General features: G+C 62.9%; 56 protein-coding genes and 1 tRNA gene (1 of these 57 running past the window's edge). 30 read left to right on the top strand and 27 right to left on the bottom strand.

Features of this window, described 5'->3' with window-relative positions:
- Positions 1–1,062, bottom strand: partial view of an NAD(P)/FAD-dependent oxidoreductase gene (locus tag FEZ60_RS05215; RefSeq protein WP_033234199.1) — the 5' portion only. It extends 348 nt beyond the left edge of the window; the window shows 1,062 of its 1,410 coding nt (coding positions 1–1,062); the start codon lies at positions 1,060–1,062; the stop codon falls past the left edge of the window.
- Between the two features lie 98 nt (positions 1,063–1,160).
- Here FEZ60_RS05215 and FEZ60_RS05210 point away from each other — a divergent pair, with 98 nt between their 5' ends.
- Both FEZ60_RS05210 and FEZ60_RS05205 read left to right on the top strand, forming a co-directional pair.
- Positions 1,161–1,913 carry an SDR family oxidoreductase gene (locus FEZ60_RS05210; RefSeq protein ID WP_045069189.1) on the top strand — a complete coding sequence of 251 codons (753 nt, stop codon included), beginning with the start codon at positions 1,161–1,163 and terminating at the stop codon, positions 1,911–1,913.
- Positions 1,913–3,235, top strand: a complete 1,323-nt coding sequence (locus FEZ60_RS05205; RefSeq protein ID WP_172935701.1) for an NAD(P)/FAD-dependent oxidoreductase — start codon at positions 1,913–1,915, stop codon at positions 3,233–3,235. Before FEZ60_RS05210 ends, FEZ60_RS05205 begins: the two co-directional genes overlap by 1 nt.
- 21 nt (positions 3,236–3,256) lie before the next feature.
- Here the strand turns inward: FEZ60_RS05205 and FEZ60_RS05200 are convergent, their stop codons facing one another.
- From FEZ60_RS05200 to FEZ60_RS05190, 3 genes are all read right to left on the bottom strand, one after another.
- A complete protein-coding gene (locus FEZ60_RS05200) occupies positions 3,257–3,760 on the bottom strand; it encodes a hypothetical protein (protein ID WP_095888430.1) in 504 nt (167 codons plus the stop codon).
- 190 nt (positions 3,761–3,950) lie between these two features.
- Positions 3,951–4,394: a helix-turn-helix transcriptional regulator gene (locus FEZ60_RS05195; protein WP_033234389.1), complete on the bottom strand. Its 444-nt coding sequence runs from the start codon at positions 4,392–4,394 to the stop codon at positions 3,951–3,953.
- 381 nt (positions 4,395–4,775) lie between these two features.
- Complete coding sequence (locus FEZ60_RS05190) at positions 4,776–6,044, bottom strand: hypothetical protein (RefSeq protein ID WP_346343334.1); 1,269 nt, start codon at positions 6,042–6,044, stop codon at positions 4,776–4,778.
- Positions 6,045–6,151: 107 nt separating this feature from the next.
- On the opposite strand from FEZ60_RS05190, the gene FEZ60_RS05185 reads away from it, so the two are divergent.
- Positions 6,152–6,964 carry an FAD:protein FMN transferase gene (locus FEZ60_RS05185; protein WP_045069192.1) on the top strand — a complete coding sequence of 271 codons (813 nt, stop codon included), beginning with the start codon at positions 6,152–6,154 and terminating at the stop codon, positions 6,962–6,964.
- 17 nt (positions 6,965–6,981) lie between these two features.
- Here FEZ60_RS05185 and pgi read toward each other — a convergent pair whose 3' ends face one another.
- Complete coding sequence (gene pgi / locus FEZ60_RS05180; protein WP_172935700.1) at positions 6,982–8,637, bottom strand: glucose-6-phosphate isomerase; 1,656 nt, start codon at positions 8,635–8,637, stop codon at positions 6,982–6,984.
- A gap of 109 nt (positions 8,638–8,746) precedes the next feature.
- Complete coding sequence (locus FEZ60_RS05175) at positions 8,747–9,055, bottom strand: chorismate mutase (RefSeq protein ID WP_033234204.1); 309 nt, start codon at positions 9,053–9,055, stop codon at positions 8,747–8,749.
- Positions 9,056–9,370: 315 nt separating this feature from the next.
- Here FEZ60_RS05175 and pcrA point away from each other — a divergent pair, with 315 nt between their 5' ends.
- Positions 9,371–11,974, top strand: a complete 2,604-nt coding sequence (gene pcrA / locus FEZ60_RS05170; protein ID WP_242484454.1) for a DNA helicase PcrA — start codon at positions 9,371–9,373, stop codon at positions 11,972–11,974.
- 76 nt (positions 11,975–12,050) lie between these two features.
- On the opposite strand, the gene FEZ60_RS05165 is transcribed toward pcrA, so the two are convergent.
- Positions 12,051–13,088, bottom strand: a complete 1,038-nt coding sequence (locus tag FEZ60_RS05165) for a M23 family metallopeptidase (RefSeq protein WP_172935699.1) — start codon at positions 13,086–13,088, stop codon at positions 12,051–12,053.
- 233 nt (positions 13,089–13,321) lie between these two features.
- On the opposite strand from FEZ60_RS05165, the gene FEZ60_RS05160 reads away from it, so the two are divergent.
- From FEZ60_RS05160 to sucD, 3 genes are all read left to right on the top strand, one after another.
- Positions 13,322–15,208 carry a hypothetical protein gene (locus FEZ60_RS05160; protein ID WP_346343333.1) on the top strand — a complete coding sequence of 629 codons (1,887 nt, stop codon included), beginning with the start codon at positions 13,322–13,324 and terminating at the stop codon, positions 15,206–15,208.
- Positions 15,209–15,399: 191 nt separating this feature from the next.
- The gene (gene sucC, locus FEZ60_RS05155) at positions 15,400–16,569 is read left to right on the top strand and encodes an ADP-forming succinate--CoA ligase subunit beta (RefSeq protein ID WP_045069199.1); all 1,170 of its coding nucleotides are present in this window, start codon (positions 15,400–15,402) and stop codon (positions 16,567–16,569) included.
- A 15-nt stretch (positions 16,570–16,584) separates the two neighbouring features.
- Positions 16,585–17,487, top strand: a complete 903-nt coding sequence (gene sucD / locus FEZ60_RS05150) for a succinate--CoA ligase subunit alpha (RefSeq protein ID WP_033234208.1) — start codon at positions 16,585–16,587, stop codon at positions 17,485–17,487.
- A 139-nt stretch (positions 17,488–17,626) separates the two neighbouring features.
- On the opposite strand, the gene FEZ60_RS05145 is transcribed toward sucD, so the two are convergent.
- Entirely contained in the window at positions 17,627–18,250 is a 624-nt protein-coding gene (locus FEZ60_RS05145; RefSeq protein ID WP_045069201.1) for a YigZ family protein, read from the bottom strand.
- Positions 18,251–18,336: 86 nt separating this feature from the next.
- Between FEZ60_RS05145 and FEZ60_RS05140 the strand changes: the two genes are divergently transcribed.
- The 4 genes from FEZ60_RS05140 (at position 18,337) to purH (ending at position 23,157) form a co-directional block, all read left to right on the top strand.
- Positions 18,337–19,311, top strand: a complete 975-nt coding sequence (locus FEZ60_RS05140; RefSeq protein ID WP_116102144.1) for a DUF5336 domain-containing protein — start codon at positions 18,337–18,339, stop codon at positions 19,309–19,311.
- Between the two features lie 71 nt (positions 19,312–19,382).
- Positions 19,383–20,906 (top strand): DUF6350 family protein, encoded by a 1,524-nt coding sequence (locus FEZ60_RS05135; RefSeq protein WP_242484453.1) that lies wholly within the window; start codon positions 19,383–19,385, stop codon positions 20,904–20,906.
- A gap of 57 nt (positions 20,907–20,963) precedes the next feature.
- On the top strand, positions 20,964–21,605 hold the full coding sequence (gene purN / locus FEZ60_RS05130; protein ID WP_051730473.1) for a phosphoribosylglycinamide formyltransferase: 642 nt from the start codon (positions 20,964–20,966) through the stop codon (positions 21,603–21,605).
- Positions 21,598–23,157: a bifunctional phosphoribosylaminoimidazolecarboxamide formyltransferase/IMP cyclohydrolase gene (gene purH, locus FEZ60_RS05125; protein ID WP_033234212.1), complete on the top strand. Its 1,560-nt coding sequence runs from the start codon at positions 21,598–21,600 to the stop codon at positions 23,155–23,157. The genes purN and purH overlap by 8 nt, the downstream gene beginning before the upstream one ends.
- An 85-nt stretch (positions 23,158–23,242) precedes the next feature.
- Here purH and FEZ60_RS05120 read toward each other — a convergent pair whose 3' ends face one another.
- The 3 genes from FEZ60_RS05120 to FEZ60_RS05110 form a co-directional block, all read right to left on the bottom strand.
- Positions 23,243–23,464 carry a hypothetical protein gene (locus tag FEZ60_RS05120; protein ID WP_033234213.1) on the bottom strand — a complete coding sequence of 74 codons (222 nt, stop codon included), beginning with the start codon at positions 23,462–23,464 and terminating at the stop codon, positions 23,243–23,245.
- 496 nt (positions 23,465–23,960) lie between these two features.
- Positions 23,961–24,929, bottom strand: coding sequence for an alpha/beta fold hydrolase (locus FEZ60_RS05115; protein ID WP_172935697.1), 969 nt, complete (start codon positions 24,927–24,929; stop codon positions 23,961–23,963).
- Positions 24,930–24,956: 27 nt separating this feature from the next.
- Positions 24,957–25,529: a DUF4126 domain-containing protein gene (locus tag FEZ60_RS05110; protein WP_033234215.1), complete on the bottom strand. Its 573-nt coding sequence runs from the start codon at positions 25,527–25,529 to the stop codon at positions 24,957–24,959.
- Between the two features lie 74 nt (positions 25,530–25,603).
- On the opposite strand from FEZ60_RS05110, the gene FEZ60_RS05105 reads away from it, so the two are divergent.
- From FEZ60_RS05105 to FEZ60_RS05095, 3 genes are read left to right on the top strand one after another with little or no spacing between them, the layout of a single operon-like run.
- Positions 25,604–26,008 carry a VOC family protein gene (locus FEZ60_RS05105; protein ID WP_033234216.1) on the top strand — a complete coding sequence of 135 codons (405 nt, stop codon included), beginning with the start codon at positions 25,604–25,606 and terminating at the stop codon, positions 26,006–26,008.
- Between the two features lie 53 nt (positions 26,009–26,061).
- Positions 26,062–27,438, top strand: a complete 1,377-nt coding sequence (locus tag FEZ60_RS05100; protein ID WP_116102142.1) for an ATP-binding protein — start codon at positions 26,062–26,064, stop codon at positions 27,436–27,438.
- Positions 27,439–27,448: 10 nt separating this feature from the next.
- Complete coding sequence (locus FEZ60_RS05095; RefSeq protein WP_172935696.1) at positions 27,449–29,386, top strand: VWA domain-containing protein; 1,938 nt, start codon at positions 27,449–27,451, stop codon at positions 29,384–29,386.
- Here FEZ60_RS05095 and FEZ60_RS05090 read toward each other — a convergent pair.
- Both FEZ60_RS05090 and FEZ60_RS05085 read right to left on the bottom strand, forming a co-directional pair.
- Positions 29,383–30,408, bottom strand: coding sequence for an agmatine deiminase family protein (locus tag FEZ60_RS05090; protein WP_172935695.1), 1,026 nt, complete (start codon positions 30,406–30,408; stop codon positions 29,383–29,385). The genes FEZ60_RS05095 and FEZ60_RS05090 overlap by 4 nt on opposite strands.
- Entirely contained in the window at positions 30,408–31,352 is a 945-nt protein-coding gene (locus FEZ60_RS05085; protein ID WP_045069216.1) for a nitrilase-related carbon-nitrogen hydrolase, read from the bottom strand. Before FEZ60_RS05085 ends, FEZ60_RS05090 begins: the two co-directional genes overlap by 1 nt.
- 149 nt (positions 31,353–31,501) lie before the next feature.
- On the opposite strand from FEZ60_RS05085, the gene FEZ60_RS05080 reads away from it, so the two are divergent.
- Positions 31,502–32,113 carry a TetR/AcrR family transcriptional regulator C-terminal domain-containing protein gene (locus FEZ60_RS05080; protein ID WP_033234220.1) on the top strand — a complete coding sequence of 204 codons (612 nt, stop codon included), beginning with the start codon at positions 31,502–31,504 and terminating at the stop codon, positions 32,111–32,113.
- Here FEZ60_RS05080 and FEZ60_RS05075 read toward each other — a convergent pair.
- The 3 genes from FEZ60_RS05075 to FEZ60_RS05065 all read right to left on the bottom strand — a co-directional run bounded on the left by FEZ60_RS05075 (position 32,100) and on the right by FEZ60_RS05065 (position 36,071).
- Entirely contained in the window at positions 32,100–33,653 is a 1,554-nt protein-coding gene (locus tag FEZ60_RS05075; protein ID WP_033234221.1) for an APC family permease, read from the bottom strand. The genes FEZ60_RS05080 and FEZ60_RS05075 overlap by 14 nt on opposite strands.
- Positions 33,650–34,549, bottom strand: a complete 900-nt coding sequence (locus tag FEZ60_RS05070) for a universal stress protein (RefSeq protein ID WP_033234222.1) — start codon at positions 34,547–34,549, stop codon at positions 33,650–33,652. The genes FEZ60_RS05075 and FEZ60_RS05070 overlap by 4 nt, the downstream gene beginning before the upstream one ends.
- A gap of 91 nt (positions 34,550–34,640) precedes the next feature.
- Positions 34,641–36,071, bottom strand: a complete 1,431-nt coding sequence (locus FEZ60_RS05065) for a gamma-aminobutyraldehyde dehydrogenase (RefSeq protein WP_172935694.1) — start codon at positions 36,069–36,071, stop codon at positions 34,641–34,643.
- A 171-nt stretch (positions 36,072–36,242) separates the two neighbouring features.
- On the opposite strand from FEZ60_RS05065, the gene FEZ60_RS05060 reads away from it, so the two are divergent.
- Positions 36,243–37,760, top strand: coding sequence for a PucR family transcriptional regulator (locus FEZ60_RS05060; protein ID WP_116102137.1), 1,518 nt, complete (start codon positions 36,243–36,245; stop codon positions 37,758–37,760).
- Positions 37,761–37,793: 33 nt separating this feature from the next.
- Here the strand turns inward: FEZ60_RS05060 and FEZ60_RS05055 are convergent, their stop codons facing one another.
- The 7 genes from FEZ60_RS05055 to rpmB form a co-directional block, all read right to left on the bottom strand.
- A complete protein-coding gene (locus tag FEZ60_RS05055; protein WP_172935693.1) occupies positions 37,794–39,155 on the bottom strand; it encodes an FAD-dependent oxidoreductase in 1,362 nt (453 codons plus the stop codon).
- A gap of 159 nt (positions 39,156–39,314) precedes the next feature.
- Positions 39,315–39,779 (bottom strand): hypothetical protein, encoded by a 465-nt coding sequence (locus FEZ60_RS05050; protein ID WP_033234225.1) that lies wholly within the window; start codon positions 39,777–39,779, stop codon positions 39,315–39,317.
- A 19-nt stretch (positions 39,780–39,798) separates the two neighbouring features.
- Positions 39,799–40,734, bottom strand: coding sequence for an AEC family transporter (locus FEZ60_RS05045; RefSeq protein ID WP_045069227.1), 936 nt, complete (start codon positions 40,732–40,734; stop codon positions 39,799–39,801).
- Positions 40,735–40,844: 110 nt separating this feature from the next.
- Positions 40,845–41,102, bottom strand: coding sequence for a 30S ribosomal protein S18 (rpsR, locus tag FEZ60_RS05040; protein WP_003946414.1), 258 nt, complete (start codon positions 41,100–41,102; stop codon positions 40,845–40,847).
- Between the two features lie 9 nt (positions 41,103–41,111).
- A complete protein-coding gene (gene rpsN, locus FEZ60_RS05035) occupies positions 41,112–41,417 on the bottom strand; it encodes a 30S ribosomal protein S14 (RefSeq protein WP_033234227.1) in 306 nt (101 codons plus the stop codon).
- Between the two features lie 2 nt (positions 41,418–41,419).
- Positions 41,420–41,584: a 50S ribosomal protein L33 gene (rpmG, locus tag FEZ60_RS05030; protein ID WP_003946358.1), complete on the bottom strand. Its 165-nt coding sequence runs from the start codon at positions 41,582–41,584 to the stop codon at positions 41,420–41,422.
- Positions 41,585–41,588: 4 nt separating this feature from the next.
- Positions 41,589–41,825 (bottom strand): 50S ribosomal protein L28, encoded by a 237-nt coding sequence (gene rpmB / locus FEZ60_RS05025; RefSeq protein WP_033234228.1) that lies wholly within the window; start codon positions 41,823–41,825, stop codon positions 41,589–41,591.
- 105 nt (positions 41,826–41,930) lie between these two features.
- Here rpmB and FEZ60_RS05020 point away from each other — a divergent pair, with 105 nt between their 5' ends.
- The 8 genes from FEZ60_RS05020 (at position 41,931) to FEZ60_RS04985 (ending at position 48,698) form a co-directional block, all read left to right on the top strand.
- Complete coding sequence (locus FEZ60_RS05020; protein WP_346343332.1) at positions 41,931–43,199, top strand: GTP-binding protein; 1,269 nt, start codon at positions 41,931–41,933, stop codon at positions 43,197–43,199.
- Positions 43,196–43,450 carry a type B 50S ribosomal protein L31 gene (locus tag FEZ60_RS05015; RefSeq protein WP_033234229.1) on the top strand — a complete coding sequence of 85 codons (255 nt, stop codon included), beginning with the start codon at positions 43,196–43,198 and terminating at the stop codon, positions 43,448–43,450. The genes FEZ60_RS05020 and FEZ60_RS05015 overlap by 4 nt, the downstream gene beginning before the upstream one ends.
- A complete protein-coding gene (gene rpmF, locus FEZ60_RS05010) occupies positions 43,450–43,623 on the top strand; it encodes a 50S ribosomal protein L32 (RefSeq protein WP_033234230.1) in 174 nt (57 codons plus the stop codon). Before FEZ60_RS05015 ends, rpmF begins: the two co-directional genes overlap by 1 nt.
- Positions 43,624–43,641: 18 nt before the next feature.
- Positions 43,642–44,253 (top strand): trimeric intracellular cation channel family protein, encoded by a 612-nt coding sequence (locus tag FEZ60_RS05005; RefSeq protein WP_033234231.1) that lies wholly within the window; start codon positions 43,642–43,644, stop codon positions 44,251–44,253.
- Between the two features lie 71 nt (positions 44,254–44,324).
- Positions 44,325–45,011 carry a response regulator transcription factor gene (locus FEZ60_RS05000; protein WP_033234232.1) on the top strand — a complete coding sequence of 229 codons (687 nt, stop codon included), beginning with the start codon at positions 44,325–44,327 and terminating at the stop codon, positions 45,009–45,011.
- Between the two features lie 68 nt (positions 45,012–45,079).
- The gene (locus FEZ60_RS04995; RefSeq protein WP_202025801.1) at positions 45,080–46,459 is read left to right on the top strand and encodes a HAMP domain-containing sensor histidine kinase; all 1,380 of its coding nucleotides are present in this window, start codon (positions 45,080–45,082) and stop codon (positions 46,457–46,459) included.
- 191 nt (positions 46,460–46,650) lie between these two features.
- Positions 46,651–48,120 (top strand): trypsin-like peptidase domain-containing protein, encoded by a 1,470-nt coding sequence (locus tag FEZ60_RS04990; RefSeq protein ID WP_172935692.1) that lies wholly within the window; start codon positions 46,651–46,653, stop codon positions 48,118–48,120.
- Positions 48,121–48,200: 80 nt separating this feature from the next.
- Positions 48,201–48,698: a MogA/MoaB family molybdenum cofactor biosynthesis protein gene (locus FEZ60_RS04985; RefSeq protein WP_179300869.1), complete on the top strand. Its 498-nt coding sequence runs from the start codon at positions 48,201–48,203 to the stop codon at positions 48,696–48,698.
- A gap of 244 nt (positions 48,699–48,942) precedes the next feature.
- On the opposite strand, the gene mscL is transcribed toward FEZ60_RS04985, so the two are convergent.
- The 4 genes from mscL to FEZ60_RS04965 all read right to left on the bottom strand — a co-directional run bounded on the left by mscL (position 48,943) and on the right by FEZ60_RS04965 (position 51,340).
- A complete protein-coding gene (mscL, locus tag FEZ60_RS04980) occupies positions 48,943–49,365 on the bottom strand; it encodes a large conductance mechanosensitive channel protein MscL (protein ID WP_033234234.1) in 423 nt (140 codons plus the stop codon).
- Between the two features lie 97 nt (positions 49,366–49,462).
- On the bottom strand, positions 49,463–50,206 hold the full coding sequence (locus tag FEZ60_RS04975; protein ID WP_033234235.1) for an SAF domain-containing protein: 744 nt from the start codon (positions 50,204–50,206) through the stop codon (positions 49,463–49,465).
- A 91-nt stretch (positions 50,207–50,297) separates the two neighbouring features.
- Positions 50,298–50,606: an FmdB family zinc ribbon protein gene (locus FEZ60_RS04970; RefSeq protein WP_033234236.1), complete on the bottom strand. Its 309-nt coding sequence runs from the start codon at positions 50,604–50,606 to the stop codon at positions 50,298–50,300.
- 158 nt (positions 50,607–50,764) lie between these two features.
- A complete protein-coding gene (locus FEZ60_RS04965; RefSeq protein ID WP_033234237.1) occupies positions 50,765–51,340 on the bottom strand; it encodes a 5-formyltetrahydrofolate cyclo-ligase in 576 nt (191 codons plus the stop codon).
- Between the two features lie 59 nt (positions 51,341–51,399).
- Between FEZ60_RS04965 and FEZ60_RS04960 the strand changes: the two genes are divergently transcribed.
- The 6 genes from FEZ60_RS04960 to FEZ60_RS32285 form a co-directional block, all read left to right on the top strand.
- Positions 51,400–52,311, top strand: coding sequence for a UTP--glucose-1-phosphate uridylyltransferase (locus FEZ60_RS04960; RefSeq protein ID WP_033234238.1), 912 nt, complete (start codon positions 51,400–51,402; stop codon positions 52,309–52,311).
- Positions 52,312–52,436: 125 nt separating this feature from the next.
- Entirely contained in the window at positions 52,437–53,696 is a 1,260-nt protein-coding gene (gene glp / locus FEZ60_RS04955; protein ID WP_033234239.1) for a gephyrin-like molybdotransferase Glp, read from the top strand.
- 57 nt (positions 53,697–53,753) lie between these two features.
- Positions 53,754–54,389 (top strand): GNAT family protein, encoded by a 636-nt coding sequence (locus tag FEZ60_RS04950; RefSeq protein WP_172935691.1) that lies wholly within the window; start codon positions 53,754–53,756, stop codon positions 54,387–54,389.
- Between the two features lie 243 nt (positions 54,390–54,632).
- Positions 54,633–55,370 carry a gephyrin-like molybdotransferase receptor GlpR gene (gene glpR, locus FEZ60_RS04945; protein ID WP_033234241.1) on the top strand — a complete coding sequence of 246 codons (738 nt, stop codon included), beginning with the start codon at positions 54,633–54,635 and terminating at the stop codon, positions 55,368–55,370.
- 88 nt (positions 55,371–55,458) lie between these two features.
- Positions 55,459–55,534 (top strand) — tRNA-Ala (locus tag FEZ60_RS04940).
- 317 nt (positions 55,535–55,851) lie between these two features.
- Positions 55,852–56,537 (top strand): hypothetical protein (locus FEZ60_RS32285; protein WP_207185750.1); only part of this gene is annotated, 686 nt, incomplete at its 3' end.

Below are 56,537 nucleotides of genomic sequence, written 5' to 3'. Positions count from 1 at the left end.
GCCGCTGTCAGCGGAGGCGATGAACCGTGGGTCGACCAGCGCGCGTCCCGCTGCTCGTGCGGCGATCACATCGCCGCACACTCGGGCCTGGTACTTACCCATATGGGTCAGCGGTGACCGGCCGTTGATATCGCCGACGGCATAGAGCCATTCGCCCTGTGCACACAGGTGATCGTCCGTCGGAACGTACGCACCATCGGTCAAACCGACGGACGACAACCCCAACTGCGCCGACGTCGGCGCACGGCCCGCGGCAACAATCAGTTCGTCTACCTCGATCACGCCGGAAGAGGTGTCGATCGTGACTGGCCCACCGTGAATGTTCCCCTCGCCCGTATCCCGGGCATCGGGGCGCGATACGGAATGGACGGTAGTCCCGAAACGCACGTCGGCTCCCCGTGCGGTGAGATGACGCGCAACCATGTCTCCGGCAAACGGTTCGGCAGATTTCAGCACTGCGTTGCCGCGTACCAGCAACGTCACCTCGGCGCCGAATGACAACAACCACGTTGCGCACTCCGATGCGACGACGCCGCCGCCGATGACGGCAACACGCCGCGGAACTTCGTGGAGATTGGTGGCGTCGCGTGACGTCCAAGGGAGCGCAGCCCGCAGTCCGGGTGTGTCCGGGACCGACGCGGTGGTTCCGGTGGCAAGTACGACGGCCTGGCGGGCGAAGAGCGTGCGGGTGCCGTCGACAACAACGGTCCGCTCGCCGTCCAGAACGCCGTGGCCTTTGATCACGTCGATACCGGCGGACTCGGCCCACTCGACCTGCGAGGAATCGTCGTGGTTGTGGGTGAAGGAGTCACGTCTGGCCAAGATCGCGTCGATGTCCGGCGGCGCGGCGGATACACCTGGCAACGCGCCCGCGTCGTCGAGCACCTGCCCTGGCCTCAGCAGCGCCTTACTCGGCATACACGCCCAGTACGAGCATTCACCACCGACAAGTTGGTGCTCCACGATGGCAGCGGTGCGGGTGCTTCCGGCTATTGCGTAGGCCGCGGCGTTTTCGCCCGCCGGTCCGCCGCCGATGACTATGACATCGAATTCTTCGGTCATCGCTCTACGGTATGCCGATCGGGTGGTGATGTGCAGGGTAACCGGTTTGTCGACTGACAGTCCGGTGTATCGACGCAGTGGTGGTTACAGTGACAGCCATGACGCGGCAGAAGATTCTGATCACCGGCGCAAGTTCGGGTCTCGGCGAAGAAATGGCACGAAGGTTCGCAGCGCAGGGACGCGATCTGGCTCTATGCGCCAGGAGAACCGAGCGGCTCGACGCTCTCCGGAAGCAATTGCTCGCCGAGCATCCAAGGATCACAGTTGCGGTGGCAGGGCTCGATGTCACAGAACATGATTCCGTTGTCCGAGTGTTCGGCGAACTTCGCGACCAACTCGGTGGGCTCGATCGGGTGATCGTCAATGCCGGTCTGGGTAAGGGCGCCAAGATCGGTACCGGCAAGGCATACGCGAATCTTGCGACAGCGCAGACGAACTTCGTAGGCGCACTGTCACAGTGCGAGGCCGCGCTCGAGATCTTCCGCACGCAGAACGCCGGACACCTTGTACTGGTGTCCTCGATCAGTGCAGATCGTGGACTTCCCGGCACCAAAGCCGCATATTCAGCGAGCAAAGCCGGGGTGGCCGCGCTCGGTGAGGCTCTCAGTATCGAATTGGCGCGCACGCCAATTCGAGTAACCACCCTGCTGCCAGGTTTCATCAAGACGGACATGTCGGCGAGTGCCGGCGACGATTCTTCCTTGATGGCTGAGCTCGACGAGGGCGTCGATGCGATGGTTGCGGCCATCGAAAAGGAAGTGACACGAGCGGCGCTTCCCGGACTGAAATGGCAGGGAATCGATGCTGCACTGCGGTTTCTGCCCAACTCGGTGACGGCGAGGTTCGTCTGATGAGTATCCACAAGTCGAACGGCAAGCCGCGCGTTGTCATTGTCGGCGGCGGATTCGGCGGCCTCTACGCAGCCAAGAAGTTGAAGAAAGCCGACGTCGAAGTAGTTCTGATCGATCGCGGAACCAGTCACGTGTTTCAGCCGTTGCTCTACCAGTGTGCAACCGGGCTCCTCTCCGAAGGCCAGATCGCCAGCCCACTTCGGCACCTTCTGGAAGACCAGAAGAATACGAATGTAGTGCTGGGCGAAGCAAAATCCCTCGATGCCGAAGCTCGGCTGCTGACCGCAAGCAGATTCGACGGTTCGACATTCGACCTACCGTACGACTATCTGATCGTGGCGGCCGGCATGCGGCAGTCGTACCACGGCCAGGACGACTTCATCAAATGGGCGCCCGGAATGAAAACGCTGGACGACGCGCTGGCCATCCGCCGCAGTCTCATTGCCGCGTTCGAAATGGCCGAATCTCTCCCCACTGCCGAGGAACGGCGTCCGTGGTTGACGTTCGCCGTTGCCGGCGGCGGACCGACCGGGGTCGAGATCGCGGGGCAGATACGCGAATTGGCGATGCACGCGCTCACCAACGAATTCAGGTCCATCGACCCGGACGAGGCGCGAGTGCTCCTCTTCCACGGTGACGATCGAGTGTTGCCGTCGTTCAACAGATCGCTGTCCGCAGCTGCCGCACGCACTCTCGCGAAGATCGGCGTCGAAACGCATCTCGGCGTGCATGTCACCGACGTCGGTGAAACCGAGATCGAGACCACCGACAAGAAGACAAAAGCGAAGCAGCGCTACGAGACCCGCACCATTCTGTGGACCGCCGGTGTCGAAGCCGTGCCGTTTGTCGAAGCGCTCGCCACGGCGCTCGGCGTCAAGCAGGTCGGCGGCGGCCGCATCGAGGTCGAGGCCGACCTGACCGTGCCAGGCCACCCGAACATCTGGGTCGTCGGCGACATCATGTCCCGGGACAAGTTGCCCGGTGTCGCCGAAGTGGCTATGCAGGGTGGACGCTACGCGGGGGCGCAGATCGCTGCCCGCGTCGAAAACGGCCGACCGAACGGAAAGCCCTTCAAGTACCGCGATCTCGGTACTGCCGCCTACATTTCGCGTCGCCACGCACTCCTGCAGGCCGGACCGATCCGGATGTCGGGCTTCATCGGCTGGGTGTCGTGGGGAGTCATTCACATCGCGTTCCTCGCGGGTTTCCGCAACCGCGTCAGCACGGCACTGAACTGGGGTGTCACCCTTGCGTCGAAAACTCGCCGGGAACGCGCAATCACATTCGGCGACCCGGAAACCGCACGGCAACCGTACAACTGAGCGATCTGTCGCGGGATCCGACTACTCCGTGGTGAAGACGGGATTCCCGAATTCGTCGATCATGAACCACAGACTACCGACGGCCTGCCCCAACATGTCGCCGGGCACTTCATCGTCCAAGTATCGGTAGACCGGCTTGCCGTTGACCGTCACCTGGAACGAACCGTCAGGTCCCGGTACGGTACCGAGCGCCGCGTTGATCCCCTCGGTCACCGGAGAATCGGTGACAGACGTGACGGCAGGCCAATGCCGGAGGCAGCTCTCGTCGCACGAATCCCCGGTCGGGTGCTCCTCGTCCGGGTCGTAGATGTAGACGGTCATACCTTCGCCGTCGACGGCAATTGTTCCCAGTGGAGACTCGGCAGTCTTCAGTAGCACCGCGTCGGCTGCGGCCGGCGGCGACAACGATGTCGGCATCACGGTGACGTTGTCCGCATCGGTGCCGGAGTCGGTGGCGTCGTACGAACAGCCGGACGCGGCAAGTGCGGCACTGGCCACAATCGCGAACAACCACTGTCTGCGCATGATCGCTCCATTCGAAGGTGGGCGCTACTGGCAGTGGGGGATACCCGCGAAGGGGCCACGGGAAACGTAAATCTTCCCGCATACTGTCACCGGATGTTCGACGTTGGTCGCGGCATTCACGGGGATGCCAGTTGCAGTTGTACTGCAACAACTTTCGGTATAGATGCAGCGCTGCCGCGTCGAATGGTGATCAGGCGCGTGGCTGTGGCGCAGTGTAGGTAATGCAGTCCGGCGGGACGGATGGCAGGCCTTCGGAGGACCTGAGCTTCTCGGCAATCGAGGAAAGCAGGCTCTGTGACTCGGGGGACAGATCTACGGCTTTACGTGTGAGGGAACGTAATTCGTTGTCATAGAATTCTTCCGCAACTGAACGGTCCTCATCGGGGATCAGTTCCGGATCATGGCGAGGGGTAGGTGCAAAGAAGTACTCGGCGTCGACTCCGAAGAAGTCGGCGAGTGCCAGCACTACCTGCTCAGACGGGTTGGTTCGAACGCCACTGCGCAGCTGCGAGAGATACGGTGTGGAAATTCGGCAGCCACGTTGGGAAAGTGCGTCTACAACTTGCGCATTGGTCAATCGGGGAGGTGTTACGGGGTACAGGGCGTTCAATCGTTCTCGGAACGAATCTGCCACGGTTCCTCCCATTTCCACGGTTCCTCCCTTCGCTTGTGACGTGTGCGCCACAATGTGCTGCATATTTCTGCGATTGCATAGTTATGCGAAGCAGATGTCACATAGTAGACGACTCAAAATTGGATGTTTAGAAATGAGAGTGCTTTTACCTGGGGATATTTGGGTTTTCCGGCTCTGAAAGCGTTTGCGGACAGTGTGATTTGCGACGCGAACTGACCGTTCGTTATCAGAATATTAAATCAGTACCTTCCGGGCGGTTTGTACTGATTTACGCTCTTATGCAGCTGATTTGGCTAAGTTACCGGCCAGTCTCTTGTGCGAGCATACCTTTCGGCTCTGCCAAGGCCTCGACTGGCGAGTTCGCTTGGAGGGAAATGAGCGCTACCAGGGGTGAGCGAAGATGCCGAATTTTTCGAGCGTGTTGCAGGCCAGCGTGCGCAGCGCCTGATTATCGGCCGATACGAAGCTCACCAGCGACAAGGTGTACGTGGCGTGGTTGCGACTGAGGTATCCGGAGACTCGAGTTGATGTGTTGTCCAGTTGAGCGGCGCTCGCTCCAGGATGCACCGCGCGGAGGGCAAGCCCCGTAGTCCGGTGCCCCTCGAACTGGTCGATGTCGACCGTACCGATATTGGAGCACAAGGCATCTCGCTGACCAGGTCCGTCGGCAAGTCGATGAGCGACTCGGTCGGGGACGACCTGCAGGAGTTCGGCCGGGAAGCCTGCCGGACTCGACATCGGAGGAGCCTCGAACGCGTCACGGCACAATGTGCGAATCTGCGCGAGAGTGGTGGAGGGGGTCAACGGGATCGCGACCATCGCGACCGAATTGTCGACGGAATTGTCTCCCTGGTCAGTGGTACGCACGTTCATCGGAACGCTGAGCGTGACTGCGGCGGTTTTGTTCTCGGCTCGCGCTAGCTCGCCGACACAGGCCAGGAACAAGCTGTTGGCGGTACCTCCGGAAGACGTTGCGACGTCATCCCATTGGTCCCGGTCGATTTCCAGAACCGCGGACGTTACCGAGTGTCGCTGGAAGCGCCGAGTGGCGGCGGCCGGTGCGGTGAAGCCGCGGAGTTCGGCTCTGCGCGCCGGACTGACGATCAATCCGCCCACCGCACGGGTGGTTCCGCGCAGAACGCGGCCAACGGTCGAGCGCGCGTCGGTGATATCCGAGTGGCCGGTGTGATCGATCGGCGGTGACGGTTTCCGCTGCATCGCGTCGCTGAGGGCGCCGATCAATCCGCGGGCGTCGGCAAGGACATGGGAACACGTCACGGAGACGACGGTTCCGCCGTCTGAATCGTAGGTCGCGGCGATGCGCCACCCCGGACCTCGTTCCGGGTCAACCGAGAGGAGGGCCGCAGCGTCGGCCCACTCGATCACCGAGTCGGCGGCGATGGGCTCCGAACGAAAACTGAGAGGGTAATGACGCGGGTCGGCGATGAATTCGGGCCGGGCGCCCGGAATTCGCGGCCTGCGCACGCGTCGGCCGAGCGGCCCGGACGCCACCCGTACACACAACTGCTCGAGCTCACTCGGATCGACGATGCTGTCGGTGCGCCATACGCCCTGCATCAGGATCGGCAAGCCGAGACCTCGGTGGGTCCACAGAAACATCTCGTCGACGACACTCAAGCGAACTCCCACCCCAGCAGTGTAGGCGTGGCACGTAGAGGACCTGCGGTTTCTGGCGGCGTACCCGCGATTCGGCGCATACTGGTTGTTACGCCGCGTGGTACGAAGGGCAGGCTGACATGGTCAGTGTCGAGAAGTGGGCTATGTGGGATTCCGCTATCGAAGTGGATGTCACGGAGGGTGCTGCACTGCCCACAGCACACGCGCTGATCGCTGCCGCCATCGAGGACACCGAAGCGCTGTGCGATCTCGGGCGCGGCGACGCCGAAATTCATGCCGTCAATCTGGCTCAGGGGACGCCGGTGAAAGTGACCCGGCGAATGTCGTCACTGTTGCGTTCGGCGCTGTGGGCGGCCCGTATGACGGCCGGTGAGGTGAACCCGCTTGCCGACAACTTCTCGGAGGACGACTCGATTCCGCCGGTCCACCCGACCCCTACATTCGAGGACGTGCAACTCGACGGCGACGTCGTGTACGCGCCGTGGGGAGCTTCGTTCGACATCACGGGAGTGGCAAAGGCGGACACCGTCGATCGAGCCGCGCAAACTGTTGCGGCAGAGCTGCAATGTGGTGTTGCGGTGCGGATCGGCGACGTACTTGCCACTGCGGGGCACGCTCCGGCCGGTGGTTGGCAGATTCCCGTTCCGGGCGGCGAGGACGTCGAACTGGCCAACGGGACGGCGATTGCCACTGCGCACGCCGCCGAACCACCTTCATGGCAACCGCACCAGGATCGTCCGTCAACAGAATGGGCGCAGGTGTCGGTGATTGCCGACGACGCAGTGTGGGCGTACGCCGCCAGCCGTGCGGCGCTTGTGCGGGGGATAAGCGCCATCAAATGGGTTGAGCAGCAAGAACTTCGAGCTCGATTGGTGGATCAGTCCGGGCGTGTGTACACCACCGAGAATTGGTTCGGTCCGGACGCCGCCTGAGCGTTCGAGCCAGTTGCTCAGGCCCGGCCGCGCTGCTTGCGGTACCAATTCACCAGGGCGTCGGTCGAGGAATCGCCGAGATCGCTCGGAGCCTCGGCCGACGAGAGTGCAGGCCCCAGTTCCAAAGCTTGGGTCTTGCCGAGTTCGACCCCCCACTGATCGAACGGATTGAGGCCCCACACAGCACCTTCGACAAAAACCTGATGCTCGTAGAGCGCGATCAACTGCCCGACGACCGACGGTGTGAGCTCCTTGGCCAGGATGGTGCTGGTGGGTCGGTTACCCGGCATCACCTTGTGCGGCACCAACTCCGGGGGTGTTCCCTCTGCCGCAATCTCCTCAGCGCTCTTGCCGAACGCCAACACCTTGGTCTGCGCAAAGAAGTTACTCATCAGGAGGTCGTGCATCGAACCTGTGCCGTCAGCCGTGGGCAGATCGTCGGTGGACTCGGCAAAACCGATGAAATCGGCAGGCACCAACCAGGTGCCCTGATGGAGTAGTTGGTAGAAGGCGTGCTGGCCGTTGGTTCCTGGTTCGCCCCAGAAGATCTCGCCTGTCGAGGTTGTCACCGGGGTGCCGTCGGAGCGGACGGATTTGCCGTTCGACTCCATAGTCAGCTGCTGCAGGTAGGCCGGAAAGCGCAACAGGTCATTGGAATACGGCAACACGGCGCGGGACTGGGCACCGAAGAAGTTGGAGTACCAGAGGCCGATCAAGCCGAGAATCGCCGGCGCATTCTCCTCCAGCGGTCGGGTGCGGAAATGCGTGTCGATCTGGTGGAAGCCGTCGAGGAACTCGGCAAAGCGAACGGGGCCGACCGCACACATGACGGAGAGACCGATGGCGGAGTCGACCGAGTAGCGGCCACCCACCCAATCCCAGAATCCGAACATGTTTACGGTGTCGATCCCGAACGCGGAGACTCGCTCGGCGTCGGTGGACACCGCGACAAAATGCTTGGCGACGGCGGCGACGTCTTCGCTGCCCAGACCGGCGAACAGCCAGCGCTTTGCCGCCGTTGCGTTGGTCAGGGTCTCGAGTGTGGAGAACGTCTTTGATGCCACGATGAACAAGGTGGTCTCGGCATCCAGATCGGCCAGCTGCCCCACCAGATCCACGGGATCGATGTTGGAGACAAATCGAAGGCTGATGCCGGCGTCGGCGTAATGCCGCAGTGCTCGGTACACCATGACCGGCCCGAGATCCGATCCGCCGATACCGATGTTGACGATGGTGCGGATGCGCTTTCCCGTGAATCCGGTCCACTCGCCGCTGCGAACACGATCGGCAAAGGCGCCCATCGACGTCAGAACCTCGTGAACATCGGCGACGACGTCCTGGCCGTCGACAGTGAGGGATGCATCAGCAGGGAGGCGCAGTGCGGTGTGTAGCACCGCCCGATCCTCGGAGGTGTTGATGTGATCACCCGCGAACATTGCGTCGCGACGCTCCTCGACGCCGGCCTCTCGGGCCAGCGCGATCAGTAGGTCGAGAGTCTCACGACTGACACGGTGCTTGCTGTAGTCGATGTGGAGATCACCGGCATCCACCGTCAACTCGGTTCCGCGCGCCGGATCCTCGTCGAAGAGTTCCCGAAGGTGAACGGCGTGGAAATCGGCGTGATGAGCGCGCAGTTTCTGCCAGGCTGATGTTCCGGTGATGTCAATGCTCACAGTCATCGACTTTAACGGCCCGGTCTGGAAACTTCTGGGTGAGTCTCGGCGGCACCCTGGCCTGCTTCGATCAGCCGGTCTGCGAGCAGGGCGGTGCGAGCTGCGGGGCTTAGTGTCCCAGGCGTCCGCGGCCGAGACGCAGGAGCAGCATCGCGAGGGTGTGACCTTCCTGGCCCAGCTCGTTGAAACGCTCGAGCACCTTCATCTCACGACTGTGAACCAGGCGCGGCCCCCCTGATGCCATCCGGGTACGACCGATGATCTGTGAGACCTCGGAGCGGCGCTTGATTGCTGCCAGGATCTCGGCGTCGAGACGATCGATCTCCTTACGGAGTTCGTTGATCTCAGCTTCGCTGCGCGGAACGTCGACGTCGGTCGGAGTGGAGTTTCCCTCGGGTGCCGTTGCCTGCGTGCTCATATGTATTCGTCTCCTCTTTCTACTGCGTGGATCGTGTTCTCAGCTCGGGTCGTTACCGATCCAGCGCCCTGACGAAAAATGCCCCGGATCCGAGTCGGACCAGAGGCAGGTGAGCTGTTCGAAGACTTCACGAGCACCGCGGTCCGGCGCTCGTAAAGTAGTGCCACCGCGCACCGACACTGCGGCAATCGCAGGTGGTTGCGGTGTTGCACAGGCTCAACATAGCGTCCAGTTTGCCATGTTCGGCATCCCAGTTCCAAGTGCCGCCACCGCACTCACACTCTTGTCGGTGGACGCCGGTAGCGTGGACAGACGATGAACATGTATCCAGCAGTCGGTGAGCAGGGCAGTCTTGACGGGCGAGACGGTCTTGACGGGCAGGGCAGTCTTTACGCGCAGGGCGGTCTCTTCGAGCACGATCACGATGGGCCCCAGCACGGTCATTCTGCCCAGCACGGTCATTCTGCCCAGCCGGGTGGCCGAGGTTCCGACGAGCTTCTCGAGGGTCTCAACCCGCAGCAGCGCGAAGCCGTGGTCCATGCCGGTTCACCGCTGCTGATCGTTGCCGGCGCAGGCTCGGGCAAAACCGCAGTGCTGACGCGTCGCATCGCATATCTGTTGGCCGAGCGTGGTGCCACTCCGGGGCAGATCCTTGCCATCACGTTTACTAACAAGGCTGCAGCCGAGATGCGTGAGCGCGTCGCGGCATTGGTCGGGCCGCGGGCCAACAGTATGTGGGTGTCGACGTTCCACTCGAGTTGTGTTCGCATTCTGCGCGCTCAGGCGGCGTTGCTTCCTGGGCTCAACTCCAACTTCTCCATCTACGACTCGGATGATTCGCGCCGGCTCCTGACGATGATCTCCAAGGATCTCGAGCTCGACACCAAGCGTTTCACGGCCAGATTGCTTGCGACGCACATCTCGAACCTCAAGAACGAGTTGATCGACCCAGAGGAAGCAGTCGCGGCCGCGGACAAGGATCCCGCGGAACTGCCCCGCCTGGTTGCGAAGGTGTACGGGATTTATCAGCAGCGCCTGCGCTCGGCCAACGCGCTCGATTTCGACGATCTCATCGGCGAGACTGTGGCTCTGCTTCAGAACTTCCCGCAGATCACGGAGTACTACCGTCGGCGCTTCCGTCACGTCCTCGTCGACGAATACCAGGACACCAACCATGCGCAGTACATGCTGGTGCGTGAATTGGTCGGCGGCGCAGGCGAATCCGACCATGCGGTGGCGCCGGCTGAACTGTGTGTTGTGGGCGACGCCGATCAGTCCATCTACGCGTTCCGCGGTGCCACCATCCGCAACATCGTGGAGTTCGAACGCGATTACCCGGACGCTCGCACGATTCTGCTCGAGCAGAACTACCGTTCGACGCAGAACATCCTCTCGGCTGCCAACGCCGTCATCTCCAAGAACACGGGGCGACGCGAGAAGCGGTTGTGGACCGATTCCGGTGAAGGCGAATTGATCGTCGGATACGTTGCGGACAACGAGCACGACGAAGCATCCTTTGTCGCCTCCGAGATCGACCGGCTGGTCGAGAACGGTGACGCAAAATTCTCGGACGTCGCAGTGTTCTACCGCACCAACAACTCGTCGCGTGCGCTCGAGGAAATCTTCATCCGCCTCGGTGTGCCGTACAAGATCGTGGGCGGCGTCAGGTTCTACGAGCGCAAAGAAGTTCGCGACATCGTCGCTTACCTGCGGGTACTCGCCAACGAGGACGACACGGTGAGCTTGCGTCGAATCCTCAACACGCCGCGCCGCGGAATCGGCGACCGCGCAGAGGCCTGTGTCGCAGTGCATTCGGAGCATCGCAACATCAGCTTTGCTGCCGCGTTGCGCGATGCGGCGGAAGGCAAGGTTGCACTGCTCAATACGCGTTCGCAGAAGGCGATCATTGCCTTCCTCGACATGATGGACGGGCTGCGCACCTTATTGCCGGCCGAATCCGCCGACGGCAGTGAGTCTTCCGAGCTCGGCGACATCGGTGAAGTGGCCGAGGCCGTGCTCGAACGTAGCGGCTACCGCGGCGAACTTGCTGCCAGCAGTGATCCTCAGGACGGCGCCAGGCTTGACAACCTCAACGAACTTGTCAGTGTGGCAAGAGAATTCAGTTCTGATGCGCGAAATGCTGCCGGACTGATCGACCCGGACGACGAAGAAACCGCAGCGATGCGCGAAGGTGAACCCGATCCAGGTTCGCTGGCAGCGTTCCTCGAACGAGTGTCGTTGGTGGCCGACGCAGATCAGCTGCCCGACTCCGACGAAGGTGTTGTCACCATGATGACACTGCACACCGCCAAGGGCCTCGAATTCCCCGTCGTCTTCGTAACCGGTTGGGAAGACGGTCAATTCCCGCACATGCGGGCCCTCGGCGATCCGGCAGAGCTCTCCGAGGAACGACGCCTCGCCTACGTCGGGATCACCCGCGCGCGGCAACGGTTGTATTTGACACGTGCGATCATGCGCTCCGCGTGGGGTCAGCCGATTCAGAACCCCGCATCACGGTTCATCAGCGAAATTCCCGAGGATTTGATCAACTGGCGCCGCGAAGACCCGGGCACCGGCGGCGGGTTCGGAAGTGGTCGACCCGGTTACGGGGGCGGTCAGGGCTATGCCGGCGGTCAGGGTTATGGCGGCGGCTACGGCAATCAGGGTGGCCAAGGTGGCCGCGGGTACGGCAACACCTCTCGAAACGACTCTCCCGCACCAAGTTTCGGTGCTGCGCGAGGACGGAACAACAACCTGGTTCTTGCCGTCGGCGATCGGGTCAGTCACGACAAGTACGGACTGGGCACAGTCCTCGAGACCAAGGGCACTGGCCCGACCGCAACAGTCACCATCGACTTCGGCAGCGCAGGCAAGGTGCGTCTGATGCTCATCGGCGGTGTTCCGATGGTGAAGCTGTAGGGGCAAGAAGCTCTGGAAAGACTTTCGGCCCGCACCACAGAAAAGGTGCGGGCCGAAAGTTTCGGTTGTGGTGAGCTCAGTCCTGCTCGATACCCAGGCTGATACCGCGCGAGGCGAGCCAGGGGAGGGGGTCGATCTTGTTCTCGCCGGCGAGATGAACCTCGAAGTGCAGGTGCGGGCCGGTGGAGAAGCCGCGGTTGCCGACGGTGGCGATCTGATCGCCGGCCATGACCTGCTGGCCGACGGTGACTACCGAGGTGTCGATGTGTCCGTACACGGTGATGGTGCCGTCGGCGTGCTGCAGGCGAACCCACATACCGAACCCGGAAGCCGGGCCGGAGTCGATGACGGTGCCGTCGGCGACTGCGACGATGGGCGTTCCGATGGGTGCTGCGATATCGACACCGGCATGCAGGGTGCCCCAGCGGCTACCGAAGTTCGAGGTGAAAGTTCCGACAGCGGGGAGGACGAACAGGGGGCGTCGGGCAGCGGCTTCGCGGGCTGCGCGCTCTTCGCTGAAACGCTGGCCCTTGGCGAGGAGGTTACTGAACTGCGACAGGTCGGTCGGGGCGGCGACGTTGAGCACCTGGGGTGCGTCGGTTGCGGTGGTGGAGGACGCTGCGGCGGTGGGCGCGAACTGGGCTGCCTGCGGCTGTGCGGTGGTTCCGATGGTGGAGGACTGGTCGGCAAGTGCGACATCCGAGTGCCCGACTGCATTGCCCGAGCCGTTGTCGACTACTGCCTGTCCCGCTGCGACTACCGCGCCGGCTGCGACTGCAAGAACTGCGGCGCGGCCTTTGAGTGCGGAGGGCGGGGTGGGGATGCGGTGAGCGCCGGTGCGACGAGCCGGGGAGGAGACATCTGCAGATGCCGGTGGCGTGAAGGTCGAGATGCTGTTCACGTCGGACTCGACGGTCTCGAAGTCTGCCGGGTAGGCGTCTACCGAGTCGGAATCTGACGACGTGGAGGATGCGGAGCGAGTGAACATAAGGGAAGAAATCTCAGAACTTTTGGTCTCGGTGTAACGCCGGGCCGAGTGCGTTGGATAAGAGGGCGTGACCTCGTCCGGTTCTGATTCTGTGAACCTGCTGGGCGTGAACTGGCTGTGTCGCATATGCCTGTTCGCTCCTTGAGGTTCGTGATCAGCCTGTGACTTAGCTGGAGTAACGGTAACGAAATGGTTGCGACACGTGCAACCTATACAGCAAACGAGTCGCAGTTTGTGACGTGGCTCACATCCTGACCAGGCAATATGTCGCTTCGGACAAATCGGACCAAGTATCTCGATTGATATCGGGGTGTGTCACAACCAGATCACCGACCTGCGCAGGCGCTACCGTCGAGCAGGTGTCGTCAACACTTCGAAGCTCGTCGGTCCACGCGCCCGGCGATGTTCGCACCGCTCGTCCATTCCCGCCGCCGCTCGCCCTGGCCCTAGTTCTGGGGCTGCTCGGCGCGGTCGCGGTGTTGGCTGCGCCGATTGTCGACGTGGGGAGTGGACCCGGCGCGTCCGGTTCGATCGTGACCGCCTCGATATTTGCCGCGCTGTGCGCGCTCGTGATCCCGGCCGCTGCGATTGTGGTGGCGCGTCGTCACCCCGCCCTCTCGGGCGCGCTCTTGGCCGGTGCAGGCGCGCTGTCCTTCGGGGTCGCGATCCTCGATCTGCAGTTGTTCGTCGACGCGATCGACGCAAACCGCTTGGAACTTTTCCGTCCGATTTCCGCCGGAGTGATCACCGCCGGTGTCGGGTCGTACGTTGCACTCCTCGGGCACGCACTGTTGGTTGTTGCCGGAATTCTGGGGCTCGTGGTGATTCATCGTGAGTCCGAGCGTGACGGATACGGCAGCGCACGTGCTGCCGAGTACGACGGCAGATCCGTAGGTGGACGCATCGGTGCCTGGCCGACGTCCGTATTGATTCTTGCTGCAGGCGCTTATGTGCTGTCGCTGTTCGCGCCCGCCTTCGATTCGCAGGATCCGATCTTTCTCGCCCGCTCCCTCGTGGACAGTCCCGCTGCCAGTGCTGTCGGAACCGCGTTGGTTGCCGTGGCCGTGTTGATTGTCACGGCATCGGCTCTGACGTCGATTTCGCCGTTGGTGGGCGCGGGCGGCGTTGTCGGCGCCGGCGTCGGCGCGCTGGGTGTCAGTGGCACTCGGGTTGTTGCCGGTCTGGCGTCCGGTGACCGGATCGGTGTCGGCGCTGGATCGATCGTGGGTGCCATCGCGGCGGTCGTCATCGTGGGAGTGGGCGCGGTGATACCGATTCTGTCGGCGCGGCGCGAGGCTGCGGCGGCAGAAGAAGCGCGGCCGGTGAAATCCGAAAATCAGGCGCCGTCCGGCGGCTCCAAGAAAGCGCGCCGAGCCGCGATGATCGAGCAGGCCCGCGAAGCGCAGGCTCACGTCACGAAGATGCACCGCATCGCCGGGGCGCTCGGAATTGGCGCCGCTGTGTCGGCCGCACTTGGCGCGTCGTTGCCCATTCTGTCCTTGCCCGGTGGACTCGCCGAACCGTCGATACTCGCGACCCGCATCGTCTTCGTCGCGGCGATCGTTCTCTTCATTGCGTCGCTCGGGCTGTGGATTCCTGGCCGCGCCGTTGCCATTCGGCCGGCCGTGGGAACGCTGTGGACCACCGTCGTCATGGGCATTGCGGCTGTCGTGCAACCAGCTGTCATCGCAACAGATGTTTCGGGTGTCGACCTTGGGGCCGGGGTGTACGTGATGGGCGTCGCCTCCGCGCTCGCGGCCGCTGCCGGCCTGGCGTTGTGGTTCGCCGGAACAGCGGAACGCGAGGAAATCGACACATCCGTGGAGATCGAGGCGAACTCCGTGGTCCGTATCCTCGCCGGACTCGGCGGCGTACTTGCACTCGTCGGCACCGCTCTGCCGCTCTATCGCGGCGCAAATCACACCGCGGCGTCGATCACGCAATGGCCATGGGGCAGTGACGCGTGGGGGATCGACACCTGGGGTCAACTCCTCGTCGGAGTGTCGGTCCTGCTCGCGTCCGTCGTCGCCACCCGTTCCCGGCCACCGCGTGCTGTTGCGCTCCTCGTCGGATCGGCGGTCTCGGTGTCGATATATCTCGCCGCGGGACCACTGACGTCTTCACGCATACCGGACGCAACAGTGGGGGCGGGTGCGATCGCAGCGGCGACGGGCCTACTCTTGCTAGTCGTTGCTGCTTTCTTCAGTGCGCGAACAACGCTGTCGATGCATGCCGAGCGGCGGTGAGACCCGCGCTTGACAAATGGTGCGAAGCTGCGTTGCCGATCGGTGACGCCTGCCGCACCTGGCGATGTCGCGTGACATGGGCCACATAGCATGTATGCGGGCGCAAACCGAACGCAGCAACTGGTTAAAGTCCAGAACAGACCCGCTCCTACCCCTCGAGCGGGTGTCAACGCAGACGAGACGGTGAGCAGATGGATCTCTTCGAATACCAGGCGAAGGAACTCTTCGCCAAGCACGGAGTGCCGACTTCGGCTGGGCGTGTTACGGACACGGTCGCAGGAGCACGCGAGATTGCCGAAGAAATCGGCAAGCCCGTAATGATCAAGGCGCAGGTCAAGGTCGGTGGCCGCGGCAAGGCCGGTGGCGTGAAGTACTCGCCCGACGTGGATGCCGCAGTGGCAAACGCAGAAGCAATCCTCGGCCTGGACATCAAGGGCCATGTTGTCAAGAAGCTGCTGGTCGCAGAGGCAAGTGACATTGCCGAGGAGTACTACATCTCCTTCCTGCTCGACCGCACCAACCGCACCTACCTGGCCATGTGCTCGGTAGAGGGTGGCGTCGAGATCGAGGTCACCGCCGAGGAGAACCCCGACGCTCTCGCGAAGATCCCCGTCGACGCAGTCAAGGGCGTCGACCTCGCGTTCGCGCGCAGCATCGCCGAGGCAGGAAAGCTGCCCGCTGAGGTGCTCGACGCAGCGGCCGTCACGATCCAGAAGCTGTGGGAGGTCTTCATCAACGAGGACGCACTCCTCGTCGAGGTCAACCCCCTCGTTCGCACGCCTGACGATCAGATCCTCGCCCTCGACGGCAAGGTCACCCTCGACGAGAACGCAGCGTTCCGTCAGCCCGGCCACGAGGCATTCGAGGATCGCGACGCAACCGATCCCCTCGAGCTCAAGGCCAAGGAAAACGACCTCAACTACGTCAAGCTCGACGGGGAGGTCGGAATCATCGGCAACGGCGCAGGCCTTGTCATGTCCACCCTGGACGTCGTCGCATACGCAGGCGAGAACCACGGTGGCGTCAAGCCCGCCAACTTCCTCGACATCGGCGGCGGAGCTTCCGCTGCAGTCATGGCTGCCGGCCTGGATGTCATCCTGAACGACGCACAGGTCAAGAGCGTGTTCGTCAACGTCTTCGGCGGCATCACCGCTTGTGACGCAGTTGCCAACGGCATCGTCGGCGCACTGAAGACCCTGGGCGACGAGGCCAACAAGCCGCTCGTCGTTCGCCTGGACGGAAACAACGTCGAAGAGGGTCGTCGTATCCTCGCCGAGGCCAACCACCCGCTGGTCACGGTCGTCGCAACCATGGACGAGGCCGCCGACAAGGCCGCCGAACTCGCTCACGCAGCGAAGTAAGGGACTCACAGAACAATGGCAATCTTCCTCACCAAGGATTCAAAGGTCATCGTCCAGGGCATCACCGGCGGCGAGGGCACCAAGCACACCGCTCTGATGCTCAAGGCCGGCACCCAGGTCGTCGGCGGCGTCAACGCTCGCAAGGCCGGCACCACGGTCTCGCACGTTGCTGCTGACGGTTCCGCTGTCGAGCTCCCCGTCTTCGCGACGGTCGAAGAAGCAATCAAGGAGACCGGCGCAGACGTTTCCATCGCGTTTGTTCCCCCGGCCTTCTCGAAGGACGCCATCGTCGAGGCCATCGACGCGGAGATCCCGCTCCTCGTGGTCATCACCGAGGGCATCCCGGTCCAGGACTCCGCTTACGCTTGGGCGTACAACGAGTCCAAGGGCAAGAAGACGCGCATCATCGGACCGAACTGCCCCGGCATCATCACCCCGGGTGAGGCTCTCGTCGGCATCACGCCCGCCAACATTGCGGGCACCGGCCCCATCGGCCTGGTCTCTAAGTCGGGCACCCTGACCTACCAGATGATGTACGAACTCCGTGACTTCGGCTTCTCCACCGCCATCGGCATCGGCGGCGACCCGGTCATCGGTACGACGCACATCGATGCCATCGAGGCATTCGAGAACGATCCCGACACCAAGGTCATCGTGATGATCGGTGAAATCGGTGGCGATGCAGAAGAGCGCGCAGCCGATTACATCAAGGCTCACGTCACCAAGCCGGTTGTCGGCTACGTGGCAGGCTTCACCGCTCCCGAAGGCAAGACAATGGGCCACGCAGGCGCCATCGTCTCCGGTTCCTCGGGAACGGCTCAGGCCAAGCAGGAAGCTCTCGAAGCTGCAGGCGTGAAGGTCGGCAAGACGCCGTCCGCCACCGCTGCTCTCGCACGCGAGATCCTTCAGAGCCTCTAAGTTCGTTTCGCGGAGCGTAGTGCTTCGTGTTGAACTGCAGCTTGTCTGAACACAGCTTGTCTGAACTACAGCGCCCGCAATCAGGTTTTCCTGGTTGCGGGCGTTGTTCGTCACTGTGACATGTCTGTCGCCGGGCGGCTCAGACGTCGACCCACGTATCGCCTGCGGTTTCGAGTTGGCCGGCGCCTGAGGTGATCGATGCCACCGTCGACGCAAGGTGTTCGGGGTCGTGAGTGGCAAGTGTCAGAACAGCTTTCGATCCGTAGTCGGTCCCAAGGACCACAACTCCGCGGGCGCGCAGTTCGGCCTCGACGCGTCCGGCCTCCCCATGCCGAATTGCCAAGGTGTGCAACGTTCGTCGCTCGCGGCCGACCAGCGTGGCAGAATCCACCGCAACCGACACTGCGCCGGAATATGCGCGTACCAAACCGCCTGCGCCCAGTTTGATGCCTCCGAAATATCGTGTCACGACCACGATTACGTCCACGAGGTCACGCGCCTTGAGTACCTGCAACATCGGAATCCCGGCTGTGCCGCCGGGCTCACCGTCGTCGTCGGCGCGTTCGGACCGCGACGATGCGTCGTAGCCCACCACGAATGCCGAACAATGATGGCGCGCATCCGGATACAGTGATTTCTGTTCGGCCAGGAACTGTTTTGCGCCCTCGGTGTCGTCGATTCTGCGGAGGGAGGCGATGAACCGCGAGTGCTTCACTTCCGTCTCGACAGTGTGATCCGCGCCGGGAGCAAGAGTGAAGGGCATCTGCCCATTGTCTCCTGTCGGTGTTGGCGTGAGAAGACAAGGCACATAGGCTGGAATCGACAACCGTCCGTCCACGAGGGGAAGCCATGACGTTCACACCGCAAGGGTCAAATTTCGGAGGATCCTCGTACGGATCGCCGACGCCCCCGAACGCAGGCGGTGGGGCCAAGATCGGTTTCTTCTTGACCATCGCGGTAGCCGCGTTGGGAATCGTCAACTTTCTGCTCGGGTTCGCTCCCTTCACCTCGATCACGAGTTCCGGTGTCGGTTCCGACGTGAGCACCACGTCCAGCTTCTTCGAAACCAGTGTCTACGGACTCGGATTCCTTTTTGCCGGCGGTGTTCTGGCTGCGGTGTCACTGCTGCCGCAGCAACGCTACGCAGGGATATTTGCCGCGTTGTCCCTGGTCGGATATGTCTCGTTGGTGTTCACCGCGTTCAGCCTCGGTTCGACGGATTACCTCGACATCGGCTTCGGGTGGGGATTGATCGTCGTCCTCGTCCTCGGTTTTGTGCAGACCGTCGTCGCAGTGGCCGCGTTCCTCTTCGACATCGGAATCCTCAAGGCCCCCGCGCCCAGGCCGGTAGCTCCCCAGGCCTTCGGTCAGGGCTACCAGCAGTACGGCCAGCCGCAGCAGATGTACCAGCAAGGCCAGCCGGGGCAGCCGCAGCAGGGCCAGGCGCAGCAGTACGGGGCCCAGAACCAGCCCTACGGACAGCAGTACGGTCAAACGCCGCAGCCCGGTTCGCAGCAGCAGGGATACGCGAGCGGCTACGGCGCGACACCCGCAGAAACTACCGACACGTCGGGCCAACAATCCCAGCAGTACGGCGGGTACGCGCAGCCGACGCCCCAGTACCCCTCCGGGCAGCAGCCTCCGGCCGGGTACCCGTCTACCCAGCCCGCCCCTGCCCAGCACCAAGCGGGGCCGTACCAGCCCACCCCAGCCCAGCCCACCGGCTTCGAAGCTCCCGCAGCCCCCGAAACCGGCGAGAACACAGACCCCGCGGCCGAGACTCGAGCTTTCGATTCTCGGAACCCCGACGAGCGTCAGCAGTAAGGGGTTTTCGGATTCGTCCCGGGCGGCGCGCCTGAGTGCGCGCCGCGATGTCGGGTGAAATCCTCGAGGGGATGAATTCTTTGACTGATCGAACACGACCACGCCCTTCCTCCGGTCAGCAAACACGAGGCCGCACGTCGCTGCGCACACCCACGCCGGAAGCAGACCAGACCAGAACACTGCTCACCGTGGCCTTCCGGTCATCGGGAATGGCGATCCTGCTGATCTCGGCCGTCGTAGTCGTGACGCTGGTATCGGCGAGTAGTGATCTGACCGGAACATTCGGCGCCATCGCAACGACGTGGCTGGCTATTCATCAAGTTCCCGTTGTCATCGACGACGTTCAACTCGGTGTGCTGCCGTTGCTCCCGACCGCACTCATGATGTGGGTGGTGGCGCGGCGATGTGCGTCGGCGGCAACACTCGCCGAGACGCGGATAGCAGTAGCGCGACTGGTGGGCGCAGCCGTGGCGGGGCCTCTCACCGTGACCGCGATCTGCCTGGTCGTTGTTGCCGACGCGTCCGCTGCAATCCCGCTGTCGAGTCCCAATGCGTTGAGCGCGTTCGGTTGGGTCGCCGGAATTCACCTGGTAGCCGCGACGGTCGGCGTTGTTGTCGCGCACTGGCAGATCATCGAACCTGAGCTTCCGCGGTGGGCATCCGCCGCCGTTCGCCCCGGTGCCTGGACGACTACAGCGCTGCTGGCAGCGGGATCTATTGCCGTTCTGTGTGCGCTGCTCATCTCCTGGTCCACCGTCGGGGATCTTCTTGCCCGCGGCGGCGGTTTTGTCGGCGTGCTGGGTCTGACCGTGCTGTCGCTGCTGTACCTGCCCAACCTTGTTGTCGGTGCGGTCGCCGTCATGACGGGCGCAAGCGCCGATATCGGTGAGGTGTCCACCAGTGTGTTCGGCAACATAGGCGGCGACCTTCCACCGCTTCCGGTTCTCGGAGCCGTCCCGGCCGGCACGGGCGGAGGGTTCTGGCCCGTACTCCTCGTTGTTCCGGTCGTGATCGGGATTTATCTGGGACGAGACTGCGCACGCCGCGTCGGCGGGCAGGACGGAATCCTCACCGCCGTTGCCGCCGCGTTCATGAGCGGAACAGTGATCGCGCTCCTCGCCCTCGCCAGCGGAGGGGAGCTGGGGTATTTCGGTGCCGTCGAGGTGACCTGGTGGGCCGTCGGGTTCCTGACCTTCGGCTGGTTGGCGCTGTTCGGCTCGATCAGTGCACTGATCACGACGTGGTTGCAGCATCGGGCGGTTCCTGCACCGCAGCCCACGGTGACGGCACCGCCGGCCCAGCAGGCTGAAACAGCTGAGTCCGAAGGCGACGACACGGACTCGGACACGGACTCGGACTCGACGGATGAGTCGGTGGACGAAACTGGTTCGGCGCAAGAGTCGGAGACCGAGGAGACCGAGGACACCGACGAGACCGATGAGCCTGCGGAGTCTGCGGAGACCGAGGCGCCGGAACTCACGGCTGAAGAAAGCAAGGCTGCAGAGGTCGAGGTCGACGCTGTAACCGTCGTCGAGGATTCTGCCGAAGAGTCTGCGACCGACCTGCCCTCACCGGTGAAAGACCCCAGCGACTAAGCTGTCGTCTGGCCGATTATCCGGCCACACCATCTTCTAGATCTCAGGAGTAGAGCGCTGACTGCCTCGGCCCACGACCTGCAGCAGACGACGCCTACTCGCGTCGTGGTTCTCGCGTCCGGAGCGGGAACCCTCCTGAAGTCGCTCATCGAAGCGTCGTACACCGAAAACTACCCCGCGCAGATCGTTGCCGTCGGTGTCGATCGTGACTGCGCTGCCACCGAACATGCCGGAGCCGCGGAGATTCCCGCGTTCAAGGTATCGATCAAGGATTTTGCCGACCGCGCCGCCTGGGACATGGCACTGACCTCCGCTGTTGCGCAGCACCAGCCGGATCTGGTGGTGAGCGCCGGCTTCATGAAGATCCTCGGACCCAGTTTCCTGGCGAAATTCGGTGGACGGATCATCAACACCCACCCCGCGTTGCTGCCCGCCTTCCCCGGCGCGCACGCGGTTCCCGACGCGATGGCGTACGGCGTCAAGGTCACCGGATCGACGGTGCATCTGGTCGACGACGGCGTTGACACCGGGCCGATTCTGGCCCAAGAACCTGTGGCAGTGCTTCCGGGCGACACCGAGTCGTCTTTGCACGAGCGCATCAAAGTTGTAGAGCGGCGGTTGTTGGCGGACGTTATCGCCGCTGTCGCTACACACGGAGTAGTTTCCGATGGACGAAAGGCCGTGATCCCCAGTGAGTGAACGCAAGGCTGTGCGCCGCGCTCTTGTCAGTGTTTACGACAAGAGCGGTCTGATCGAGCTGGCAACGGGTCTGCACGAGGCCGGTGTCGAGTTGGTGTCGACCGGCTCGACCGCGTCGAAGATCGCCGACGCCGGCATCCCCGTGACCCCGGTGGAGGCTCTGACCGGATTCCCCGAATGCCTCGAAGGTCGAGTGAAGACGCTGCATCCGCGCGTCCACGCCGGCGTTCTGGCCGACACCCGCAAGCCGGATCACCTCGCTCAGCTCGAGGAACTCGGCATCGCGACTTTCGAACTCGTTGTGGTCAACCTGTACCCGTTCACGGCGACAGTTGCTTCCGGCGCGACGCCGGACGAGTGCGTCGAGCAGATCGACATCGGCGGTCCGTCGATGGTGCGCGCGGCTGCGAAGAACCACCCGTCGGTTGCTGTTGTGGTCGATCCGGCCCGTTACGCCGACGTTCTGACGGCCGTTGCCGGCGGCGGATTCACGCTGCGTGAGCGCACTGTCCTTGCCGCGCAGGCGTTTCAGCACACCGCGTCGTACGACGTGGCAGTCGCGAGCTGGATGACCAGCACCATTGCTGCAGACGAAGACGGCTCGCAGTTCCCGGCCTGGGTCGGTGCCACCTGGAACCGCAGCGCCGTTCTGCGTTATGGCGAGAACCCGCATCAGGATGCCGCTCTGTACGAAAACCCAGCCGCTCCGGCAGGTTTGGCTCAGGCCGAGCAGGTGCACGGCAAGGAAATGTCGTACAACAACTACACGGACTCCGACGCAGCCTGGCGTGCAGCCTACGACTTCGCCGATCCGGCAGTCGCAATCATCAAGCACGCCAACCCTTGTGGCATTGCGGTCGGCGCCGATATCGCCGAGGCCCACCGCAAGGCGCATGCGTGCGACCCGGTCAGTGCTTTTGGTGGCGTCATCGCAGCCAACCGTGAGGTCACCGTCGAACTGGCCGAGCAGATCGCCGACATCTTCACCGAGGTTGTCATCGCGCCGTCCTATGCAGACGGAGCAGTCGAGGTTCTGCAGCGTAAGAAGAACATTCGTGTTCTCAAAGCTGCCGCACCGACCGCTACCGGCATCGAGCTTCGCCCCATCTCCGGTGGCACCTTGCTGCAGCAGCGTGACGTCCTCGACGCCGATGGTGACAACCCGGCCAACTGGACTCTTGCCAACGGCGAAGCGGCAGATGCGGAAACGCTCAAGGATCTGGAATTCGCTTGGCGTGCAAGCCGCTCCGTGAAGTCCAACGCAATCCTGCTGGCTAAGGGCGGCGCCTCGGTTGGCGTCGGCATGGGCCAGGTCAACCGTGTGGATGCTGCGCATCTTGCGGTCCAGCGCGCCGGCGATCGTGTTGTCGGTTCGGTGGCCGCGTCCGACGCGTTCTTCCCGTTCCCCGACGGACTCCAGGTTCTCTTGACCGCAGGCGTCAAGGCTGTTGTTCAGCCCGGCGGTTCCGTTCGTGACAACGAGGTGATCGAGGCTGCCAAGGAAGCCGGCGTCACTCTCTACCTGACAGGTGCGCGCCACTTCGCGCACTGATCAACTTCGTGTGAAGCGGGCCTCGACGTGAATGTCGGGGCCCGTTTTCTTTTGTCTCTCGTGCGTTCAAGGTTTGCGTATCGGGTCAGGCAGCGTGGGTGTGTGTTCCCTGGAGTTCACGCGGAGTTCCGGTGATCACGACGCGGGAAGCGCCGCGGGCGCGGATTTCGCTGATCAAACCGCCAAGAGTCGCTTCGTGGGCCGCGTCGGAGTGCGACAGGTCCAGTGTGACGGCGTAACCGCTCAGGTCGGAGGGCAGATCGGCATACGGGGGCGCGGTGGACAGTTGGTTGACTCGAAGTTTCATGTTGTTCTCCTGCATGTGAAAGGTAAAAGAAAAGGCACCCGAGGCTTTTGCCCTGGGTGCCCGAAAACGGATCCGATCAATCGGTGGATCATTCTCGGGGGACACCGCGCTTATGGCTGATGTGCTTGTGATTCATCGCCTTACCGGCCATACGATCTGCCGATGTGCCGGCGGAAAAAATCTGTACGGGGGCGGTGCAACTGCGCCACGAAAGCGCGGATGCAAAGTTCGGGTGAAGCGTCATCTGATCCGTGCCTTTCTCGTTCGGCGTAGCTGGTTAATGGATGACCGTACAGGACGCTGCCAGGGATTGCACCAATAAAAACCAACACAAACGTAAACTCCGTGTGACTTTTGTCCCGGCGTTCTGCGTCGCGCAGCTGCTCTTTGTGCAGGTCCAGTACCAAAAATGGAAGTCCCCTCGCGATGATTCGCAAGGGGACTTCCATATCGAAAAACAAGGCCGTCCGGTCTGTATGCAGCCCGGGGCGGCGGCTCAGCGGAGTGAGCGAACCCAGGCAGCAAACGGCTCGGCAAACTCGCTCGAGTACGGCAGGGGCGCGACGTAATCGGGGCCCGTCGAGTGCTCGTCACCGAGATCCTTGAGTACGAAACTCGCGTTCTTCATCCGTACCGAGGTGAGCGCGGTATGAGCGAGAGCCTCGTCGAGTGCCGCGACCTCGGCCGGAACGATCTGGATGTCCTTGGCCGAGCAACTGGTGAGGACCGGCATGCCGGCTGGAAGCGACGCCACCAGTGCAACCGGGTCCAGTGCATCTTCCTCGGCGAGAGCCTTGGCATTTGCGTACACCAGTCCGGCATTGCGGAGAGGTTCGGGAAGATCGTCGGGAACCGTGCCGTCACTGCGCAACGATTCGACTGCGCCGGCGAGCGCCACTCGAAGCTCGTCAGCCAATTCGACCGGCAACTGCCCGGCCCCGACAACCGCGTCGAGTTGCCCGTGAATCTGGTTGGTCAGAAGGTCGAGGAGCCTGATGCTCAGCGGTTCGACCAGAGCGAGTGCATGGACGCGGGAACCGCCGTGACCGGTGGCCACGGCAAGAGCCACCACCGCGCCGTCGCTGTGACCGATGATGATCAGTCGCTCGGCGTCGACGCCGGGTTGCGCTGTCAGGAAGTCGAGACCGGAAGAGGCCGCGTCGACGTACGTGTTGAAACCGAGATCCGCTATGTCGTCGACCTCGTACGTTCCCAATCCGGTTTCACCGCTGCCGATCTTGTCGTACCGCAGACTCGAAATACCCTGTTCTTCAAGGAGATCCGCGATGAACCGAAGCGTACCGATGTCGCCTTCGAGGAGTGCGCTGTCGCCGTTGCGATCGGTGGGACCGCTACCCGCCAGGATGAGCGCGGCAGGTGCTTGTACGTCTGAAGTCGTGGCGAGGCGCAGGCTCCCGAAGAGGGTGACGTCGCCGGATTGAAACGTGATCTCGGTGTCGGACATGACGACCTGTCTACCAGGTTCGGATGTTCAGGCGGTACGCGCACCGCGGAGGCGGCGCAGGCCCCGCCAACTGAACCACAAGAGGGCGGCAAGCAGCGGAATGATCAGGAGCGGAAGGATCATCGCAATCAACGACGTGAAGAACGTCAGCACGTCCTCGACGACCGAGAGCACAGGGTTGGCGAGCCCACCGGTGGTTGCCGTACTGACCGCTCGCGCGCCGGTCTGCGCGGAGCTGAAGGTCAGTGCCGTTGGTGCCCCGACGATGATGGCGGCTATCCCCGCCACCGCAGGATCAAGATGACTGAACGCGGCCCAGGCCGCGATCACCCCGGCGATGGGACCGGTGACATTGCCGACCACGGATAGCGCGTTGTCGACAAAGGGAATGAGGTCGGCACCCAATTCGACGACCGCGGCGATCGCCAGCGCCACCAGAGCGCCGGTCGATCCGATCCACTGCATCGACTCACCGACGGTGATCCCGAACAGCTCGAAATGGACGGCAGCGCTCAGCATCAGCAGCGGCAGGAACGTTCGCATCCCCGAAGCTGCGGCAAGGCCGAGGCCGAGCATGGCGGGTAAGACCCAGGTATCCATGGGTGGAGTTTAGGTCTGGATTTCATCGCGTACGGGTATAAAGGCACACACCAAACCATCGGAAAGGAACTTTCATGCCGACCATGTTCTTCCTCAACCTGCCCGTCAAGGACCTGGGCAAGGCCACAGCCTTCTACGAGGGGCTCGGGTACGCCAAGAACCCACAGTTTTCCGACGACAACGCGTCGTCGATCGTCATCAGCGACGAAATTGTCGTGATGTTGCTGGCAGAGCCATTTTTCAAGACCTTCACGTCGAAGGAAATTGCCGACACGTCTACGTCGACGGAAGCGCTGTTGGGTCTGTCGGCGGAGACTCGCGAGGCAGTGGACACCATCGTCGACAAGGCTTTGGCAACAGGTGGCAGCGCTGGAAATGCCACTCAGGACCACGGATTCATGTACTCCCGCAGCTTCCAGGATCCCGACGGCCACATCTGGGAAATCATCTGGATGGACCAGTCTCAGGTGCAGGGCTGACCTCGAATCTTTTTCGGCGCGCGGCGCAATCGCGCAAATGCTCGTAACTTGGTGTGGTGACTGTCGCCAAGACCCTCGGTGAGCTACGCGCCACCGGACACGTGCAACGAAGTGTCAAAGAAGAAATTCGGGAGAACCTTCTCGCCGCGTTGCGGGACGGCCGCGATCCTTGGCCCGGCATAGTCGGGTTCGAGGACACTGTCGCTCCGCAACTCGAGCGGGCCCTGATCGCCGGCCACGACGTCGTCCTACTCGGCGAACGTGGGCAGGGCAAGACAAGAGTGCTTCGAACGCTCAGCTTGCTGCTCGACGAATGGACGCCCGTCATCGAAGGGTCGGAGCTGGGGGAGCATCCCTACGAGCCGATCACGCCGGCTTCGATTCGTCGAGCCGAGGAACTGGGCGACGACCTGCCGGTGGTGTGGCGTCACCGCAGCGAGCGGTACTCCGAGAAACTTGCGACCCCTGATACCTCGGTCGCGGACCTGATCGGTGACGTCGATCCGGTCAAGGTCGCGGAGGGGCGCAGCCTCGGTGACCCAGAGACCATTCACTTCGGCCTCGTTCCCCGAGCGCACCGCGGAATTGTGGCGATCAACGAACTTCCGGACCTCGCCGAGCGTATCCAGGTGTCGCTTCTCAACGTGATGGAAGAGCGCGACATCCAGGTTCGTGGATACACGTTGCGGCTCCCGCTCGACGTACTGTTGGTGGCGAGCGCCAACCCCGAGGACTACACCAACCGCGGGCGCATCATCACCCCGCTCAAAGACCGTTTCGGTGCTGAGATTCGTACCCACTATCCGGTCGAGTTGATGGACGAAATCGCTGTGATCGAGCAGGAAGCGCATCTCGCAGCGGAGGTTCCCGACTACCTGCTCGAGATCCTTGCCCGCTTCACTCGACTGCTCCGTGAATCCACGTCCGTCGACCAGCGTTCGGGTGTGTCGGCACGGTTTGCCGTGGCCGGCGCCGAGACCGTCAGTGCCGCAGCGGTACGACGTGCCGCGGTCCTCGGTGAGGCGGATGCTGTTGCGAGACCGGTAGATCTGGAATCGGTCGTGGAAGTTCTGCGCGGCAAGGTGGAGTTCGAATCCGGCGAAGAGGGCCGCGAACTGGAAGTGCTCGAGCACCTGTTGCGTCGAGCGACGGCAGACACCGTTCGGGTGCGCCTCGGTGGAATCGACCTGGGAATGTTGGTTGCCGCCGTGGAGATGGGCAATACCGTCGTCACGGGTGAATCCGTCACGGCCAAGGCGCTTCTCGAAGAACTGCCCGAGATCGAGGTTCTGGACGAGATCGCCGAACGTCTTGGTGCCCAATCCGACGGTGAGCGTGCCGCTGGTGCCGAGTTGGCGCTCGAAGGGCTCTACCTCGCGCGCCGGATCTCCAAAGATCAAGGCCCGGGCGGCCGCTCGGTGTACTCGTAAGGAGCGGGCGATGATTCACAATCCGCGCTATGGGCCATACGACGGCGGCCCCGATCCGCTGGCACCGCCGGTGGACCTGCGCGATGCGTTGGCGGCGATCGGTGATGACGTGCTGTCCGGGACGTCGCCTCGCCACGCGCTGCGCGAGCTTCTGCGGCGCGGCAACCGGGACATGCGTGGGCTCGACGACCTTGCCGCCCAGGCCAATCGGCGTCGACGTGAACTGCTGCGCCGCAACAACCTCGGCGGAACTCTCGACGAGGCCCGGAAATTGCTGGACAAGGCGGTGCTCGAGGAGCGCAAGGAGTTGGCGCGCGCTCTCGACGACGATGCCAGGTTCAACGAAATGCGCATCGAGGAGTTGCCGCCGTCGACGGCTCAGGCAGTTCAGGAACTGGCCGATTACAACTGGCGCAGCGAGCAGGCGAGAGCCGACTACGAGAAGATTCGTGATCTTCTCGGACGCGAGGTTCTCGATCAGCGTTTTTCGGGAATGAAGCAGGCACTCGAGGGCGCTACCAACGAGGATCGTGAGCAGATTCGCCAGATGCTGGCCGATCTGAATCAACTGCTCGACGCTCATGCACGTGGGGTTGACACTCCGGAGCAGTTCACGGAGTTCATGGACAAATACGGAGAGTATTTTCCCGACAACCCCCGCAATGTCGAGGAACTTCTCGACTCCCTCGCGCAACGCGCCGCTGCGGCGCAGCGCCTACGAAACTCGCTGTCTCAAGAGCAACGTGACGAGTTGGATGCTTTGGCGCAGCAGGCTTTCGGTGATCCGAGCCTGATCGACGAACTCGGCAAGTTGGATCAGCATCTGCAGGCCGCCCGGCCGGGGGAGGACTGGGAAGGTTCGCAGCAGTTCCGCGGGGACAACGGAATGGGCTTGGGTGAGGGGACTGGCGCACTGTCCGATATCGCCGAGCTGGAATCGTTGGCCGATCAACTCTCGCAACAGTATGCGGGCGCAGGGCTCGACGACATCGACCCCGAACTGCTCGCGAGGCAACTCGGTGGCGAAGCCGCAGCTGACGCTCGCACCCTGGCCGATCTCGAAAAGGCCTTGCAGGAACAGGGTTTCTTCGATCGGGCACCAGACGGCCAATGGCGCTTGTCGCCCAAGGCGATGCGCCAACTCGGACAGACGGCACTGCGCGACGTTGCCGGTCAGTTGTCATCCAGAAACGGACAACGAGATACGCGTCGGGCCGGGTCGATGGGCGAACCGACCGGAGCTTCCCGAGAATGGGAATTCGGGGACACAGAACCCTGGGACGTCACGAGAACGATCACCAACGCTGTGCTTCGTGACCCGGGCCGAATGCCGGTGCGGCTGAGCGTCGTCGACGTCGAAGTTGCCGAAACGGAGCAGCGTAGTCAGGCTGCCGTCGCATTGTTGGTGGACACGTCGTTCTCCATGGTGATGGAAGATCGGTGGGTACCGATGAAGCGCACCGCGCTGGCGCTCAATCATCTGGTGAGCACCCGTTTCCGCAGTGACGAACTACAACTCATCGCCTTCGGACGCCACGCGCATGTGTTGAACCCGTCGGAGTTGGCGGGACTGGACGGCGCGTGGGATCAGGGAACCAACCTCCACCATGCACTCTTGTTGGCGGCCAGGCACCTTCGACGCCATTCCAACGCGCAGCCGGTGGTGCTGATCGTCACCGACGGTGAGCCGACGGCTCATCTCGAAGCGGACGGAGAAGCACGGTTCGACTACCCGCCGAGTGCGCGAACCCTGGGACTTACGGTTCGCGCACTCGACGCGGTGGCCAGGCTGGGCGCCAAGGTCACGTTCTTCCGGCTCGGTGAGGATCCTGGTCTGGCCAGGGTGGTCGACCGAATGGCGCACCGGGTGGGCGGACGCGTCATAGCTCCTGATGTCGACGGCCTCGGCGCAGCCGTGGTCAGCGACTACATGCGGGGCCGTCACTAGTTTTGCTCGGCCGGCTGATGTTGGGTGATGCAATGGATGCCGCCGCCGCGTTCGAACAGAGGCCTCGCGTCGACGGTGACGACGGTGCGTCCTGGATAGGCGGCTGCAAGAATCTCGACCGCTTCCGCGTCGGCGGGATCGTCGAAGCTGCAGGCGATCACTCCGCGGTTGACCACGAGGTGGTTGATGTAGCTGTAGTCGACGAATCCCTCGTCGTCGCGCAGGATCTCGGGAGCGGGAACACGGATGACCTTCCACGGCCGTCCGCCGACATCGGTCGAGCGTTCGAACAACTCGATGATGGTCTTGCTGACGGCGTAGTCGGGGTGCATGGGGTTGCGCTGGTCGTGGATCAGTACCACTCCGGGGGACGAGATGGCCGCGACGATGTCGACGTGTCCGCGGGTTCCGTAGGTCTCCTGATCGCGAGTCAAGCCGCGCGGCAGCCAGATCACGTGCTTGGCGCCGATGGTGCGGGCGAGTTCGGCCTCGATGTCTGCCTTTGTCAGATCGGGATTGCGCCCCGGATCGAGTTGGACGGTTTCGGTGACCAACACGGTGCCGAGGCCGTCGACCGCAATGCCGCCGCCCTCGTTGACGAGTGGTGAGTCGATCAACTGGGCGCCGGATTGTTCGACGACAAACGCTCCGATTTTCGAGTCCTTGTCCCACTGCGCCCAATCCTGTGCGCCCCAGCCGTTGAACACCCAGTCGACGCCGCCGAGACGGCCGTCGTCCGACAACACGAATGTGGGTCCGATGTCGCGCATCCAGGCGTCGTTGAGCGGCGCTTCGACGATATCGATCTTCTCGGACAGGTACTTTCGTGCTTCTTCGACCTCCGCCGGGTCGACGACGACGGTGACCGGCTCGAATTCTGCGATGGCGTGAGCAACTGCAGCCCACGTCGACCGCGCTTCGTGCTGCTGCTCCGCAGTGTCCCCAAGGGAGTATCCGGCGCTGGGGTAGGCCATCCAGGTACGTTCGTGCGGTTCACTTTCCGCGGGCATACGCCAGGTCATCAGTTGGCTCCCGCGGTGTTCACCGGTGCGGTCAGGGCCGCGTAGGTGTCGGGTCGGCGAGTGGCCAGGAACGGGAACAGTGCAAGCCAGTCCTCGCGCTGCTGAAGATCGAGATCGGCTACCAGCACAGCGGATTCGTCACGGGGAGCCTGAACGAGGATGCGTCCGTACGGGTCCGAGATGAAGGACGAACCGTAGAAGGTGATGAGACCTTCGCTGCCGTGGCGGTTGGGGACAACCATGAAGGTGCCGTTCGCGATACCGTTTCCGACGATCACCTGCTGCCACAGCGGTTGGGTGTCGAAGTTCGGGTGATCGGGCTCCGAGCCGATCGCCGTGGGGTACACCAGGACCTGTGCACCGGCGAGTGAGTAAGCGCGCGCGACCTCGGGGAACCACTCGTCCCAGCACGTCGGGAGTCCGAACTTGGCGCCGAGTGCCTCGTGAACGGGGTACGCGTCCTGCGCCGGGCCTCCTCGGAAGTACGTGTCCTCGTAGTACCCGGCGGTCACCGGAATGTGGAGCTTGCGGGTTCTCCCGAGAAGTTCACCGGCGGGCGAGACGAGGATCGCGGTGTTGAAGCCCAGTCCGTCCTCGGCCTCGCTGCGCTCGTACAGCGACGCATGAACGAGTACTTGGTTCTCGGCGGCAGCCTTGGCTGCGAAGGCGAGCGTGGGTCCGGTGAGCAGGTCTTCCGCTTGGCGTCCGGGATTGTCGGCGGCGGGGGTGGAGGCCGGGTAGCGGCTGAGCGTCAGCTCCGGGAGGAAGACCACGCAAGCGCCCAGCTTCGCTGCGGCCGCGATGCCTTCGCTCAGTTCGGTATGGAGGTCGCTGCGGTCCTCGTGCCAGCGATGTTGGACGAGGCCGACGCGCAGTGGGGCAGACGTGGACTGCGCTGTCGCGGCCGGCGACTCGGGCGGAGTGAGGGCGGTGATCGTCAGCATGGGGTTTCCTCAGTACTCGGATGTTCGACGTTCAACGTAAAACGAATGTGATTCGTTAAGTATGGTGGGTGAGCGCTGATTGATCAAGGACTTTCGAGGAATTGTTTTTTGCGGCGCCCCGAACGGTGTGGATCACTACAGGAGGACATATGCCGCGGCCATCGCAACGACTGCTCTCGCCCGAAATCATCACCGAGGCGGCAATCGAATCGGTGGACGAAACCGGCGACTTCACCATGCCGGGACTCGCGGGAAGACTGAAGGTGCGACCGTCCTCGTTGTACAACCATGTGTCCGGGCGGGCCGAGATCGTCGAACTGATGAGAGCTCAATTGATGGCGGGCATCGACCTCCGATCGGTTGACGGTTCGTGGACCGACACCGTAGCGGCGTTGGCGTCCGAATATCGGCGCAGCTATGCCGAGCATCCTCGCTTGATCCCGCTCTTCACTGCCCAGACGGTGCAAGCCGGTGTTGCCTTCGGTCTGTACAACGCACTGGCGCAGGCATTTTCGGACGGTGGGTTCGATCCGTCGGCGACGCTCCACGCGATCACGACGGTAGACAGTTTTGTTCTCGGTTCCGCGCTCGATCTGGCAGCGCCGGAGGTCCAATGGGCCGCCGGGCCGGAAGTGAACGACGCGATGAAGGCGGCATTGGCAACGTCCGGGAAAAATCCCGAACGTGCCGATGCCGCCTTCGAATTCGGTTTGCGCGTGCTGATGGCTGGGTTGGTTGCCCAGTCTCCTAAGTCGAGCTGAGATCGCTTTCGTCGCGCAACGCGACCGTGTCGCGGTTGAGGGTCTTGCCCTCGAAGAACTCCGGGTTGCGCACGCGCATCACCATCATCAGTACGGCGCCGAGGATCAGGATTCCGAAGCCCAGGAAGAACACCAGGCCGATTCCGCCGATCGAAGCGCCACTCGCATTCTCGGGATCCATGCTCTCTTGGATCGAGATGACGAACACCGCGAGCAGCATCAGGCCACCCAGTAGCGGGAACGCCAGTCGGAAGACGAAGTTGCGCATGCTGTCGAACACCGTCCGGCGGAAGTACCAGACACACGCAAATGCCGTGATGCCGTAGTACCAGCAGATCATGATGCCCAGCGCAGCGATCGTGTCGAGGAGAGCGCTTTCGGAGAGGAACGTGACAACGGTGTAGAACACCGCCGTCACAACGCCGGCAACCACGGTCGCGTAGGACGGCACCAAGAACCGCGGGGATACCTCGGCAAGCTTCTTGGGGAAGGCTCCGTAGGCTCCCATCGCGAGCATGGTTCGTGCGGCCGGGAGGAACGTGGTCTGGAGGCTGGCGACCGAGGATACGAAGACGGCAAGGAAGAGGAGCATTCCGCCCCAGTCGCCCAGCACGGGGTCTGCCAATGCGCCGAAGACGTTCTCCGAATTCTCGGGATTTCCGAGTCCGAGGCCTTCCTCGCCGACACCGGCGTACATCATCGCGGCAACGGCAACCAGCAGATAGGTCAGGAGAATGGTTGCAACACACAGTAGTCCGGCGCGGCCCGGGGTCTTCTTGGGGTTCTTCGACTCCTCACCCAACGTCAGGCACGTGTCCCAGCCCCAGAAGGCGAAGATCGATCCGGTCAGTCCGATGACAAAAGCGCCGATGGCGAGTCCGCTGAACGGGTTGAACCAACTGAGGTCGAACGACAATCCGGCCGGGGCGTCTCCGGCACCGACGTGAACGAGCGCGACGACGGCAAAGACGACGAGCAGCACCATCTGGAAGCCGACGAGTGCGAACTGCACGCGCTCGCTCGTGGTGATTCCTCGACTCGCTATCCAGGTGGCCAGGGCGATGAACACCAGCGTCGTGCCGACATTGACGAGTTTGTTACCCGGTAGATCCGCGATCGACGGATTGTCGACCACCCGTGCGATGAACAGATAGAAGAAGTCGACGGCAATGGCGGCGAGATTCGAGAGCACGATGATGGTGGCGATCACCATGCCCCAACCGCACATCCAGCCGACGTACGGGCCGAATGCCTTGGTGGACCACGTGAATGACGCCCCGCAGTCTGGAGTATCGGAGTTCAGTTCGCGATATGCGTACGCGGTGAGGAACATCGGAATGAATCCGGCGATGAAGATGGCGGGCATCTTGAGGCCGACCGCGGCGACGATCAATCCGATACTGGCGGTCAGGGTGTAACCCGGTGCCACGGAAGAGATTCCGAGAACTGCGCCGGAGATCATCCCGATCTTGCCGGTGGCGAGACCTTTGGAACTCAGTTCGTTGCCTGCAGGTGGCTGCGAAGTTTCGTTGCTCGTCATGACAGTGCCTCCGGCTGGGTGAATTCGTGCTTGGGCACTACGACCATGGGAACGGGCAACACGCGCAGCATCTTGGCGGCGGTGGAGCCCAGAAAAAGTTTGCGCGGCTGCGCGAGGCGACTGGAACCGACCATCACGAGATCGCCGTCCTGCCAGTCCAGTTGACGCACTGCCGATTCCACAGTGGAACCGTCGGCGATGATGACCTCGATCGGAACATCCTCGGGGAGCGCAGCCCTTGCGACGTCGAGTGTGTCCTGAGCGTGACTTCGCGCGCGCTCTCTCGCCGACTCAGCAGTGTCGCGGTGATCGCGGAGATCGTTCTGCGGGTCCAACGCCACCAGTGAGACCAGGCGCAGCGGAACGTGCATTTGTTCGCTGGTGCGCACAGCCGTGTTCAAGACGATATCGGCGCCGACACGGGTACCGAGTGCACACGTGATCTCGCGGATCGCCGACGCCGACGAGTGTCGGGTTCCGCGCGGTGCCAGTGCAACCGGGACGTGGGCCGAGTGCAACAGTTCGGTGGACACCGAACCTATCGAGTGGCGGCCGAGCAGACCGTCACCGGACGCACCCACCACAATCGCCAGCGCGCCCAGTCGGTCCACTTCGTCGAGTAGTCCCTGAGCAAACGACTCGTGGAAGCTCAGATGTACTTCGACCGGGATGTCCTCGGGCACCGACGCTCGAGCCTCGGCAAGCCACTCATGCGCGCGGGCGGCGAGTATGTCGTCGTAGCCGGGTTCCGAGGGAATCTTGGCCGGGAGGGTTCGGTCCGGAGGGAGCACCATGCAGATGTCGAGTTGCGCGCCGAGACTGCGCGCGAGCTGCGTCCCGAGGACCAGCCCGTCTTTACCGCTGGGTGTGGCGAGGTATCCGACGATAAGGCGCATGGTGGCTCTTTTCCGGATTGGAGGAATCTGCTGTGCGCCTTTGTTAACCGCGGGCGGTGAACAAAGGCGCACAGCAGGAAGGGGCGGCGACTCAGTCGTGCGAACTCATGACGTGCTTGAGGCGGGTGTAATCCTCGACTCCGTAGGCGGAGAGATCCTTGCCGTAGCCGGAGTACTTGAAGCCGCCGTGCGGCATCTCGGCGACGAGCGGGATGTGGCAGTTGATCCACACCGCTCCGAAGTCGAGGGCTGCGGAGAGCCGTTGTGTGACACCGTGATCCTTGGTCCAGATGCTCGAGGCAAGGCCGAACCGAACGTCGTTGGCGAGGGCGATCGCCTCCTTTTCGTCGGAGAAGCTCTGGACCGTGAGGATGGGACCGAAGGTTTCTTCCTGCACGATGTCGTCGGACTGCGCGACACCGGTGATGATCGTCGGCTCGAAGAAGAATCCGGTTTCGCCTGAACGCTTTCCACCGGTCACGATCGTGGCCGACGCCGGCAGGTTCGCGATCTTGTCGCTCACGGTGTTGAAGTGGTTGATGTTGTTGAGCGGACCGTAGAACGCATCAGGGTCGGAAGGCGCGCCGGGGCGCAGCTTTTCGGCGTTACGCACCAGTGCGTCGACAAGCTGATCGTGAATGGATTCGTGGACGATCACGCGGGTGGCTGCGGTGCAGTCCTGGCCGCCGTTGAAGAACGCGGCCTCGGCGATGCCGGTTGCGGTCTTTTCGATGTCGACGTCGTCGAACACGATGGCCGGTGCCTTGCCGCCCAGTTCGAGGTGGGCGCGCTTGAGTTGCTGCGCTGCGGATACGGCGACCGCGATGCCTGCACGTACCGAACCGGTGATGGAGACAAGACCGAGGGCCGGATTCTCCACCAACGTCGCGCCGGTACCGCCGTTGCCGAGCACGACGTTGAACACGCCGTCCGGCAGGATTCCCTTGGACAGCTTGGCCAGTACCAGCGTGCTGCCCGGGGTGGTGTCGCTCGGCTTGAGGACGATCGTGTTGCCGGCAGCGAGTGCAGGGCCGATCTTCCACAGCGCCATCATGAACGGGTAGTTCCACGGCGTGACCTGACCGACGACGCCGATGGGCTCACGACGGACGTAGGAGGTGAAACCCTCCATGTATTCCCCGGCGGCCTTACCTTCGAGGAGGCGGGCAGCGCCGGCGAAGAAACGCATCTGATCGGCCCCGACCTTGACTTCCTCGTCGGCGATCATCTGGTGAGCCTGGCCGGTATTTGCGCTCTCGGCGGCGACGATTTCGTCGCTGTGCGCTTCGATCGCGTCGGCGAGCTTGAGAAGCGCGGCCTGACGGACACTCGGCGTTGTCTTGCCCCACGTCTCGAATGCGCGTTGTGCGGCTTCGACGGCGGCGTCCACATCGGCTTTGGTCGAGATCGGAGCACGCCCGACGATGCTTTCATCCACCGGGCTGATCAGGTCGAGCGTTTCCGTCGCGGACGAGGCGACAAATTCACCGTTGATGTAGTTCTCGAGTACGACGATCGACATCGGTACCGGTTCCTCTCGCGGTCGAAAGAGTTCGCAGCCCCAACGAACGGCACCACGAACCCGCACTGTGTGGGGCTGTGTCAGCAAGTGTGCGCTGCCTCACAGATTTCGACAGCTGCCAAAAAGTCGAAATCTTTTGGGATCGACGCGCCGAGTTGTACAGTCCAGCGCATGACGATCCCCGTGCGGTGGATGTTGGCGCAGGAAGACCTTGCTTTGGAACTCAAAGGCGGGGCAGAAGGCGTCGGTCGAGAAATCACGTTTGCGCACGCCACGGAACTGCTTGACCCGTTCCGTTGGCTGACCGGAGGTGAATTCATCCTCACGACCGGCATCAGATTGCCGTCGACTGCGCAGAAACGTGGGCGGTATCTCCGCATGCTCGACGCGGCCGGCGTGGCCGCGGTCGGATTCGGCACCGGGCTCTCGTACCCTGAGGTGCCGGCCGACCTGGTTACCGTCGCTGACGAAATCGGCCTGCCGTTGATCGAGGTGCCGTTGCCGACTCCCTTTGCCGCTGTGGTGAAACGAGTGATGAGCCGGTTGGCCGAACAGGAATACGAAGCGGTTCTGCGGGCATCGCGGGCACAGCCGAAGATGACGCGCGCCGTTATCGCCGGTGGAACCGCCTCGACGGTGCGTGAACTCGCCATCGCGACGTCGGCGACCGTCCTGTTGCTCGACGTGGCCGGTCGGGTGCTCGAGAGTTACCCCGAACTGCCGGCCGACGACGTGATCGAGGAACTGCGGGGGACTCTGGGCGGCGGCGCGTCCAGCAGCGTCACCCTCGCGAGTTCGGGGGCGTCCATCGCGGCGCAACGGATATCCGTCGGCCGAACACTTCACGGATACCTGGCGGTGATCAGCGCGTCGTCACTGAGCTACGTCGACCAGATCCTACTTGGTCACGCAAACTCGTTGCTGGCGTTGGACTTCGAGAAGCCGGCTAGGTTGCAGGCAACGCAGAATCAACTGAACTCGTACGCGCTTGGCCTGCTGTTGACCGAGGATCGCGATCCCGCGCCGGCGTGGCAGCAGATTCGGGCAGCGGCAGACGGGGACGGCATGATCCGTGGTCTCACGGTGCTGGCCGACACGCCCGACATTGCGACGCGCGTCGCGGGAGAAATTGCGTCGTTCCTGAACAAGGCCGGCCGGCAACTCTTCTCACGTATCCACGATGCCCGGGTCACGGTTGTTCTGCGTGGAACCGACGACGTCGACTTCGTTCGAGCGCTGCTGCGAGATGTGTCGACCGGTGACCGCCGTTCGTTGCGGGTGGGACTGAGTGGTAAACGTGAGGTTCTGGCACTAGCGGACACGGTCGAGCAATCACAGCTCTGCGCATCTGCGGCGGAAACCGGTGGGGAGCCTTTGGAATTCGCAGCTCTCACAGGGAGCGTGCTACTCGCGTTCAGTTCAACCCGAGAAGTGCTGAACACGTTGGCGGAAACGATGATCGCCCCGCTCGATCGCTACGACCGCGACAACGGCACCGAACTGCTGGCGTCGTTGCGCGCTTTCCTCGAAGCCAACGGGCATTGGGAAGCAGCGGCCATCGCCATGGGCGTTCATCGGCATACGCTGCGCAGCCGAATTGCCAAGGTGGAGACGCTGATCGACTGCAGTCTGGACGTGGCACGGGTGCGAGCGGAGTTGCTACTCGCGATCATTGCCCGGCAGTCGTGACCGCTGAAACGAGCGGTCACGACTGCGATCGGGTTATCCCTTGACTCGGGAGACGATGTCGGCCGCCGTCCGTTGTCCCATCCGCACAGCGCCGTCCACGTGCTGGTAGCCTTCGGCCGCAATGTCGGAGCAGGAGAAGTGAATCGGGCCGACCGGTGTCCGTGAATCGGCGCCGTACCGGTGCAGACCACCGAGATCGAAGCTCGCGGCGTACGCGCCTCGGGTCCATTCCTCCGAACCCCAGTCGGATTCGTAGTACACGATCGGCTCTTCTGCCCTCGGGCCGAGGAAGCGGGCGATCGACCCGAGAAGCGTGGCCTTACGCTCTTCGGCGGAAAGCTCGAACATCGCGTCCGCCTTCTCGTCGGAGACGAAGGCGACCAGGGTGCCACGAGTGTCCTCGTGGTTGGTGTTGTCGTACACCTCCTGAACGACCTCGGACGCGCCGAAACCGGTGCCGGACAAGCCGTCTTCACGCCAGAACGGCGTCTCGTACACGGCGTGCACCTTGATGACCAGACCAAGGGACTGGTGCTGGTGCATCTGGTGCTGACGGCGCGGCAGCGGGGGATCGTAGGAGATCCGAGAGTAGAGATTGGGCGGGACAGCCAGGATGACCTTTTTTGCCTCGACGCGAACGTCACCGTCCGCCAACACAACTGCACCGTCTTCGGTCCACTGCACGGTACGCACGGGAGCGTTGAGGAAGACATCGTCGCCCAGGGCGGCGGCCATGCGGATGGATACCTGCTGCATTCCGCCGACCACACGCTTGTCGAGAATGAAGTCCTCGTCCACCAGGTTCGAGAACGAACCGGCGGAGGCGGCCATGAGAACGGCCTGCAGCGCGGAGAACGCGTGGGCAGGCTTGGTGAGCATGCCACCTGCAATGAAAAGTCCGATGTTGTCGCGAGCTTCGGCGTCGTCGGACTGATTGATCAGCCACTGCTTGAACGAGACGGTGTCGAGGTCACGGGCAAGTGGATGAGCCCACGGCTCCTCCGCGCCGATCTGTGCGGCGAGATCGTCCATCTCGTCGATGAGGCGGTCCATCTCTTTTTTGGTGGTGTCGTTCGTGGGGAAGGAGTCGCCGGTGTAGCGGGTGCGTTCGCCTGCGGTGGAGATGTAGACGGATTCGCCCTCGCGGTATCGGTCGAACGTAGTGAGGCCGAGGTCGTCGAGAAGCTCGATCAGCGCGGTCTGGTCGGGGGAGACCCACTGGCCGCCGATTTCCAGGACCGCGCCGTCGACGGTGTCGGTCCAGGTGCGGCCGCCGACGCGGTCGCGTGCCTCGAGAACAGCGACGGACAAGCCGGCTTTGCGCAGCGCGGTTGCGGCTGCCAGGCCGGAGGGGCCGGCGCCGACGATTGCGACATCTCTCTGAAGAGTAGGCACTTGCGAGCTCCTTCGTGGTTGAGCACCGCTCGAGTCGAATAGAAGCCGACGCGTGAACAGTGAACGGGTGACTGCTCACAGTCTGCCGCGAAGAGACCCACGCCACACCTGACAAAACGGAGTGTTAACCCGCAGAAGTTGTGACGAAAAGGCGTGCGACTATCCGTTGACCACGACGCGATCGCCGAGCGGTCTACTCAAATGCACATCGAGGGATCCGAACACGGCCACAAGAACGCACATCCTGTCCGCAGCTTCGGGCAGAGAACCGGTGTGGAGCGTGATGACCACCGCGTCGTCCGTCTCGTCGAGAGTTGTATACGCGCCGTAACATTCCGGCGTTCCGGTCACGAAATGAACGGCAACGGTATTCTCGTCCACTTCCGACCACGACTCGAACATGGTCTCCCCGGCGCCGACGATGTCTGGCCGATCCTCGAACATCGTGCCGATATCGGTGTCGTCGACCTCCGTGGGGACAGGCGATTCTCGTGCCCAATCGGCGGGAACAGCACCCTGCGCTGCAAGCACTTTCGGGGTCCCGACGCCGGCATTGGTACTCGTGCCGATGGCACATCCCGCCAATGCCAGGGCGGCCAGAACGGCGAGGGTGATTACGCGCATGCATCCACCGTAACCCTGGTCATGCGAGTAGCGCCGTGACCAGCGCGATTGCCGGAATTGATGCCAAAGTGGTGACAAATGCGCTGTCTCGGGCCAACACCATTCCGCGACGGTAACGGCTCGCGTAGATGAAAACGTTCTGGGCAGTCGGCAAGGTGGACACGACGACGATCGCAAACAATTGATGACCGTCGATGCCGAGCAGGTAATGCGCCATCAGATAGGCGAGCACCGGTTGGACGACGATCTTGAGCGTCGAGGCCAGCGCCACGTCCCGGCGGGGACTCGAGCCTTTCTCGAGCACGCGCACGCCGTACAAGGACAGGCCGAAGGCAAGCAAGGCGCCGGGTACCGAGGTTGCCCCGATCAATTCGAACGGCTGCATCAGCGGTCTCGGTGGCACCCAGCCGATCAACGCGACGATCAAGCCCGCCGCACCTGCGAGCACGATCGGGTTCTTGAACGGAGCGGTGACAGTGTCGATCAGTGACAGTTTTTCGGCTTCGCCCCGCAATGCCGTGAGATCGAGGATCGTCAACGCGATGGGGGAGTACACGACAATCTGGAACAGCAGAAGTGGCGCCACGAACGTTGCGTCACCGAGGACGAACACTGCGATCGGGATACCGAGGTTCGCCGAGTTCACGTACGACGCGGACAGCGCGCCGATGGTCAGTTCGGGAAGCGGTCGACCAAGCCAGAGTTTTGCGATCACTACGTACAAGGCGCCGACGGCAAAGGCAGTGGCCGACGCGACCGCCAACGTAGGCGAGAAGATCACCGACAGATCGGACGACGCGAGGGTCGTGAACAGCAGCGCGGGGGTTGCGACGAAGAAGACGAGGCGGCCGAGAACAAATTGGCCTTGGCTGCCCAACGTGCCGAGGCGACCGAGGAGAAAGCCGACCGCGATGACAACAAAAATAACGGTGAAACCCGCAATAACTCCCGACACGCTGCGGGCACCTCTCAGCTGGACCGAATAACTTCAGGAATCTTAGTCCGGGCAACAAAAAGGCCGCGCAGTCGAGTGACTGCGCGGCCTTTCCGGTCTTCTACGTGTGACTACCGTGCGGCGGTGAAGGGAAGCAACGCCATTTCGCGTGCGTTCTTCACTGCAACGGCGACCTGACGCTGCTGCTGCGGGGTCAGGCCCGTGACGCGGCGGCTACGGATCTTGCCGCGGTCCGAGATGAACGTGCGAAGCAAGTTGATGTCCTTGTAATCGACATGCGTGATCTTCGCTGCGAACAACGGGTTCTTCTTGGGCTTACGTCCCTCTACGGGGCGTGGCTTCTTCGACGGTGAACGCTTGACTGCCATCCGACTTCCTTACCAGCTCGACTTGTGTACGCCAGGCAGTTCCCCACGGTGCGCCATTTCTCGCACGCGAATCCGGGATAGCCCGAACTTCCGCAGGTGGCCGCGCGGACGTCCATCCGCAGCGTCTCGATTGCGCAATCGTACCGGACTCGCGTCGCGTGGTAGACGTTGCAGGGTCGCTTGGGCCCGTGCGCGTTCCTCAAGGGAGCTTTTCGGGGAGCGAATCGTCTCCTTCAGGGCGGACCGCTGCTCGCGGTATCGCTCGACGATGACCCGTCGTTGGTTGTTCTTGGCGATCTTCGACTTCTTGGCCACGGCTATTTCTCTTCTCGGAAATCGACATGCTTTCGGAGCACCGGGTCGTACTTCTTCAGCACGAGTCGATCGGGGTCGTTGCGACGGTTCTTGCGGGTCACGTAGGTGTAGCCGGTGCCTGCGGTGGACTTCAGTTTCACGATCGGCCGGATCTCGTTGCGGGCCATCAGCTCAGATCTTCTCGCCGCGTGCGCGGATTCGGGCGACGACGGATTCGATGCCGTCGCGGTCGATCGTCTTGATGCCCTTCGTGGACAGAGTGAGGGTGACGCGACGCCCTTCGCTCGGCAATACATACGTCTTGCGCTGGATGTTCGGATTCCAGCGGCGATTCGAACGCTTGTGGGAGTGCGAGACGGATTTTCCGAATCCCGGCACACGTCCGGTCACTTGGCAGCGAGACGACATGGGTGTTCCTTTCTAATTGCAGATGACAATCGTTTTCGACAATGGAGTGAGATCAATGTAGCGTCCAGTCTCGGTAATGACAATCATTCCCAGAAAGGGCGCGCTGTGAACACGATCCTGGACGGCAGGACTCCGCTGGTCCTGGTTGCCGGCATGAGCGAAACCACCACACCGACCGCGCGCGCACTACTGCGGGCCGGAACAGTGCTGGTGCATCACGACCTGAGTCACGTCCGCGAGGGAGTAGTGCGACGGACAATCACGACAGTGGCCGGGACGACAGTGACCGGAACGACAGTGGCCGGCAACACGGTCTCGGAACGGGAGACCATCCTCGAACTCGCGCACGGCTGCGTGTCCTGCACGCTCAGCCAGGATTTGCTACCGCTGCTGCGTCGGTTACACGCTCGCAGTTCGGTTGCGCGCATCGTCGTGCTGCTGGACCCGCAACTCGAACCCGAAGCGCTGTGCTGGGCGATCGAGCACGTCGTGGTGGCCGGAGTCGTCGGCCAACTGGACGGTCCGGCCGAGCGAGATGTCCGCGTCGACGCCGTTGTGACGTGCATCGACGCCGAAAGCTGGCTTTCGGACGCCCTCAGTGACGAAGCCCTCGACGACGATCGAACACTGGCTCAGGTGGTTGTCGGCCAGGTCGAGTTCGCCGACGCACTTGTCGTGCAGGGGATGGCGGATATCGACAGTTGGCAACACACGCGTCTGCGGGCTGTCCTGGCTCGGCTTGCGCCCCGGGCGCCCGTCGTCGATGCGGGCGGCGACATCGAGAAGGTGCTCCTCGCAGTGCCCGAGGATTCCAGACGCGGCGAACTTGCCGACGCTCACTCACCGCTGCTGCGTTTCCAGCCACCGCTCGAGGAAGACAGCGGCGTGATGCTCGTGGAGTTCACCGCCAACCGCCCGTTCCACCCCGGACGTCTACATGACGCGATCGACGTCCTGCTCGACGGCGTCGTGTGCTCGCGCGGGCGAGTGTGGGTGGCGACGCAACCCGGGGAAGCGCTCTGGCTGGAATCCGCAGGCGGCGGCCTACGGGTTGCGAGCGCAGACACGTGGCTGGCGGCCATGACTCCCGAGGAACTGGAGGGCGTGCCGGTCGAGCGACGCGCACTGGCCGCATTGAAATGGGACGACCGTTTCGGCGACCGCGACACCTCGATGGTGGTGCTGGTGTGCGACGCCAACCCCCTCGAGATCGACCGAACGCTGCAACATGCGCTGGTCACCGACGAGGAACTGGCCGACGAAAAATCGTGGTCCGACTGGGACGACCCGTTCGGCGAGTTCCACGAGGACCCATGCGACGAATCCCAATCACCCTACGCAGAAACCGAATCGATCCGAGAGGCAAACGAATGAAAAAGCAACTGCACCCCGACTACCACCCCGTGGTGTTCCAGGACGCCGGCACCGGCAAGAGCTTCCTCACCCGTTCCACCGTGACGAGTGACCGAACCACCCAATGGGAAGACGGCAACACCTACCCGCTGCTGGTTGTCGACGTCACGAGCGACTCGCACCCGTTCTGGACGGGAGCGCAACGCGTCATGGATACCGCTGGCCGCGTCGAGAAGTTCGAGCGTCGCTACGGAAAGCGCACGGCGCGCTGATGGCTGTTCCCAAGCGGAAGATGTCCCGCTCCAACACACGTAGTCGACGGTCCCAGTGGAAAGCGACGCCGCCCGATCTGGTCGAGGTCACCGCCTTCGGTCACACCCACAAGGTTCCCCGACGGTTGGTCAAAGCAGTTCGACTCGGGGTGATCGACCCTCAGCGGCTCTGACCGTGCGATCCTTGGCCGGTGCTGCTGTCGATCCTCGAACTGGTGGGCATCGTGGCGTTTGCCGCTTCCGGTGCTCTGGTGGGCGTCACCAAGCGTCTCGACATCTTCGGGGTGTGCTCGGTGGGCGTATTCACCGGCATCGGCGGCGGTATCGTCCGCGACGTCCTACTCGGCGTCCACCCACCCAGTTCGCTGAGTAGCTGGCCGTACTTCGGAACGGCCGCCCTCACGTCCCTTGCGGTGTTCTACCTGCACGAGCCGCTCAACCGCCTGCGCCGCGAAATTCTGGCGCTCGACGCACTGGGCATGGGCCTGTTTGCCAGCACCGGAACCGTCATCGCCCTCGAGAACAACGCCAGCGGACTGGCTGCCACGCTGATCGGTGCCACCGCGGCGATCGGCGGCGGCGTGATCCGAGACGTCCTCGTCAACGAGGTGCCCTTGCTGCTCCACAAGGACCTCTATGCCGTCCCGGCGCTCCTCGGCGCTGCGTTGGTGGTCACAGTCTCGGCGTGGGGGTTGTCCACGAACGGTGCGCTTGTGGTCGGCACCGCGTTTGCCGCCGTCTTCAGATTGCTTGCGCTGTGGCGTCATTGGAGCCTGCCGGGACCACGCCGCACTGAAGACTGACGGCGACACGCCGAACCTCCCGAACGGGACCCTCTCAGCCCTATCTCAGCACTTCAGTCCAAACTGTCGGTATGCGTATTTTGGTGGTCGACGACGACCGGGCCGTTCGCGAGTCGCTCCGGCGCTCGCTCAGCTTCAACGGCTACACGGTAGAACTGGCGGTGGACGGACTCGACGCGCTCGAGAAGATCCTCGCGAACCGGCCGGACGCCGTGGTTCTCGACGTCATGATGCCGCGCCTCGACGGACTCGAAGTGTGCCGCCGGCTGCGCAGCGCCGGCGACGATCTCCCGATCCTGGTGCTCACTGCCCGCGATTCCGTCAGCGAACGCGTCGCCGGTCTCGACGCCGGTGCCGACGACTACCTTCCCAAGCCTTTTGCACTGGAAGAGCTGCTGGCCCGATTGCGCGCGCTGCTCCGGCGAACCGCACCGGATCCTGACGCAGACTCCGAGATGATGACCTTCGAGGATCTCACCCTCGACCCGGTGACCCGTGAGGTTCGGCGAGGCGAGCGATCCATCAGTCTCACCCGAACCGAGTTCTCGCTTCTCGAAATGCTGATGGCCAACCCACGTCGCGTCCTCACCCGTGGGCGCATTCTCGAGGAGGTGTGGGGATACGATTTCCCGACCTCCGGCAACGCTCTCGAGGTTTACGTCGGCTACCTTCGTCGTAAAACCGAGGCCGACGGCGAACCGAGGCTGATTCACACCGTGCGCGGTGTCGGCTACGTCCTGCGGGAGACACCACCGTGATCGCTGCACCCTTCGGCAAGAACGCGGAGCCGAAGACCTCTCCCACATCGAACGGCTCGGCGGCCGGGATGCGCCCGCCCATGCCGTTGACCCGATCGGTGTCGCTGCGATGGCGGGTCACATTGCTGGCCGCGTCCGTCGTTGCGGTAGCCGTCGCTGTCATGGCCATCGCTGCCTATGCGGTGGTCTCACGTGCGCTGTACGCCGACGTTGATCACCAGTTACGCACTCGCGCATCGGTTCTCATCGACAGCAACATCGTGCGTTTCGATCCCCGGTACATCACCGGTGCCACCCTGTACACCACCGATATCAGTGTGGCCCTCGTCTTTTCGAACCTCGATACGTATCAGCCGCCCGGTTCCGACGTGCCGATCGGCGAACCCGAACTCGCCGTCGCGCGGGGCACCGCAGAGTCGTCACTGCGGACCGTCGAAGGGCAGCGCGTGCTGGCGCAACGAACCCACGACGGAAGCACGTTGGTGATCGCGCAGCGGTTGGAGCCGACCGTCGCAGTGCTCGATCGACTTGCCTGGGTGCTGTTTGTCGTCGGTGGCTGCGGCGTCATACTTGCCGCGGTAGCCGGTACGACGGTGGGGCGCACAGGTTTACGACCTATCGCCCGGTTGACGGATGCCACCGAACGCGTTGCCCGCACCGACGATCTGACGCAGATCCCCGTATCCGGCAGTGACGAACTGGCGCGCCTCACCGAGAGCTTCAACACCATGCTCCGGGCACTTGCCGAATCCCGGGAACGACAGAGTCGTCTCGTCGCCGACGCCGGTCACGAACTGCGCACACCGCTGACGTCGCTCCGCACCAATATGGAGCTGCTGATCGCGTCGAGCCGGCCAGGGGCACCACAAATTCCGGACGAGGACATGGCGGAACTGCGAGCCGACGTCGTGGCACAGATCGAAGAGCTGTCGACTCTTGTCGGTGACCTCGTCGATCTCGCGCGAGAAGACGCACCCGAAACGGTGTACGAGCGCGTTGATGTCAGTGACGTCGTCGAACGATCACTCGAACGTGCGCGTCGACGCCGCAACGAAATTGAATTCGAGGCCGTGACAACGCCCTGGTTTGTGTACGGCGATCAAGCGGGACTCTCGCGTGCCGTACTCAACGTCCTCGACAACGCCGCGAAATGGAGCCCAAAGGGCGAGCAGGTGCGCGTCGAGATGCGCCCAGTCGGTCAAGGACTGTTGGAATTGACCGTCAGTGATGCGGGACCGGGTATTCCGGAGGAAGATCGGGAGTTGGTGTTCGATCGTTTCTACCGGTCCACCGCTGCGCGTTCCATGCCGGGATCCGGTCTGGGACTTGCGATAGTGCGCCAGGTGGTGATCAAGCACGGTGGCACCATTGCGATCGAGGAATCCGATCGTGGTGGGGCACTGGTTCGGATCGTGCTTCCCGGGGAGCCGGGTCCGATCGCCGAATAACTGGACACCGTGGGTAATGTGTTCAGCGAGAGTGCTTTTCGAAAAGTGAGCAGGGTGCACAGAATTATCGGTGCAAACTCTGGGCAAAGTGACAGGTGAGTCTCAGCGGCTTCTCAGCAGCGCAAGGCAGTCTTGTAGTCAACAGAGTTGTGACCAACCAATCCGGTGGTCACCGAGACGAAAGCGAGCCGATGACCGAGGACCGTAACACTGGGCCTGACCGGCCCGAGCAGCCAAGCAACGAGCCCCAGCCGACGCAGGCTTACCCGACCCAGCAGAATCCTGCCCAGCCTAATCCTGCCCAGCAGAACCCCACGCAGGCTTACCCGACGCAGCAGCAGCCTTACCCGACCCAGCAGCATCAGGCGCCGGGTTACGGGCAGCAGCCCACGCAGTCGTTCGGGCAGCACTACGGCGCACATGACGCTGCTCACCAGCAGCAGTCGCCCTATCAGAGTGCAGCGAGCCCGGCCGGCCCCGCCGGACCAGGTGGCGCTGCCGGACCCGGCGGACCGATCCCCGCTGCGCTGCGCGGACCCAACGCTGATCCCGAACCGGCCAAGCCGAAGTCGAAGCGCATGGCACTGGTAGCCGGCGCGCTTGCACTGGTGCTCGTCAGCGGCGGTGTCGGCGGTGCGGTCGGCGCGATTGTGGCGGACAACAACGGTGGCAGCGGAACCGTCACCAATTCGCTCAACGCTGCCAAGCCGACAGCAACCAACACGTCCAACGCGCCGGCCGGTTCGGTGCAGGCCGTGGCTCAGAAGGTCGTGCCCAGTGTGGTCCAGATCGAGGTGGCCACAGCTCAGGGCTCCGGTGGGGAAGGATCCGGCGTGATTCTGTCCTCCGACGGTCTCATCCTGACCAACAATCACGTTGCCGGCGCCTCCGGTGCGCAGTTGAGTGTGTCGTTCTCCGACGGAAGCAAGGCATCGGCAACCCTGGTCGGTGCCGATCCGGTTTCCGATATCGCCGTCATCAAGGTCGAGGGTCGCAATGATCTGACGCCGATCGACCTGGGCAATTCGGCCGAGGTAGTGGTCGGTCAGCAGGTTGTTGCAGTCGGTTCACCGTTGGGGCTGGCCGGAACGGTCACCGAAGGCATCATCTCGGCGCTCAATCGACCGGTGTCCACCAGCGGCGAGTCGGGCAACCAGAACACGGTTATCGATGCCCTGCAGACCGACGCGGCCATCAACCCGGGTAACTCGGGTGGCGCACTGGTCAACATGGACGGACAGTTGATCGGTATCAACACGGCCATCGCGTCACTGGGAGCCTCGTCGGGCACGCAGGGTGGGTCGATCGGACTCGGCTTTGCCATCCCGATCGATCAGGCCAGGCGTGTTGCCAACGAGTTGATCGAAACCGGCAAGGCCACTCAGGCCATGATCGGTGTGACGGTGCCCTCGCAGGACAACGCGGATGGTGCGACGGTTATGGACGTCACCGCTGACGGTCCGGCAGCCAAGGCCGGAATCCCGAAGGGTGCCGTCATCACGAAGGTCGACGATCGTGTTGTCGCAGACGGTGATTCGCTCATCGCGGCAGTGCGGTCGCACGCTCCCGGCGACACCGTGTCGATCACATACACCGACGGTGGTCAGCAGAAGACCGTCGACGTCACGCTGGGAACCGCGCCGGCGCAAGGTGGGCGGTGACAGTTGGCGACCGGCCGACGATCACCCCGATCTTCGGCCGGACCGCAACTGATTCGGGGCGCGGCACTACGGTAGGAGTCATGGAACTCGAAGCCACATCGGCCGGCCGCGCCCTGGTTGTCATCGTCGACGATCGCACCGCTCACGGTGATACCACCGACTCCATCGGTCCGTTGGTTACGGAACTGCTGAACGAAGCAGGTTTTCACGTCGACGCGACGGTTGCAGTTGCCGCCGACGAGGTGGAAATCCGGAACGCTCTCAATACCGCGGTGATCGGTGGTGTCGACTTGGTGATCTCGGTCGGCGGTACCGGAGTGTCACCGCGCGACGTGACACCGGACGTGACGGCTGAGGTGCTCGATCGGGAGATCCCGGGAATCGCCGAGGCGCTGCGGGCGTCCGGGTTGTCCGCAGGATCGCTCGAAGCGGGCTTGTCCCGCGGCTTGGTCGGTGTCTCGGGCAGCACCGTCGTCGCCAACCTGGCGTCGACGCGCCCCGCGATCCGTGACGGTATGGCAACGTTGACGGCTTTGGCGGGCCATGTGATCGCCGAACTGTCCAGCCTCGAGGGCTGAGTAGAAGTTGTCCGACGAACAGAGCGCAGAAAAGAAGTCTGTCGACAAAGAGGCTTTGGCGCGCATTTTCGGGGATGTGTTCCCGGAGACGACATCCGACGAGCGTGACCCGCAAGGATCCTCCCGTTCGTCGGATGACGAGTGGTTACGCAGGCAGGTTCCGCCGCATCACGGCGGTTGACGCATCAGACAGATCAGGCCCGTCCCGGAATGTCCGGGGCGGGCCTGATCTGTCAGGTGGACGCTAGTCGAAGCTCTTGGCGTGGGCGCCGGAGTCGGGGTCGGTTACACCGGAAGCGAGGATGTCGCGGATCTGGATGAGCAGATCGGTTTCGCTGGCTTCCTTGTCCTCGGGTTCGGTGACGAACTTCTTCTTGGCCGCGTTCGCGGGAACGATCAGCACGAAGTAGACAACTGCCGCGATGATGACGAAGTTGATGATCGCGGTGACCACGGCACCGATGTTGACGAAGGTTTCGGGATTGCCGGCAATGATCTCCTTTCCCCAGCCCAATTCGTCGGATCCACCAATGGCGGCGATGAGTGGGTTGATGATGTTCGACGTGAAGGCCGTGACGATCGCGGTGAACGCTGCGCCCACGACCACTGCAACGGCCAGGTCGAGCACGTTTCCGCGGAGCAGGAAGTCTTTGAATCCCTTGAGCATTTCGGTGTCCCCCGAATTGTGTGTGAGATGAACGTGTCGGTTCTCTGGAGAGAGCCGAATGCAAAAATCCTAAAGGAGCAAGCATCAATGTGTTTGCTTACTTGAACGTCACGGTGATGGCGTTGACCAGTGATGCGGCCGCGACGCGAGTAGCCGCCTCGGTGGGCAATGCCAGCATGATCACCTGTTCTTGCTGGTTACGTGTACTTTCCGCAGCGGTGACCATGACAACAACGGCGCCCGACGCAAGAATCGTGGGTTTGTTGTCGTTTGTCTGCTCGTTCGGAGTGTCGGGCTCAACTGTGAGCACATCGACAATGTCGCCGCTACGGACAATGTCCGAAACTGCGGCATCCGCTAGCCGGACCGGGACAATTCGCGCGTCGTCGGTTCCCGTGGACTCACGGGCCAGACGCGACCCGAGAACTCGGACGTCTGTGACGATTTCTCCGCGGCGAACAGGCCCGGCGACGGTGCTGCCCACAACGTCGGCGAACTCGGTAAGCGTCCCGTCGGGAAGGTGATCGGCAGAGAACTCGCTGATTCCGAGGTCGTCGTCGGTGACAAGTTGTCCGGGAGCGACATCGCGGGCCGCGGTGACAACCCGGACGGTATCGGAGTCAGGATCGCCGCGAAACAGCAGCGCTATTCCGAGCACGGCAAGAGTGAGTGCGGCGATTTTTCGAACTGCCGAGCCTCGTGCGCGGTTGGGCTTTGCAATCGCAACCAAGCGGTCGACGACGCTGGGCGTGAGGTCGACTTCACCGAAATTCTGCGGTCTGGATCGGCCGTGACTCCGAGATCGTGCGCGGAACAGCCCGGACGGTGATGGTGGTGGCATAGACGAACGGTAGGGCCGAAAGCGTGCTTTTCGGCCCTACCGTTATCTGCCTGTGGACAACCTCGCGGTTGTGGAGAAAGTCGTGCTCGAACTAGCTGGCTGCAGCCTTTGCCGGAGCCGGAGTGCTGGTCGACGAAGAGGACGACTCGGACTTGGTCGACGACTCGGACTTTGCGGCCGGAGCGGAATCGCTCTTGGCGGGTTCGCTGGCCGTGCTGGAGCCACCTCGGCTGTCGGTGCGGTAGAAACCGCTGCCCTTGAACACGATGCCCACCGAGTTGAACAGCTTGCGGAGCTTGCCGGAGCAGGCTGGGCAGACCGTCAGCGAATCTTCGCTGAACGACTGGACGATGTCGAAACGGTTGTCACATTCCGTACATGCGTATGAGTAGGTAGGCACCGGGCTTCCTCCGCATTGTGATCTAAGTGCTTCATCAGGGCTGGCGAGTGCTGTCGAGCCAGTTCTGACACCGCAGCCCTTAGCACTCTACAAGTGACAGTGCCAACAGCGCTAATTACGTGTCTATTCCCACTGCGCGAGAAATGGTGGCGGCCGCCTCATCGGTCCAGTCGGGTCCAACCCGCAGTCGGGGTCAGCGCCCAGCCCATCGGAATGTCGTGCGGATCTGCGGGGAGCTGTTCGACGAGCTCCGAGTCGCGAACTACCGCGACGAGCCTGGCAGTCGGCGACGCCAATCCCAGCGTGCGGTCGTAGTACCCGGCGCCGCGTCCCAGCCGAGTGCCTCGGCGATCCACGGCGAGGGCCGGGACGAAGACAGTGTGGGCGAGCGCGATCGTTTCCGGTGGTAGTACCGGTCCGACGGGTTCCCGTAGCCCGTACGCAGCGGGGCGAAGTGCGTCGACACCTGTGTACTCGACCCAGGACAGCGGGCCGGGTGCGCCGGTGATCGGCAGGAGAACGCGATCTGCGACGGCTGCCAGCGCGTCCAGCAGGTCAGTGGTTCCAGGTTCGGTCCTGGTCGGAACGTAGGCGCAGACAGTCGTCCCCGGGATTGTCAGATCAAGCGAGTGTGCCGTGAGTGCCGACGATTCGGTGCTCCGAGTTTGCTCCGATATCGCACGCCGCCCGGCCAGCACTGTTTGTCGCCATTGCTCTTTTTCTCGAGGTTCCACCACTTCACGATATGCATCGTGCTGACCATCGGGTAACAAGCTGCCGTTAGGGTGTTGGCATGACAGACGTGGTCGCTAGCAACAAGAAGGCCTTTCGTACGGCCGTGGTTCCTGCTGCCGGATTGGGTACCCGCTTCCTGCCGGCCACCAAGACCGTTCCCAAGGAATTGCTGCCGGTCGTCGACACACCGGGTATCGAACTGGTTGCCGGGGAGGCCGCCGATTCCGGCGCTGAGCGCCTGGTCATCGTGACCTCGCCCGGCAAAGACGGGGTTGTCGCGCATTTTGTCGAGGATCTTGTCCTCGAAAGCAAGCTGGAAGCGAGTGGAAAGCTCGCTCTACTGGCCAAGGTGCGTAAGGCACCCGGACTCCTCGAAGTCGACTCCGTGATCCAGGATCAGCCACTCGGTTTGGGGCACGCGGTCGGTTGCGCCGAGGCTGTCCTCGACGACGACGAGGATGCGATCGCGGTTCTTCTGCCCGACGATCTCGTGTTGCCTAGAGGTGTGCTCGAAACCATGGCCAAGGTACGCGCCAAGCGCGGCGGTTCGGTTTTGTGCGCCATCGAAGTTCCCAAGGACAAAGTCAGCGCATACGGCGTCTTCGACGTCGAAATCGTGCCGGACGCCACCAACCCCGACGTGCTCAAGGTCATCGGGATGGTCGAGAAGCCGGCTATGGAGGATGCGCCGTCCACGTTTGCTGCCGCTGGTCGATACCTGCTCGATCGCGCCATTTTCGACGCACTGCGACGCATCAAGCCCGGAACCGGTGGTGAATTACAGCTGACCGACGCCATCGCGCTTCTCATCTCCGAAGGCCACCCCGTGCATGTCGTCGTTCATCGCGGTACTCGACACGACCTCGGAAATCCCGGCGGTTACCTCCGCGCTGCGGTTGACTTCGCACTGGACATGGATGACTACGGCCCGTCATTACGAGAGTGGTTGGTTGCTCGTCTCGAACGATAGGGATAGTTCGGACATCTCCGCACAGCAGTTGACGCAGGATCGAGATGACCGGCCAATCGTGTGGCAAGGCATCATGGGCTGCGGGTAACACGAGTTTCGCGACAAAGTAGGAGGACGCAGTCCATATGCGGTCGGTTGAGGAGCAGCAGACCAGGGTCACAGCCGCTGCAGTTGCGCCCCGGCCGGTTCGTGTCGCCATTTCGGAGGCACAGGGGTTGCTCTGTGCCGAGGAAGTGGTCACCGAGCGGCCGCTGCCAGGGTTCGATCAGGCTGCCATCGACGGATACGCAGTCCGTAGCGTCGATGTTGCGGGTGCCGGCACGGATCTGCGTGGCGAGGACGGCGAGCCGATCGACTTGAGCCTGCCTGTCGTCGGTGAGGTCACGGCCGGTTCGCGTCAGCCGATCCGGCTACAGCCACGGCAAGCTGTGCGCGTCGACACAGGCGCGCCGCTGCCCACGTTGGCCGATGCGGTTCTCCCGCTGGAGCAGACCGACGGTGGCCGCGCCCGCGTGCGAGTCTTTGCGCCGGTGCGCTCAGGAGACTACGTACGACGCGCGGGTGACGACGTGCAACCGGGCGATGTCGCTGTTCGGGCGGGAACCATCATCGGCGCTGCCCAGGTCGGACTTCTCGCGGCAGTGGGCCGTGACAAAGTTCTGGTGCATCCGCGTCCGCGGCTATCGGTCATCAGCGTCGGGGGCGAGCTGGTCGACATCGACCGAACTCCGGGACCCGGCCAGGTTTACGACGTGAATTCGTATGCCCTGGCTGCGGCTGCTCGTGACGCCGGAGCCGACGTCAACCGGGTTGGCATTTCCGGATCGGATGCTCGCCGGTTGCGAGAGGTTGTCGAGGGGCAATTGATCCGATCCGAGATCGTGGTCATCGCGGGAGCTGTCGGCGGTGGAGCGTCCGACGAGGTCCGCGATGCGCTGTCCGAACTGGGAACGCTCGAGGTCGAGCGGGTCGCGATGCATCCGGGATCAGTTCAAGGGTTCGGTCAGCTCGGGCGTGACGAGGTACCGACCTTCCTGCTCCCGTCGAATCCGGTCAGTGCGCTCGTGGTGTTCGAGGTCATGGTCAGGCCGCTCATCCGGATCGCGCTCGGTCGTCGCCAGCCGATGCGTCGCATCGTGAAGGCCCGAACGGTGGGAACGATTACGTCGATCGCGGACCGTAAAGGATTCCTTCGTGGGCAGTTGATGCGCGACGAGGCAACGGGGGAGTACCTGGTCCAGGCTCTCGGTGGCGCCGCGGGCGCGTCGTCCCACCTGTTGGCGACGTTGGCCGAAGCAAATTGCCTGGTACTCGTCGACCGGGATGTCACCGAAGTGCAGATCGGTGAAGAAGTCGACGTCGCATTTCTCGCCCAACGTGGCTGAGTCACGGCTGGCTCACTTCCGGTGCGCCGCTTCGACTTTCCAACCGAATGAGGTGTGATGTCAGTCCATCCCGGATGGCCCGAGAAGCTGGGCCCGATTCGTGTGGCTGCCGGTGTGGTCACCGTCCGGCCGATTCGGTTGCGCGACGCGTCCGCGTGGAGCAGATTGCGCATTCGGGATAGAGAGCATCTCGAGCCGTGGGAACCGACCGGTGAATCGCCGTGGGATGCCCGGCATCACATCACCGTGTGGCCGTCGTTGTGCGGAAGTCTTCGATCCGAGGCGCGCAAAGGCCGGATACTTCCGTGGGTGATCGAGCTGGACGGCAATTACTGCGGGCAGATCACCATCGGCAACATCGTTCGCGGCGCGTTGCGTTCCGCTTGGGTGGGTTATTGGGTTGCGTCGGATGTCACGGGTGGTGGTGTGGCGACAGCTGCGGTGGCGCTCACGTTGGACCATGCCTTCTCGCAGGTGGGATTGCATCGTGTCGAGGCAACTGTTCGTCCGGAGAATTCGTCCTCGCGCGCCGTGCTCCACAACGTCGGCTTCCGTGAAGAGGGACTCCTACGCCGGTACCTCGACGTCGACGGGCAGTGGCGCGATCATGTGCTTGTGGGGATCACGATTGAAGAGATTCCCACCACAGTTGTGGATCGGCTTGTGCGCTCCGGTCGTGCGTCTTGGGTATGAAGTCCCTAGTTAAAAGGTAGTTACCGCCCGAATTGTCATCAAAATTGCTAGGCCGGGTCATTGCGAGTTCAACTCTTCCTCCGACAAATTCCGGCGGATCGGTCAGTTCGGTTCGGTACGCGTGTGACACATGAGTAAGGTGGGGTTCGGCGCGTCGGCAACGATGCGAGCCGGTCGGCCGTTAACCTTGATTCATCAACGGCTGGCATAGGTGCTGGTAGGTGATCGGGAGGAGGTCGCGGCATGCCTAGTTCATTCGTGTGGATCGGGCTCGTGGCCGTCTGGTTGTTCGTGCTCGTGCCCATGCTCGTGAACAAGCGCCCCCGGATCCGTCAGACCAGCGAAGCGGCTCTTGCGACTCGCGTACTTCACCGCGGCGACAGCAATCCTGTGCGACGCGGACCGGCAGCCGGACATCGAAGCGATCCGAACTGGCAACCAGAACCAGTGCGCAGCAGCTACGACGCGGAGGACCAGATGGACACTCACGCAGAAGACAGCGACTACAGCGGTGGCCGTGCCCCGGTCAGGGAGTTCGTGCCTGTCCGACGCGGCCGCGGTGGATTCGATCCCGAAGCCGATGCCGTCGCCCGAGAAGCGCGCTACACGTTTCGCCAGCGCACCCTTCTCGGACTTGCCTTCGTCTCGATCATGGCCGGTGCACTCGCGCTGATCGTCTCGCCCCTGGTGTGGTGGCTCTGTGCCTTGTCGTTTGCCGGTCTCGTCGGCTACTTGGCATATCTGCGCCGGCAAGTGCGCATCGAGCAGGAAATTCGCCGCCGTCGCACTGAACGGCTCAACCGTTCACGTCTGGGCGTCGAATCACACACAGACGAGGAATTGCGCCTGATTCCTTCTCGTCTGCGCCGACCGGGCGCAGTAGTCCTGGAAGTTGACGACGGAGACCCGGCGTTCGACCACCTCGATCACTACGAGGAAGTGCCGATGCAGTCGGAAATGCGACGCGCATCGGGTCAGTAAAACGTTCATCGTTTCGGAGGCGGGTAACTCGAGGCTCGGACTTCGGTCCTGCTAGAGTTGCCGAGCACACGCTTTCGGGCGGTGGCAAGGGGCTGTGGCGCAGTTGGTAGCGCGCTTCGTTCGCATCGAAGAGGTCAGGGGTTCGATTCCCCTCAGCTCCACCACGTAATCAGCTCCATCCAGTAATCAGTTCCACCCAGTAATCAGTTACCGATCAGGTCCTTCAGCTAGCGCTGAGGGACCTGTTTTGTTACAGACCGGTCGGTCGACAAATCGCCGCGACTCGCGAAGAATGTGCGGGTGTGTGCAGTTTCATACAGCCGCTGGGGCCCACCGAACCCGGTTTCGAACCGGTTGAGGCATGATCCTTGGTGGGCCAGTTATTTTCTGGACATGTAACGACCGTGACGTCGCGACGATAATCTCACTGTGTCGCTGCGCCTGTGCATGCAGCTAGAACGTTTTTGTCGGGAGGAATTTGATGAGCCAGCCACGACGGCTAGTCATGGCGCTTGTAGCTGTCTTGTGCCTGACGGGTGTGGGGTTCCTCGCTATTTCTGTATTTCCGACTGTCGTTTCGGCTCAACCCGGTGCAGGTGAAAACAGCGATGACAGCGCTGACACCACCGTCACCGACGCCACCGACATTCCCAGTGCTGATGCCTTGGATAAACACGGCAATAACGGCAACGGCAATAACGGCTGCGGCAATAACGGCAATGGTTGGGGCAACGGGTGCGGCAACGGGTGCGGCAACAACGGCAACGGCAATGGTTGGGGCAACGGATGCGGTGGTTGCCACCACCACTGCACGACGACGAGTCCAGTCGTGACCACGACGACCGATCCCGTTATGACGACGACCACTGATCCGGAAGTAACGACGACGGACCCGACTGAACCAGAGGTCCCGACCACGACTACTGATCCGGTCGTAACGACGACCACTGATCCGGAAGTGACGACCACGACCACTGATCCGGAAGTGACGACCACGACCACTGATCCGGAAGTGACGACCACGACCACTGATCCGGAAGTGACGACCACGACCACTGCTACGGGCGTCACAAACGCTGCCACTGATACGGTGGGGACGTCTCATGGCGGTGCTACAGCAGTTGCGGATACTTGCAACCCATTCTGGAAGGCGGCTAACGCTTCCGG

The sequence above is a fragment of the Rhodococcus sp. MS16 genome, from assembly GCF_013277795.1.
GTDB lineage: Bacteria > Actinomycetota > Actinomycetes > Mycobacteriales > Mycobacteriaceae > Rhodococcus_F > Rhodococcus_F globerula.
The sequence above is the reverse complement of the archived record's forward strand: the minus strand, read 5'-3'. Positions and strand labels throughout refer to the sequence as shown.

Coding starts and splice junctions, on each gene's coding strand:
- FEZ60_RS05140 (WP_116102144.1), top strand. CDS start 18,337: ATGACGTTCACACCGCAAGGGTCAAATTTCGGAGGATCCTCGTACGGA.
- rpmB (WP_033234228.1), bottom strand. CDS start 41,825: ATGTCGTCTCGCTGCCAAGTGACCGGACGTGTGCCGGGATTCGGAAAA.
- glp (WP_033234239.1), top strand. CDS start 52,437: ATGCGGTCGGTTGAGGAGCAGCAGACCAGGGTCACAGCCGCTGCAGTT.
- rpmG (WP_003946358.1), bottom strand. CDS start 41,584: ATGGCCCGCAACGAGATCCGGCCGATCGTGAAACTGAAGTCCACCGCA.
- FEZ60_RS05090 (WP_172935695.1), bottom strand. CDS start 30,408: ATGACCTGGCGTATGCCCGCGGAAAGTGAACCGCACGAACGTACCTGG.
- FEZ60_RS05185 (WP_045069192.1), top strand. CDS start 6,152: ATGGTCAGTGTCGAGAAGTGGGCTATGTGGGATTCCGCTATCGAAGTG.
- FEZ60_RS05060 (WP_116102137.1), top strand. CDS start 36,243: ATGACGATCCCCGTGCGGTGGATGTTGGCGCAGGAAGACCTTGCTTTG.
- FEZ60_RS05085 (WP_045069216.1), bottom strand. CDS start 31,352: ATGCTGACGATCACCGCCCTCACTCCGCCCGAGTCGCCGGCCGCGACA.
- FEZ60_RS05200 (WP_095888430.1), bottom strand. CDS start 3,760: ATGCGCAGACAGTGGTTGTTCGCGATTGTGGCCAGTGCCGCACTTGCC.
- pcrA (WP_242484454.1), top strand. CDS start 9,371: ATGAACATGTATCCAGCAGTCGGTGAGCAGGGCAGTCTTGACGGGCGA.
- FEZ60_RS05000 (WP_033234232.1), top strand. CDS start 44,325: ATGCGTATTTTGGTGGTCGACGACGACCGGGCCGTTCGCGAGTCGCTC.
- sucC (WP_045069199.1), top strand. CDS start 15,400: ATGGATCTCTTCGAATACCAGGCGAAGGAACTCTTCGCCAAGCACGGA.
- FEZ60_RS04995 (WP_202025801.1), top strand. CDS start 45,080: ATGCGCCCGCCCATGCCGTTGACCCGATCGGTGTCGCTGCGATGGCGG.
- rpmF (WP_033234230.1), top strand. CDS start 43,450: ATGGCTGTTCCCAAGCGGAAGATGTCCCGCTCCAACACACGTAGTCGA.
- FEZ60_RS05210 (WP_045069189.1), top strand. CDS start 1,161: ATGACGCGGCAGAAGATTCTGATCACCGGCGCAAGTTCGGGTCTCGGC.
- FEZ60_RS05015 (WP_033234229.1), top strand. CDS start 43,196: ATGAAAAAGCAACTGCACCCCGACTACCACCCCGTGGTGTTCCAGGAC.
- FEZ60_RS05095 (WP_172935696.1), top strand. CDS start 27,449: ATGATTCACAATCCGCGCTATGGGCCATACGACGGCGGCCCCGATCCG.
- FEZ60_RS05110 (WP_033234215.1), bottom strand. CDS start 25,529: ATGGATACCTGGGTCTTACCCGCCATGCTCGGCCTCGGCCTTGCCGCA.
- FEZ60_RS05165 (WP_172935699.1), bottom strand. CDS start 13,088: ATGCGACACAGCCAGTTCACGCCCAGCAGGTTCACAGAATCAGAACCG.
- FEZ60_RS05120 (WP_033234213.1), bottom strand. CDS start 23,464: ATGAAACTTCGAGTCAACCAACTGTCCACCGCGCCCCCGTATGCCGAT.
- glpR (WP_033234241.1), top strand. CDS start 54,633: ATGCCTAGTTCATTCGTGTGGATCGGGCTCGTGGCCGTCTGGTTGTTC.
- FEZ60_RS05065 (WP_172935694.1), bottom strand. CDS start 36,071: ATGTCGATCGTCGTACTCGAGAACTACATCAACGGTGAATTTGTCGCC.
- FEZ60_RS04990 (WP_172935692.1), top strand. CDS start 46,651: ATGACCGAGGACCGTAACACTGGGCCTGACCGGCCCGAGCAGCCAAGC.
- mscL (WP_033234234.1), bottom strand. CDS start 49,365: ATGCTCAAGGGATTCAAAGACTTCCTGCTCCGCGGAAACGTGCTCGAC.
- rpsR (WP_003946414.1), bottom strand. CDS start 41,102: ATGGCAGTCAAGCGTTCACCGTCGAAGAAGCCACGCCCCGTAGAGGGA.
- FEZ60_RS04960 (WP_033234238.1), top strand. CDS start 51,400: ATGACAGACGTGGTCGCTAGCAACAAGAAGGCCTTTCGTACGGCCGTG.
- FEZ60_RS05205 (WP_172935701.1), top strand. CDS start 1,913: ATGAGTATCCACAAGTCGAACGGCAAGCCGCGCGTTGTCATTGTCGGC.
- FEZ60_RS05105 (WP_033234216.1), top strand. CDS start 25,604: ATGCCGACCATGTTCTTCCTCAACCTGCCCGTCAAGGACCTGGGCAAG.
- FEZ60_RS04950 (WP_172935691.1), top strand. CDS start 53,754: ATGTCAGTCCATCCCGGATGGCCCGAGAAGCTGGGCCCGATTCGTGTG.
- FEZ60_RS05050 (WP_033234225.1), bottom strand. CDS start 39,779: ATGCGCGTAATCACCCTCGCCGTTCTGGCCGCCCTGGCATTGGCGGGA.
- FEZ60_RS05135 (WP_242484453.1), top strand. CDS start 19,383: ATGAATTCTTTGACTGATCGAACACGACCACGCCCTTCCTCCGGTCAG.
- FEZ60_RS05070 (WP_033234222.1), bottom strand. CDS start 34,549: ATGCGCCTTATCGTCGGATACCTCGCCACACCCAGCGGTAAAGACGGG.
- FEZ60_RS05175 (WP_033234204.1), bottom strand. CDS start 9,055: ATGAGCACGCAGGCAACGGCACCCGAGGGAAACTCCACTCCGACCGAC.
- FEZ60_RS04975 (WP_033234235.1), bottom strand. CDS start 50,206: ATGCCACCACCATCACCGTCCGGGCTGTTCCGCGCACGATCTCGGAGT.
- FEZ60_RS05080 (WP_033234220.1), top strand. CDS start 31,502: ATGCCGCGGCCATCGCAACGACTGCTCTCGCCCGAAATCATCACCGAG.
- FEZ60_RS05075 (WP_033234221.1), bottom strand. CDS start 33,653: ATGACGAGCAACGAAACTTCGCAGCCACCTGCAGGCAACGAACTGAGT.
- FEZ60_RS05115 (WP_172935697.1), bottom strand. CDS start 24,929: ATGTCCGACACCGAGATCACGTTTCAATCCGGCGACGTCACCCTCTTC.
- FEZ60_RS05145 (WP_045069201.1), bottom strand. CDS start 18,250: ATGCCCTTCACTCTTGCTCCCGGCGCGGATCACACTGTCGAGACGGAA.
- sucD (WP_033234208.1), top strand. CDS start 16,585: ATGGCAATCTTCCTCACCAAGGATTCAAAGGTCATCGTCCAGGGCATC.
- FEZ60_RS04985 (WP_179300869.1), top strand. CDS start 48,201: ATGGAACTCGAAGCCACATCGGCCGGCCGCGCCCTGGTTGTCATCGTC.